Origin of the sequence: Mycetocola zhujimingii, from assembly GCF_003065425.1 — a bacterium.
GTDB classification, from domain to species: Bacteria; Actinomycetota; Actinomycetes; order Actinomycetales; family Microbacteriaceae; genus Mycetocola_A; species Mycetocola_A zhujimingii.
Window position 1 is genome coordinate 1,084,989 of record NZ_CP026949.1, and the last position, 55,642, is coordinate 1,140,630.

Here is a 55,642-nt window from a genome sequence, read left to right on the forward strand (position 1 = left end):
GCGACGCCGGCATCCGCCTGCTGGCCAACTGGGTCGGCTCTCTCACGTCGGACTGACCCTCCGCATTCTTTCGAATGGCACACTCGTGCCGCACCAACAACCAAGGACAATTCATGAGTGAGTTCAACACGACCCCGAAGCTTGTGCTGCTTCCGGCTGTCGACGTCGCCGGCGGCAAGGCCGTCCGCCTGACCCAGGGCGAGGCAGGCACGGAGACCAGCTACGGCGATCCGGTCGACGCCGCCGCTGACTGGGCGCGCCAGGGCGCCGAGTGGATCCACCTGGTCGACCTCGACGCCGCATTCGGCCGCGGGAACAACGCGGGCGTTATCCGCAAGGTGATCAAGCAGGTCCGAGGTGTGAACGTCGAACTCTCCGGTGGCATCCGCGACGACGCGTCGCTCAAGGCGGCTCTCGCGACCGGAGCCAAGCGAATCAACCTCGGTACAGCGGCGCTGGAGAACCCCGAGTGGGCCGCAAACGTCATCGGCCAGTACGGCGAAGCCGTCGCGGTCGGCCTGGATGTCCGCGGAACCACACTCGCGGCTCGCGGCTGGACCCGCGAGGGCGGCGACCTGTGGGCGGTCATCGATCGGCTCGAGCGGGCCGGCTGCGCCCGCTATGTCGTCACCGACGTGACGAAGGATGGCACCCTCCAGGGCCCCAACGTCGACCTGCTTCGCCAGGTAATGGAGCGGACCAACCGACCGGTCATTGCGTCCGGTGGCGTTTCGAGCCTCGACGACCTCGTGGCCCTGCGCGAACTCGTGCCGCTCGGTCTCGAGGGTGCGATCGTCGGCAAGGCGCTCTACGCGGGTGCATTCACACTGGCTGAGGCGCTGGATGTCGCATCCGACTAATCCCGCAGACTCGGCCGGGCAGCCCTGGGAGGGCCGCCAGTTCGGCGAGAACGCTTTTGCCGGCGACGATGGGTCGGCGCCCCCTCAGCTGATCGACGCGCTCACGCGCTTCGCCGACGGGCGCGCGGGGGAGGATGCCGTCGTCGACGCGTTCCGCTCGTCGCGGTTGCTCATCCCACTCGTGACCCACGCCGGCGATGTCGGCGTGAACGCGCAGGGCCAGAAAGTCGACAAGACGCAGGAGTTGTCGATCGTGACCGTTGCCGGCCCAGACGGCCGTAACGTGTTGCCCGTTTTCTCGTCGGTGGCCGCCATGCAGTCCTGGAACACGATCGCGCGACCGGTGCCGGCCGACGGCATCCGTGTTGCACTCGCAGCGGCGAGTGAGAACACAGACCTCGTCGTGCTCGACCCCACGAGCGCGACCGAGTTCGCCATTCGGCGACCGGCGCTGTGGGCTATCGCGCAGTCGCTGCCGTGGCAGCCCGCGTACACGAACCCCGATGTGCTCGACGCTTTTCTCACGAGTGCGCGCTCCGAGCTGGCCGTGCTCGACGTGCGGCTCGAGTCGGGAGACCCGCGCGCACGGCTGGCCGGCCCTGAACTCATCGCGCACCTCGAGCTCATCGACGGACTCACCCGCAGTGAACTCGACACTGTGCTGTCGAGGCTTGCCCAGCGCTGGGCGGCGAGCGATGTGATCGCGACGATGGTCGACTCGCTCGCGGTACGGCTCGAAGCCTCGTCCTGATCGTCTCCCGCTCCCGCGGTGACCGCGGAAGGGGAGCGTTGGGCGGCGTTCAACTGTCGCTAATGCATCGTTCCGGCGCGTTTGCCGTGCATCTGTGACAGACGAACGCTGCGGGCGCGAGGCGTAGCGCCCGCAGGTGGAGCAGAAGGGCCTAGTTGACCGGGCCCGTCCACTTCTCGCCGGGGCCCTTGCCCACGGGATCAGGAATGACGGATGCCTCACGGAACGCCAGCTGCAGCGACCGAAGCCCATCGCGGAGACTCCGCGCGTGCATGTCGCTGATCTCGGGTGCTCCCGCGGTGATCAGGCCGGCCAGCGCGTTGATGAGCTTGCGTGCCTCATCGAGGTCCTGCTGCGACTCAGGGTCGTCGGCGAGGCCACATTTGACCGCCGCAGCGCTCATGAGGTGGACGGCTGTCGTCGTGATGACTTCGACGGCGCCGACGTCTGCGATGTCGCGGGTTGCGTCGGACGCAGCGTCTTCAACGTTGTCGTATGGGGATTCGTTAGTGCTCAATGCCAACCTCTGCTAGACTCTAAGACGGCTCCGGGACTAAAGTTCCGGTACGAAAGAGGAAAATTCCCACCCGCGCTTGACCGCTTCACTAAGGTTACCGGGTTGTTGTACTCCGCCAGACGCATGGTTTCCATGCTGAGGTAGATAGGGTACGAGCCACTGTGATGGATTTATTGCCGTCATGGTTGTGGTGTGTGACTTCTCCTCTCTCGCTTGATTCAGGCATCCGTCTGTATTGAAAGTCAGAGATTGAGTTAGAGGAGTAACGCATTAGCGATCCCCGTACAAACGACCGTATCCGAGTCCCCGAGGTCCGCCTCGTGGGTCCCGCCGGAGAACAGGTCGGCGTTGTCAAGATTGAGGTAGCACTGCGCCTGGCGCAGGAAGCTGAGCTCGATCTCGTCGAGGTCGCCCCGAACTCCAAGCCTCCGGTCGCGAAGATCATGGATTACGGCAAGTTCAAGTACGAGGCTGCGCAGAAGGCCAAGGAGGCCAGGCGTAACCAGGCGAACACGATCCTCAAAGAGGTGCGGTTCCGTCTCAAGATCGACAAGCACGACTACGAAACCAAGCGCAAGCGCGCTGAGGGCTTCCTCAAGGCTGGTGACAAGGTCAAAGCAATGATCCTGTTCCGCGGTCGTGAGCAGTCACGACCCGACCAGGGTGTTCGCTTGCTCCAAAAATTTGCCGAAGATGTTTCGGAACTGGGCACTGTTGAGTCCACTCCGACCATCGATGGTCGAAACATGGTCATGGTGATCGGCCCTCTGAAAAACAAGTCAGAGGCCAAGGCCGAAGCCAACGCACAACGTGCTGCCAACAAAGCAGCGAAGCAGGAGGAAGACAATGCCTAAGCAGAAGACCCATTCCGGTGCCAAGAAGCGATTCAAGCTCACCGGTTCCGGCAAGATCAAGAAGCAGCAGTCGGGCATGCGCCACAACCTCGAGGTGAAGTCCGGACAGCGTAAGCGTCGCTTGAACACCGACCAGCTCGTCTCGAAGGCTGACACCAAGAACATCAAGAAGCTTCTCGGTCACTAAGACCTGAACCCGTTAGGAATATAGACAAATGGCAAGAGTAAAAAGGGCGGTAAACGCTCACAAGAAGCGTCGGAAGATCCTCGAGCGGGCTGAGGGTTACCGCGGTCAGCGTTCGCGCCTGTACCGGAAGGCCAAGGAGCAGGTCACCCACTCCATGGTTTACGCGTACCGTGACCGCCGCCAGAAGAAGGGTGACTTCCGTCGCCTCTGGATCCAGCGGATCAACGCGGCATCGCGTGCCAACGGCCTCACGTACAACCGCCTCATCCAGGGCCTCGGCCTTGCTGGTATCGAGGTTGACCGTCGCATCCTCGCTGAGCTCGCTGTCAACGAGCCCGCCACGTTCGCGGCCCTCGTCGAGAGCGCGAAGAAGGCCCTCCCGGCCGACACTTCGGCTCCGAAGGTTGACGCAGCAGCGTAAGCAGCTTTCTTCTTTCAACGGGCATCCCGCTTCGGCGGGGTGCCCGTTGTTTCGTTGTGCGCGAGCCTCCCCACCCTCGACGTGCCTGTCCCTAGACTGGGGGAGTGCTTGATAACCCACGTTCCCCGCGCGTCAGAGCGGTAGCAAAACTTGCCAAACGACCGGCCCGTCTCGAGACCGGCCTCTTCCTTCTCGAGGGCCCGCAGGCGGTCTCAGAGGCGCTGACCTTCCGCCCCGGGCTGATCGTCGAGCTCTACGCAACACCCACAGCTCTTGAGCGGTACCCCGACATCGCAGCCATGGCTGACGAGCAGACCGATTTCGACGTCGAGTTCGTCTCCGAGGAAGTCCTCGGTGTGATGAGCGACACAGTGACTCCGCAGGGCTTCATCGCCGTCGCGCACCAGTTCCCGACCTCGATGAAGGACATCTTCAATGGCGAGCCCAAGCTCATTGCCATCCTCGAAGAGGTCCGCGACCCCGGCAACCTGGGAACCATCATCCGTGCCGCTGACTCTGCAGGTGCGGATGCCGTCATCCTCACCGGACGCAGCGTCGATCTGTACAACCCCAAGGTCGTCCGCTCGACGACCGGGTCTCTGTTCCACGTGCCGATCGCCGTCGGCGCCGAGCTCCCGAACGTCATCGAGCGGGCGCACAAGGCTGGCCTCCGTGTACTCGCCGCCGATGTCAAGGGAACGAGCCTGCTCGACGCCCGCGTCTCCGGTGAACTGGTGCAGCCGACCGCGTGGCTGTTCGGAAACGAAGCGCACGGTCTGACCGACGAACAGCTTCCGCTCGCGGATGCCGCGATCACGGTTCCTATTTACGGCCACGCCGAGTCGATGAACCTCGCAACCGCCGCGTCAGTGTGCCTCTACGAGTCCGCGTTCGCGCAGCGAAGCGCCGTCTGACCCACCCCACCAGAGGCATCCGATTCTGTTCGTAATCTTGGTTACGAATCAGTAACGGATGCCTCTCGTCATACGGGCGAAACACCGGGTCCCTTAGTTTGGACGAATGGAACCAACGCTGATACCGAACACGACGAGCATGCCCATCGCGAAACTTGGTGAGCCCCTGGTGGTCGTCGACTCGGTCAACAAACACTACGGCGACCTCCATGTGCTCAAGGACATCAACACCACGGTGACCCGCGGCGAGGTCGTCGTTGTTATCGGGCCAAGCGGTTCGGGCAAGTCCACACTGTGCCGGGCGATCAACCGACTCGAGACCATCGACTCAGGCACCATCACCATCGACGGCAAGAAGCTCCCGGAAGAAGGAGCAGATCTCGCCCGTCTCCGTGCCGATGTCGGCATGGTCTTCCAGTCCTTCAACCTGTTCGCGCACAAGACAGTGCTCGAGAACATCACGCTCGCACCGATCAAGGTGAAGAAGATGTCGAAGAAGGATGCCACTGACCGCGCGATGACGCTGCTTGAGCGCGTCGGGGTGGCCAACCAGGCGCACAAGATGCCTGCACAGCTCTCCGGTGGTCAGCAGCAGCGTGTTGCGATTGCCCGCTCACTGGCGATGAGCCCCAAGCTCATCCTCATGGACGAGCCGACGAGTGCGCTCGACCCCGAAATGATCAATGAAGTTCTCGACGTTATGGTCGGCCTCGCCAAAGAGGGAATGACCATGATCGTCGTTACCCACGAGATGGGATTCGCCCGCAAGGCCGCCGACAGGGTGCTCTTTATGGCGGAAGGCGAGATCGTCGAGGAGGCCACTCCCGAAATGTTCTTCAGCCACCCGAAGTCTGAACGGGCACAGGACTTCCTGTCCAAGATTCTCGACCACTGACCGCCTCGCGCCCCTGAGCGCGCGGCTCTTCCTCCTTGGCCGCTTCGGCAGCCGGGAAAACACAGCACATCACAAGGAATGAGAACGAGATGAAGCGCAAAAAGCTATCACTGATCGCCCTCGGCGGAGCGGCGTTGCTCACGCTTTCCGCCTGCGCGGGAGGCGGCGGAGACACCGCAGCCCCCGAGCCGGAAGCGGCCCCGACATTTGAAGCGGGCACGACGATGGCCGAGCTCGCCGAAGACGGCAAGATCACCATCGGCACGAAGTTCGACCAGCCGCTGTTCGGCCTCGTCGGCCCGAGCGGCGAGCCTGTCGGATTCGACGTCGAGGTCGGCAAGATCATCGCCGCGAAGCTCGGCATCGCCGAAGACGACATCGAGTGGAAGGAAACGGTCTCCGCGAACCGCGAGCCGTACATCCAGAACGGTGAAGTCGACCTCGTCATCGCCACGTACACGATCAACGACAAGCGCAAGGAAGTCATCGACTTCGCCGGACCGTACTACATGGCCGGGCAGTCGATCCTGACGCTGGCCGACAACAAGGACATCAAGAGCGAAGAGGACCTCGTCGGTCAGCCGGTCTGCTCGGTGACCGGTTCGACGCCGGCGGCGAAGCTCGCTGAAATCGGCGCAACCCCGGTTCTCACCGACACGTACTCCAACTGCCTCGAGCCGCTGCGCTCGGGCCAGGTCGTCGCCGTGTCGACTGACAACGTGATCCTCGCCGGTCTCGCTGCTCAGAACGAGGGCGAGTTCAAGGTCGTCGGAAAGCCGTTCACCGACGAGCCTTACGGCATCGGTCTTGCCAAGGACGACATTGAGTTCCGCGACTGGATCAACGATGTCCTCGAGGAAGCCTACGAAGACGGTTCGTACGAGGAAGCCTGGGACAGCACCGCTGGAACGGTCCTCGAGTACGTCGAGCCTCCTGCGGTAGACCGCTACTAGAAGTTCCACACACGAACGGGGCGGGGCAGGTCCCCGCCCCGTTCGTGAGCGCCACACAACAGAAACGGAAGAGGCCACATGGACGTCATCATCGACAACCTGCCTCGGTACCTCTCAGGCTTCGGCATGACGCTGCAACTCCTCGTTGTCGCTGCGATCGCCGCCCTGATCCTCGGGACCATCATCGCGACCATGCGGATCTCACCGGTCCCCTCACTACGGGGCTTCGGCGCCGTGTACACCGAGTTGATCCGGAACACTCCGCTCACACTCGTCCTCTTCTTTTGCGCGTTCATCCTGCCGTACCTCGGTGTCCGGCTTGATTACGCGACCTTCGCCATGATCGGCTTGAGCGTCTATACCTCGCCCTTCGTGGCCGAAGCCCTGCGCTCCGGAATCAACGGCGTTCCGATCGGCCAGGCAGAAGCGGCTCGGAGCCTGGGCCTCGGGTTCAGCCAGACCGTCGGCTACGTCGTCTTTCCGCAGGCGTTCCGGATGGTCATCCCGCCGCTGATCAACGTCATCATCGCGCTGACCAAGAACACCTCGGTCGCCGGCGGCTTTTTCGTGGCCGAGCTCTTCACCATCGGTAAGGAGCTCGCGAACGACAACGGAAACGCCGTCATCGCGGTTCTCCTCGGCGTCGCTACGTTCTACCTGCTCATAACCATTCCGCTGGGGATCTTTGCCGGGCGGCTCGAGAAGAAGTGGGTGGTTGCGCGATGAGCGGTTCCGTTCTGTTCGACGCTCCCGGTCCGAAGGCCAGGCGTCTCTCGCTGATCGTCTCCATCGTCGTCGGCATCCTCATTCTCGCCGGCCTGTACTGGATCTATTCGATTCTCGCGGCCCCTCGCCCCAGCTCCGGCGGAGTCGTGCTTCCGGGGATGTTTGATCCGAGCCGCTGGGACATCTTCAGCGATCCCGAGGTCTGGACGTTCATCGGTACCGGCGTGCTCAACACGCTGCGCGCCGCGGGAGCAGCAGCGGTCCTCGCGCTCGTTCTCGGCGTGATCTTTGCTCTGCTCCGCACGGCAAAGACGGCCTGGATCCGGGTTCCCACCACTGTTGTCCTCGAGTTCGTTCGAGGCATGCCCGTTCTGTTGATGATGCTCTTCATCCTGCTCGGCTTCTCCAGCGGGGCCTACCTCGCTGTTGTGCTCGCTCTCGGCCTCTACAACGGTGCCATCATCGGTGAGGCGCTTCGGGCCGGGCTCGCCTCTCTTCCGCGTGGCCAGCGTGAGGCCGGGTTGAGCCTGGGGATGCGCGAGCTTCAGACCCGGATGCTCATCGAGTTCCCGCAGGCATTCCGCCAGATGCTGCCGGTGATCGTCGCCCAGCTGGTTGTGCTGCTGAAGGACACGTCGCTCGGGTTCATCGTCGGCTATCCGGAACTTCTCCGAGCGACGATGAACAACCTCGCGAGCTTCTACGGCAACCGCTACCTGTTCTCCCTCTTCGCCGTGACATTCGTGATCTACCTGATCATGAACCTCTCACTCTCGTGGGTCGCCCGCTGGCTCTCGAAGCACACTGACTCGGCGAGCCGTGGGGGCCGGGGACGCAAGGGCGGAAAGCCCGTCGATGTGGATCCGGCAATCGTGATCGCCCGGGCGTCGGCTTCGGCGCGGCAGCAAGGTGAGGGCGGCGGCGTGTAGTTCCGGCACTCGGTAGACTTGTGGACCGTGTCCGACTCGCAAGTAATAACCGAATCCGCCGTGAACGCGGCAGTCGAATCAGCCCTCGCCGCAATTGCCGCCGCAGCCGATTCCGCAGCCCTCAAGCACGTACGTACCGAGCACACCGGAGAGTCCTCGCCACTGGCGAAGCTCAACGGCGAGCTGCGCAACGTGGCTCCCGACCAGAAGGCCCCGCTCGGCAAGCTCGTCGGTCAGGCCCGCGGTCGCGTGAACGCGGCGTTTGCCGCTCGCGAGCAGGAGATCGTCGAAGCCGAGAACGCGGCTCAGCTGGCCGCAGAGGCCGTTGACGTCACGGCGCTGGCCAGCCGCTACACCGCTGGCGCACGGCATCCGCTCACCCTCCTCCAGGACCGCGTGAGCGAGATCTTCACCGGCATGGGCTGGGAGATCGCCGAAGGCCCGGAGGTCGAGAGCGAGTGGTTCAACTTCGACGCGCTCAACTTCGACGCCGACCACCCCGCGCGCGCGATGCAGGACACCTTCTTCATCGACCCGCCCGAGTCGCACCTCGTGCTGCGTACGCACACCTCACCGGTCCAGGTGCGGTCGCTGCTCAGCCGCGAGCTGCCCGTCTACGTGCTCGCGCCCGGTCGCGTCTACCGCACCGACGAGTTCGATGCCACCCACCTGCCCGTGTTCATGCAGTTCGAGGGCCTCGCCGTCGACAAGGGCCTGACCATGGCGCACCTCAAGGGCACGCTCGACCACTTCGTGAAGTCGATCTTCGGCGATGAGGCGAAGATCCGCCTGCGCCCGAGCTACTTCCCGTTCACCGAGCCGAGCGCCGAACTCGACTTCTGGCACCCGACGTTCAAGCACGGCCCGCGCTGGATCGAGTGGGGTGGCTGCGGCATGATCAACCCGAACGTGCTCCGCGCGGCCGGCATCGACCCGGACGAGTATTCAGGTTTCGCCTTCGGCATGGGAGTCGAGCGTGGCCTGATGCTGCGCAACGACGTCCAGGACATGCGGGAGATGGTTGAGGGCGATATTCGCTTCTCACAGCAGTTTGGAATGGTGGTTTAGCATGCGGGTGCCCCTCAGTTGGCTCGCTGAATACGTCGATCTCGCACCGGGATCAACGACCGAAGACGTCCACGCTGCACTCGTGAAGGTCGGCCTCGAAGAGGAAGACGTTCACACATTCGACGTGACCGGACCCGTCGTCGTCGGCGAGGTCCTCGAGTTCGTCGAGGAGCCGCAGAAAAACGGCAAGATCATTCGCTGGTGCCAGGTGCGCGTTGCCCCAGAGGGCCAGCTCGCCGCCGACGGCGGACCGGACGTGCACGGCATCGTCTGCGGCGCAGGGAACTTCTTCGTCGGTGACAAGGTCGTCGTGACCCTGCCCGGTGCGGTTCTCCCCGGCCCGTTCCCGATCACGCCCCGCAAGACCTATGGCCACGTCTCCGACGGCATGATCGCCTCGACGCGTGAGCTCGGTCTCGGCGACGAGCACGACGGCATCCTGCGCCTGTCGACGCTCGGCGTTGACGCTGAGCCAGGGACGGATGCCATCGCGCTGCTCGGTCTGGACGACGCAGCAGTCGAGATCAACGTCACACCCGACCGCGGCTACGCATTCTCGATTCGCGGCGTTGCCCGCGAATACGCCCACGCCACCGGTGCCGCATTCCGTGACCCCGCGCTGCGCGAGGACTTCCAGCCGACCGGAACCGACGGCTTCCCCGTCACGATCGCCGACGACGCTCCGATTCACGGCAAGCCCGGTGTGCGCGTCTTCGCGACCCGCATTGTCCGGAACGTGGATGCCTCACGTCCGACGCCGCCGTGGATGGTCTCGCGACTGCGGCTTGCGGGCATCCGTTCGATTTCGCTCCTCGTCGACATCACCAACTACGTGATGCTCGAGCTCGGCCAGCCGATTCACGGTTACGACCTCGACGCGCTCACCGACGGCATCACCGTGCGGCGCGCGCAGCCGGGGGAGAAGCTCGTGACCCTCGACGGCCAGGAGCGCACGCTCAACCCCGAGGACCTCCTCATCACCGACGGTTCGGGGCCGATCGGCCTCGCCGGCGTCATGGGTGGCGCGACCACCGAGATGGGTGAGAGCACCCGCAATGTACTCATCGAGGCCGCGAACTTCGACCCGGTGTCGATCGCGCGCACGGCACGTCGGCACAAGCTGCCGAGCGAAGCGTCCAAGCGCTTCGAGCGCGGTGTGGACCCCGCGATCGCTGTTGCGGCGGCGTCGCGCGTTTCTGAACTGATGGTCGAACTGGCCGGGGGAGAGGCCGACGCGACAGGTTCGATCGTCGGTGAAGCGGCATCCGCAACACCGATCCTGCTGCCTGACGGTTACATCTCGGGCCTCATCGGCATTGAGTACACCGCCGACGAGATCCGCGACTCGCTCGTCGAAATCGGAGCGACTGTCGAAGACGCCGACGGCGGCCTTCGAGTGACAGCGCCGACCTGGCGCCCTGACATCACCGACAAGAGCGACCTCGCCGAAGAAGTGGCGCGCATCGTCGGTTACGACCGGATTCCCTCGGTGTTGCCCGTTGCTCCTCCCGGCCGCGGTCTCACCCGTTCGCAGCGTGTTCGACGCAACGTCGCCGACGTGCTCGCGGCCGCCGGTTCGACGGAGATCCTCGCGTTCCCGTTCCTCAGCGCCGCTGACAACGACAAGTTCGGTTCGCCCGTCGAGGGCACGGTTCCGGCGATCAAGGTCGCGAACGCACTCGATGCGAGCGCTCCGTACCTGCGTACGAGCCTGCTGCCTGGCCTGATCTCGGCGGCGAAGCGCAACCTGTCGCGTGGGCTGACCGACGTGTCGATCTTCGAACTCGGACTGGTCTTCACCCCTGAGCCCGGTGTGCAGTACGGCCAGGCCGAACTGCCGTCAGGTGTCGCACGTCCCACGGACGAGCAGCTCGCCGAGCTCAACGCCGGTATCCCGCCGCAGCCGCGCCACGTCGCTGTGCTCATCGTCGGAAACGTCGTCGCCAAGCAGCCGGGACTCGCCGCAGTTCCGTCCGGAATCGCGGATGCCCTCGCCGCCGTTGCGCAGATCGGTCTCGCGACCGGTGCGGCGATCGACGTCGTTCAGGGCAGCCACAAGTCGCTTCACCCGGGCCGCACCGCTGAACTTCGTGTTGGTGACCGCGTTGTCGGGTACGCGGGGGAGTTGCTTCCGCAGCTCGCCCTCGACTCCGACCTGCCGCGGGTTGTCGCCGTCGCCGAGCTGGATCTCGACGCGATCCTCGAATCGACGGATGCCGACATCGCCGCTGGTGTGATTGGCACGCTTCCCGCAGCGACCCAGGACCTCTCACTCGTTGTGCCACGCTCGGTGCCCGCTGGCGACGTGCTCGCCGCGGTTCGTGAGGGCGCAGGCGAACTGCTGGAAGACATCCGCCTTGTTGACGACTACCGCGGACAGGGTGTCGCCGACGATGCGAAGAGCCTCACCTTCGCGCTGCGGTTCCGGGCCCCGGACCGCACGCTGACCGCTGCTGAGGCGTCGGAGGCCAAGCTTGCCGGTTCGGCGCTGGCCACCGAGCGTTTCGGAGCCGTGCTGCGCGAGTAAATAGTCCGAGCTTCACCGAGAACACCCGTTTCACCGAGAACACCCGTTCCGGTCGACATCACCCGGCATGCCGGATGTTCTCGACCGGAACGGGTGTTTTCGCGTGCGGGGCGAAGCGCTATCTGACTTTCTTTATCGGGAATATCACGAGAGCGCCAATGATCGCGGCGACAGCACAGACGGTGAACCACAACCCGTAGTTGCTGCCGGTTGGATCACCGACGTAGACGAGGATGCCGCCAATCAGCGGGGCAATCGTCTGGGGAAGCGCGTTGGCGATGTTGAACACACCGAGGTCCTTCCCTGAGTCATCAGGGTTGGGCAGGACGTCAACAACCAGTGCGAGGTCGACGCCAACGTACATGCCGTACGCGACTCCCAGAATGGCCTCGAGAATGAAGAACGTACCCACGTCATCGACGAAAATCAGGGCGAACGTGCCGATGGCGAAGAGCGCGGTAGAACTCCAGACGAACACCTTGCGTCTGCCGATTTTGTCGGAGAGCCAGCCGGCGAAATAGCTCACAGCGACGAGCGCGACGGTGTAGATGAGCACACTGGTCGAGATCACGGCGGGGACATCTTCTTCCTCAACCCCGATGTGGTTGAGCAGGTAGAAGAACCGGAAGGTGGTGAAGCCGAAGCTCGCGAAGGTGATGAGGAATCGTGACCACCACGCCAGGCCGTAGTCGGGATACTTCGCCGGGCTGACCCAGAACGTCTCCGCCCAGTCGCGCAACGACGCGCGCGGTGGGTGAACCGGAAGCACCTTGTCTGGCAGGACGAAAGCGAAGATGACCATCACGATGATCGCCAGAACGGACGGGCCCACAAACATGATGACCAGCTGGTCGGCGAACCACTCGGCGACGTAGGTGCCACCCAGGATGCCGACGTTTTGGGCGATGCCGATCGCGGCCGCGATCTTGCCTCGCTGGAACTTCGGCACCTGGTCGGCAATTGTCGCGATGAACGGCGCGAGCGTCATGTTGGCGCCCAGCTGGGCGATCGACCAGCCCACAGTCGCGATGAGCAGGCTCGGCGCCAGTGCCATGATGACGAAGGCGAGGGTCATGATGACGGTGCCGGTGACGACCCAGATGCGGCGGCGCCCCAGCTTGCTCGTTGTGCGGTCCGACAGGCGCCCGAAGATCACGTTGGCCACCGTGGCAAAGAGTGCGCCGAAGCCGCCGAGTACGGCTGCCGCTCCGGTTGCACCGTTCTCGGGGATCGCGCCCGCCGCCACGAGCGACTGGATTTTGATTCCGATTCCGACGATCGCCGGGCCGAGAAGTGCGATGAAGAAAAACAGCTGCGCGAGGAGCAGCCAGACTACGTAACTTTTCTTGGCTGGCTCCGTCGGTTCAGGGATCCAGTGGTGCTCCCGTACGACCGTCGTTGCCGTCGTCATGCCCGATGGCATCCCCGCTGCGGACCCGCTCGATGTTGACATACCTGCCCCCTTTGGCCGGTTGGGTGAGGACCGGTCGCTGGAGGACTCGGATCCTTGTCTGTGGAAATGTAGACCTATAGAGTTGCGACTCGCAAGCACGATCTCCGTGCCGATCCGAACCGGCAGCGTTGCCGGTTCGGCCGACGGAAGGGCTCTTTCATGGACGACCTCTCTGACCTCACCCTCGAGGAGAAGGCATCGCTCACCAGCGGAGCAGACTTCTGGAGAACAAAGGCAGTTGATCGAGCTGGCGTCCCTTCGGTCATGCTCACCGACGGCCCGCACGGTCTCCGCAAACAGGCCGGTGACACCGATCACCTGGGTTTGGCCGCGAGCGTACCGGCGACCTGCTTTCCGCCGGCGGTGGGGTTGGGCGCATCCTGGGACGTCGACGCGGCCGAGCGCGTCGGGGAGGCTCTCGGTGTGGAGTCGGCCATTGAGGACGTCGCGGTTCTTCTCGGCCCCGGCATCAACATCAAACGCTCCCCGTTGTGCGGCCGCAACTTTGAGTATTTTTCGGAAGATCCGATAGTTTCCGGCGTGATGGCATCCGCTCTCGTTCGTGGAATCCAGTCGCAGGGTGTCGGTGCTTCGCTCAAACACTTCGCCGCGAATAACCAGGAGACGGATCGGCTTCGTGTGTCGAGTGACGTCGACCCTCGCCCGTTGCGCGAGATTTACCTGCGTGGTTTCGAGCGGGTGGTGCGCGAGGCGCAGCCGTGGACAGTCATGTGCTCGTACAACAGGATCAACGGCGTCTACACCTCGGAAGATCCCTGGCTGCTGACGACTGTGTTGCGTGACGAATGGGGCTTCGAGGGGCTCGTTGTGTCTGACTGGGGCGCCGTGAACAACAGGGTCGCGGGCGTCGCGGCGGGTCTGGACCTCGAAATGCCGTCGAGTGGCGGTCGAACCGACGCGCAGGTGGTCGATGCGGTGCGGAACGGCTCGCTCACCGAGGATGCACTCGATCGGGTTGCCCGTCGGGTCGTGAATCTGGTGCGCAAGGCGCAGGCGCGTCCGGTCGCGTCCGGTCCGCTGGACGTCGACGCCCACCACGCCCTCGCTCGTGAGGTTGCTGGCAGGTGCCTGGTGCTGCTGAAGAATGACGATGAGCTGCTGCCGCTGGCGCGCGACGCCAGGATCGCGGTGATCGGTGAGTTCGCGCGGACGCCCCGGTATCAGGGCGCAGGATCATCGCAGATCAACCCGACCCGTCTCGACAACGCGCTGGATGCGATCCGCGCCGAAGCGTCCGCCGACGTGGCGTTCGCTCCCGGTTTCACGCTCGACGGCAGTGGGGACACCGACTCGCTTCGAACGGATGCCGTTGCGGCGGCATCCGTTTGCGACGTCGCCGTCGTCTTCCTCGGGGTTCCGGCCGACGAAGAGTCAGAAGGGTTCGACCGCAAGCACATGGACCTCCCCGCCGATCAGCTGCGCCTCATCGACGCTGTCGCGGCGGCTAACCGAAACACCGTCGTCGTGCTGTCCAACGGCGGAGCGGTCACGCTGCCGTTCGCCGGTTCAGTGGCCGCGATTCTGGAGGGATGGCTGCTGGGCCAGGCCGGTGGATCTGCGACGGCCGACGTCTTATTCGGCACCGTCAATCCCTCCGGCAAACTCACCGAGACGATCCCGCTGCGGCTGGAAGACACCCCCTCCTTCGGTAACTTTCCCGGTGAGCACGGACACGTACGCTACGGCGAGGGCATCCTCGTGGGGTATCGCTGGTACGACGAGGCACGAGCAGATGTGGCGTTCCCCTTCGGTCACGGTCTGTCGTACACGCGCTTCGAGTACGGCGACGTGTCCGCGACCGTGGGCGCCGACGGCAACATCGTGGTCGCTGTGCCGGTGACGAACACCGGGTCGGTGGCCGGTCGTGAGGTCGTTCAGGTCTACACCTCGCTGCCCTCGTCGACGGTCCAGCGGCCGCCCCGCGAGCTGAAGGGCTTTGCTGTGGTGTCCGTTGAGCCGGGGGAGACGGCCGAGGCCGTTGTCGTGGTTCGTCGCGACGAGCTGGCCTACTGGGACGTCCGAATCGACCGCTGGGTTGTCGAGCGCGGTTCGTACAGTATCGAGGTCGGCGCCTCGAGCCGCGATATCCGCACAACTACCGCGCTCGAGCTCGACGGCGACGACGTCGTACTCCCGCTCTCGCTCGAGTCGTCGTTCGAGGAGGTCCTGGCACACTCCGTGGCTGGCCCCATGCTGACGGAAGCGCTTGAGTCTCGTCCGGGAGGGGTCCCGCCCGAGCTGGTCCAGCTGCTGGGGAATTTCCCCGTTGGACGACTCGACGGTTTTCCGCTGCCTCGCCGGGACATGGAGGTCATCATCGACGACGCGTCGTCACGAAAACGGCACCGCGGTTAAGAGTCTGTTTCGGTCTGATTTCCTGGCCAGTTTCGGCCGATTCGCGCCGATAGGTTTGCAGCGCTCCTTGTTGGACTGAAGTTATACGTCGAGTGAACGAAGCGGCGAGGAGGCATCCCCGTCCCATTCACACAGGAGCAGCTTGCCCAGATCAGCGCGCCCGTGGAGAAGTGTGGCAATAGCCACAGCTCTCTGCCTTGCAGCAACCCCCGTACTCAGTTCCCCACCCGCCTCCGCCGTCACAGCGACATCTCCGGTCATCGCCCACGGCGATGACTGGTCCGTAACTACGGTTCCCGGTGGCTATCGAGTCGATAAAACTCTGTCAGTACCCCTCGAGATCCGGGCGGATGCCGCCACCCTGTGGGCTGACGGAATCGAACTCGGCATCGCGACCGAGTCGCTCGACGGCCTTACGCTCACCGTCACGACGTCGGACCCGATGGTGACCACCGCCTCTGATATCAGCCAGGGCTGGAGCGGGGCTGGCGACCCGACCGTCGACATCCCCGAGAAGCGCTCACGGCTGCGCGCGGTGGAACCGCCGGCCCGCGACGTTGCTGTCCTCGCTGATGACCCCGCGGCCGTCGGCCCGTATGCCGTCGCACGCTACGACTACGACCTCGGCGACGAGGCGGTCGAGATCCGGGACTTTGGCCGGAAGGGCGAGATGCGTGCGGCTGTGTTCATGCCGACCGGTGCAACGGGCGAGCGCCCGGTTGTTGTGTTCCTCCACGGGCGCCACACCTCCTGTGCAGGCGGTGCCCGCAACCCCCTCGCGTGGCCGTGTAACCCCGATCAGGTCGATGTTGAAAGCTATCTGGGATACAACGACGCGGCAACCATCCTCGCCAGCCAGGGTTACGCAGTTATCTCGATTTCGGCGAACGCCATCAACGCCCTCGACGGCTCCCTCGCGGATGACACCGGTGCGGCAGCCCGCGGACAGCTGGTTCTCGACCACCTCTCACTCCTGCGCCAAGCGAATGCCGGCACAGCCGTGGGTCTCAATGGGGCGCTTACCGGTCAGCTCGACCTCGACAATGTTGGCCTGATGGGCCACTCCCGCGGCGGTGAGGGCGTGATGCGGGCAGCTGTGCTCAACGCAGAACTCGAGCAGCCGTTCGGCATCACCGGTGTGCTGCCCCTCGCCCCAACCGACTACACCCGGATTACCGTTCCTGGCATCCCGACCGCCACGATCCTCCCTTACTGTGACGGCGACGTCGAAGACCAGATGGGCCAGAAATACATCGACGATTCCCGCCATGCATATGGCGATGACGTGCTCCGTTCGTCTGTTCTCGTGATGGGAACGAATCACAACTACTTCAACACGGCATGGACCCCGGGTAAGTACCCCGTCGCGACGAGCGACGACTGGGCGATCATGGACAGGAACCAAACCGACCCGACCTGTGGCGCGAGCGCTCCGACCCGGTTGAACGCCGACGAGCAGTACGCATTCGGCAACTCGTACATCGCCGCGTTCTTTCGCCTGACCGGCGGCGGCGACGAGCAGTTCCTCCCGATGTTCGACGGTAGCGACGCGAAGCCGCTGTCGGCCGGCCGTGCCGATGTTCGGGTGAGCGCAACGCTTCCCTCGTCGTCGCGTTTCGACATCAACAACTTCACTGCTCCCGACACAACTGTGCGGGTGACGGGTGCGGGCACATATGCCGTCTGCGAGAGCCTCAGCCCGGTGGATGTTCCTGGCGTGCTTCCGTACTGCATCACCAGGCTTGAGTTCGCGCAGGCGCCGGACTGGAGTACCACCGGTTCGAACGGCAAGGCCAACTCGGTTCCATCCACGACGGCGATGCACTTCTCGTACACAGAACCGGTTCGAGGGTCGGATGCCGCTGGCGAGCTTCGCGTGCGGGTGCCCGGTGGCTCCGTTGATGCTTCCGCATACGAAAACCTGTCGTTCCGGGTGAGTCCGGATGACACGGTGAGTGGTTCAACGGATGTGACAGTCACTCTTCTCGATGGTTCGGGCGGTGCCGCGTCGGTGACGGCATCCGAATACGGAGACGCACTTACCGTGCTTCCCGGTTCGGCAAATCCTCTCCGCAAGGCACTTCTGCAGCAAATCGCGGTTCCGGTCACGGCATTCGACGGGGTCGATCTCTCTGATGTTCGGGAAGTTCGCTTCACCGGTGCGCGGGCCGACGGGGGAGTTCTGCTCTCTGACCTCGCCTTCCTGACCGCGTCCGATGTAGGCAACGTTGAACTCTCGACCCGTCCGGTCGCATCAGTGCCTGAGGTGACCGTCGATGAAGGAAACGGCATCGGATCGGTGAGCGTGCCGGTCGTGTTGTCGAAGCCTGCCGAGACCGCGTCGACGATGTACTTCACGGCACTGGGCTCGGGCGTCGGGCGCGTGGGTACAGCGATGCAGAAAGTGGAGTTTTCGCCCGGCGAGATCTGTAAGGCTGTCACGATCACCATCGAGGGCGACAGCGCGGCGAGCACCGCAGCCAGCGCGTCGTACGTCACCAACGTGTCGAATACGCAGGGCGGTGCGACAATCGGCGATGCTTTCGGAGCCATTGTCCTGCGTGAAGACGACGGAGTCACTGATCGCAGCGGGGCTCCCGCGGCGTCTCTGCCAGAGGTGGGTGCGCAGGGTGATGCCTGTGAAGAGGCTCTCGCTGAGCTCGGGACTCTCGAGGTTTCGCCCGCTGCTGCTCTCGCTGGCAGCACAGTCACGGTAACCGGAGACGGCTTCCGTGCGGGGGAGACAGTGGACCTGGTGTTCCACTCGGAGCCAGTGACAGTCGGCTCGGTCGTGAGCCCTGACGGTTCAGTGTCGTTCGAGGTAGCGATTCCAGCGGATGCAGAGGTCGGCGCCCACGAGTTCGTAGCCACCGGATTCGGCTCGGGTTATTCGCAGGCGGCTGCCTTCGCAGTTCTCGATCCTGCCGCGGCAATTCCGCCGAGCGGGGAAGAGCCAGCAGCCGGCGAACCTGGCGCGGCGATTCCTGTCGTGGACGCTCCCGCGGTCGCACAACCGACCGACGAGCCGGGAACCTCTGCAGGCACCGACGAGGACCTGGCGCACACCGGCGTGTCGGTTCTGGGCTGGGTGGCTGTCGCCGTTGTGCTCCTCGGCCTCGGCGCAGCCCTGATGGTTCGCCGCCGCAGGCTCGCCGAATAGCGGCACGATGAACGCCGGTGCGCCCCAGTGGTGCGCACCGGCGTTCTTTCGTGCTCGGTGCGAAACCGGAACACTTCAACCCCTGCATCCGATGGACGAATTCAGCGAGGATGAAGGCATGACCGATCGCAGCACCGCGAAGCGCATCAGCACGTACACAAGGGGTGACCTCACCTTTGACGTGGCCGACAGCGGGCCGCTGGACGGGCCGACCGTCGTGCTGTTGCACGGGTTCCCGGCCAACCGCCACTCTTTTGACGGCGTCGTGCCGATCCTGAACGCGGCTGGCCTCCGCACGCTGGCCCCGGACCAACGCGGTTATTCGGACCGCGCTCGGCCGCGCCGACGGCGGGATTACCGCGCCGCGGAGCTCCAGCGCGATGTGCTCGCGCTGCTGGACGCCGCTGGAGTCGAGCGGGTCCATCTGGTTGGGCACGACTGGGGTGGTGCACTCGCGTGGCAGCTCGGAGCGGCGGCGCCGGAGCGACTCACCGGCCTCACTGTTCTGTCCACACCACATCCGGCCGCGCTGGTTCGTTCGCTTGTGACATCCGCCCAGTTGTTGCGGTCCTTCTACATTCTCGTGTTCCAACTGCCCGTTCTGCCCGAGACCCTGCTGCGCGGACGCCTCGCCGCGCTGCTGCGACGGATGGGGCTGAAGCCCTCCGCTGCGGATGACTATGGAAAGTTCATGTCCAAGCGGGGGCGGCTCACCGGCGGGCTCAACTGGTACCGGGGGATGTGGCTGCCGGATCGGGGCGCACCCCGCGCCCGGACAGTGACGGTGCCGACCACGTATGTCTGGGGCAACGGTGATCAGGCCCTGGGGCGTCGCGCTGCCGAACTCAGCCAGTCGTTCGTGCGGGCGAGGTACCAGTTCCTGGAGATAGAGGAGAATCACTGGCTGCCCGAGAATGCGCCAGGGGTCGTTGCACGCCAGATCATCGCAGACGTGGTGCCATGACCTGATGCGCCCCTCGACTTTGGTCGAGAAGCCCAACGCACCCCTAGCCTCCGGCGTGGTTCGTTCTTACGATGAAATCGTTGCCGAGGAGGTTTCCTGATGCGCACTGTCACCTATTCGATGGGGATGTCGCTCGATGGCTATGTCGTGGACCCGCACGGGGACCTCGACTGGGGCGCTCCCGATGACGACGTCTTCAGCTTCGTCACGGATGAGATCCGCGGGGTCGACGTTCATCTCCTGGGGCGAAGGCTCTACGAGACCATGGCGTACTGGGAGACCGCAGACCAGGACCCCTCGCTCGACGACGCAAACCGCACGTGGGCGGCACTATGGAAGGCCCTGCCCAAGGTGGTGTTCTCCACCACCTTGACGGAGGTGCAGGGCAATAGCCGGCTGGCCTCAAGCGGTCTGGCCGAGGAGATCGAGCAGCTGCGCGCCGAGGGCGATGGCGAGATCGCGATCGGCGGCCCGACTCTCGCCGCTGCTGCGGCTGAACTCGGGCTGATCGATGAGTATCGCGTCAGGATCTCTCCGGTGTTGCTGGGCGGCGGCATCCCGTTCTTCCCGCACAAGGAGAGGCGCGCGGATCTCGAACTCGTCGAGACGCGGACGTTCTCATCCGGAGTTATCTACGCCCGGTATCGCGTGACACGATAACCGCGGAGTAGGTCAACTCAGCGTCGCGGGAATTCGATGGCCCCGAGCTCGGCATATGGCACCGAGTGGGGCCTACGAGCATATTCGACCGGATGTGTGCTGCGCTTGCCCCATGCTGCAGTGGGCTGGCCGCGATATAACCCGTTCAGCGCCAGTCAGGAGATCTCGCCCCGGCGGATCGAACACAAATGTGTTGCTAAACCAGGGGACAGGTGTTTCACTCAACCGCATGGATGCTATTCCGACCGAACCGCGAGACGCTGCGAGCGCTCGCGAGGTGCTCGACACGATCAGCCTCGATCGACGGCGACTGGGTGCGCGCTTTACGGCTGAGACCTGGTGGACTGCTCCCGCTCAGGCACTCGCGGTCGCGGCGGTTGTTGGCGCGCCGGCTGCGGGAATGGGCGGCCCGATGAGCGTCGTGGCCGGGCTTGCCACTATGGCCCTCGTCGGTATCGAACATCAGTTTCGGAAACGGACCGGGATTTCGACCAACCGCCCGGCCGGGGCGGCGAGCCTCTCCGTGCTGGTCGTACTGTGCACTGGTTTCGTCGTTGCCGCCGCAGCATCCTTCGTGCTGGCGATGAACGGCGAGACCTCCTCGGTCATCTCAGTGGCATCGGCAACGTTCGTGGGCATGCTCCTCGGCGTGGTGATCTACGACAGGGCCTATGCTCGGGACCTGCTGCGGGTCGGTTGACCCACGCTTCGCTGGATCGCTCGTTGACGCGGATTGAGGCCCTGTGCGGTGCGCCGGCACCGAAGGTCCGACAGCGGGTCACTCGAGGGTTAGCGTGCTGGTCTCGTCCGAATCCTCGTAGCTGACATCAATGGTGACTGTCGTGCGTGTTACTTCGTCTGGCAGCTCGAACTCGTGAGTGGTCGGTGCCATATCCGCGGTGCAGACCTCGTTCGGTGACGGCGCAAACGTTACGGCGATCCGGTCCGAGCCTTCAGCGGTAAGGGCGGATGCCGCGGGCGGACAACTCGAACTGCCCCAGGTAACGATGGCAAACGTCTCACCGCGTTCGAGCCAGGTCGCGGCGATGGTGGTGTCCGTCGGGTCGACGTCGAGTCCATTCGGAAGGCCCGGTCGCACGTCCTGGGCGACGCCATTCCCTCCGCAGGCGGTCAACAGGCCGACGGCGAGGAGGGCTCCAAGGCTGACCCAGCCACCGCGCGAATTGACCACAACCCCATTATCGGCGGGGCAGGGGCACCGCATACCGATCGTTACGTCATCGAGGCCGGGCTTGGCGAGCGTGAGCAGCGCCGGCAGTGAGCGACGGAACGCTAGCGTCCTCCCGCTACGTCCAGAATGCTCCCCGTGGTGTAGCTGGCATCGTCACTGAGCAGCCAAACGATTGCAGCTGCGACTTCCGCGGCATCGCCGGGTCGCTGCATCGGAATGGTGTGCGCCAGATCCCTTGCCCGATCGGGACGACCGTTCCGACCGTGCAACTCCGTGTCGATGACCCCAGGCCGAACGACGTTCACCCGGATGCCTTCAGCGGCAACTTCACGTGCCAGGCCAACGCCGAGAGTATCGACCGCACCCTTGGATGCGGCGTAGTCCACGTACTCGCCCGGCCCTCCAAGTCGACTCGCCGCTGAAGAGACCAGAACGATGCCTCCGCCCGCGCCCCCGCGGAGGGTGGACATCCGTCGCACCGCATGTCCGCAAGCGAGCAGCGGGCCCGCGACGTTGACCGCGAGTATCTCTGCGACACGTGAAGCGGTGAGCTCATCCACTCTCGACTGAGTGGCGGCGATTCCGGCGTTGGCGACGAACGCCGTAACGGTGCCGAGCTCGTCTGCGGCGTCAAAGATCGCCGCTATGTCGTTCTCGTCCGCCATGTCTGCGCGGATGGAGGATGCGAGCCCGCCCGCGGTTTGAATCGTCTCGACGACTTTGCCGGCAGCGTGCTCATCACTCTGATAGGTGATGAGCACTGACCACCCGGCGCGTGCCGCAGCAATCGCGGTCGCGGATCCGATTCCGCGGCTTCCGCCGGTTATTACTGCGACGCCGCGTGCCCCTGGTTCTGTGTGCATCCCGCAAGTATGCACCGACGCGGAAGGTCAGCCGCCGAGAAACGCTTTGCGCACGTCTCCTTCACCGGACAGGACCTCACCGCGCAACGCTGAGGGCCGACCGCGCGAAGTGGCAGCGTCAGAGCTTGCCGTAGAAGCGTCCCTGATCGATGTCGCGTTGAGCGTCCAGGAGCGCTTGAGCGATTTCGGGATCGCTTCCTTGCAGGTCGCGCACCTTGCGGTCGATCGAAGCACGACGTGACAATGCGCCCGTTGCTAATCCGACTATGGCAAGGCCAACGATTGCGACCCAGATCATGATGTCCCCAAATTTCAGTCGTGCTCGGTTAGCGCAGCCTAACGTTGTATGTGATCTGGCGACAAGCATTCTTGCGTATCGCCCCACTCGGTCGGCCTTCGACAAATAGAGGCCCCGGCATCCGCTGGACTGCTGCCGTTCAGGGGTGGCTTGAGAAGCGAAGATCGATGTACGGGAGATGGTCGCGGGGGAGGACGGCGGTGAGGGTGCCGCCACTCGGGAGTTTCGCCCCAACGGCGTACACGAACGGGTCAGTATCGATCTCGGCGCCCACAACCTCAGCACCATCGAGCGTCAGCGCGACACCGCGCCGAGTTGCGGAGGCAGAGGTGAGAGCCGGCGACTCCCAGTCGTCGATCTGGATTCCGAGCTCCTCGTGGAACTGGTTCATCAAGACATAATTCACGTGGTTGGCAAGGCACTCCTCGAGTGTCGAGTACTCAGATTCTTCGCGACGCCATGTCGTCTGCACGGCCTCCCACAGCAGCGGGTAACGCATGCGCTCCACTTGCTCAATCAGCCATGCTGGACGTGGCCATGGAGGAACTTCGTCGATTGCGCGGCGCATCGGCTCATCCAAATCAGCCAAGTTGACCGGATCCGATTTGTCGTCAGGGTTCCTCCACAGAGTCGCGTTCACGCTAGCGGTGAGCTCGCTGTACCCGAGGTGGTCAGAGCCACTCATGACGCTGATGTCGGTGACTTCCACATTTGCCTGGCCGACAAGCTGGATCACCGGGATCGGCATCCGTTTCAGCATCTCCGCGCGCGCGAGTCGCGGGTCGGGTGCGTCCGGTGGTAACACTCCTGCAAACTCCATCACCACATCATGGTGGCCGTGTTTCGCTGGCCACAAGACTTGGCGTGAGGTCCACTGACATACGGTTTTGGCGAACGTTCTGTCGCGACTGGTCGAGCGCGGCGTCGGAGGTACTCGCGGCGTTCCCGAGGCCCTCAACGCTTTGGCAAGTGCGCGAGTTCTTCCCGCCAGACCGCAGCCGCTCTGGCGGCATCCGAAAGAGGGATCTCCAGTTCGACCGACATCGTGTGCTCTGTGCGGTGATTTGCTGCCGGGCCGCGTTGGTCCGAAGGTAGTGCCTCCAGAGAGAAGTGAACTCGAACGACCACTATGTCTTCGCCGTAGCTTTGGACGCTGAAGGCAAGGTTCGGCTCGGTGAATGCGAGGGACGGGTCAACGCTGCCGGTCCCTCGAAATGCCGCGGGCGCCTCAAGCCGGTTCGACACCCGCTCAAGCCACTCGGCGATCTCAATTGCTTCATCGACAACCAAAGAGGGGTGTCGAAAGGACCACGTCTGTTCATCGGAGGCAACTTCGCCGGCGATGACGAGCCAGTTGTCATCCCACGCGTCTCCCGTTGCCGCCCCGAACTCGTAGCCCACGGGATGAAGCACGACACGTGGTACGCCGGAGAGGTCTTTGAGTTCCATTTCACGATCATCCCATCGCGCCCGGCCCGAGTTGGTCAGTCTGCCGTAACGGTGAAGCAGCTCTCGCCGAGTTCCGGAATCCTCTTCCCTATACCGCCGTCCCGAAGTCCCTCCCGGACGGACGACGCCGAGTGAGTAGCGGAGAGGCTGAGCGCTTCGTCAACGCAGACGACCAGCATCGGCGGAGAGACTTCGAATTCGGACGGCATCCAGCTCTTCGCAGTGATTGTTGCGCCGCTGATCGGACCGACGGCGGGCGGAGGGACATTCGGCTCGGAAACAGTCGCTGCGAGATCGATCATGTCTTGGAACACCGCCTCGTCCCTGACCGCTGCCCCGGCTAGGGATGCATAAGAGAAAGGAAAAATCGCGCCGAGGAGACAAAAGAGAACGCAGCACAAGGTGCTGAATACGCGAAGACCCTCCGGGGGACGTCTTCGGTAGGACCAGATCAGCTGAACGCCGTAGAACACGATAATGACAACGAATGTGCCAGCACTCGTGAATGCCAGCAACAGTTTTGTCGCGAGGTCCGGTTGCGGCGCCGCCCGCAGGGCTTCACCAACAGGGCCTGTGCTGACGGGGTCCGATCCCAGCGTCTCCAACAGAGCCACGGCCATAGTGAGAAAGACCGTCGCCCCAACCACGCCGATGAAGGTGCCGCGGCTTGTCCAATCGGGTTCGTCAGGTCGCGGGCGTCTGAAAGCGACAGCAACGGTGAACCCGATCGCTATCAGTACAACCGTGAGGTGGGCGAAAACGGGAATGAGCGTGAACGAGGTTCCGGGATGCCACGAGGTCGCCGGTACGATGAACGCTTGGCGGACGGTCAGTGTGCTCCACACGGAGCTCATACCGAGTGTGACCGCAGAAACGAACAACAGTACGTTGCCGATGCCGCGGGCCATTTGCTTTTCAGCCGTCTCGATCGCTGCTTTCACTGCTGGGACCATGTTTGTTCCCATCGCATCCCCTCTCTGCAGCGGGCGCTGCGCCGATCACCGGTCAGAAAAGCGCGAGCACAGGCTCACTTCGCTAGCTCACCGGCGGAAACAGAGCATCCCTGGCAGCGTCTCTGCCGGATCGACAGTGAGCGCGGTCGACGTCTGAGCGGTGGAGTATTGCGATGAGCCTCCGTCTACCGCGAGGAGTTCTCCGTCGAATGAGTCCACGGTGATGTCGGTGTCGGTGGCCCAAATCGCCAGGAGGTCGTCCCCGGAACTGCCCGGACGGACTATCTCTCCGATCACGAACCAAAACCCGGAAGCTTCGTCGAAGCTTCCGCCCAACATTGGCACTTCTGTTCCCTCGCCGACCAAGATCGAGTTCACTGCCGCGAGCGTTCCTGTCGACACGGTGAGGCACTCGGGGTCGCTGTCGTTCGCGGTCTCCGCTGGTGAGGGCACGATTGATGGCTCGTTCCGAGCGGTCCCTTCGGCTCCGTCAGAGATTGCGCATCCGGACAGCAGCGCCGCTAAGAACGCTGTCGCCGCGATTGCGCCCGCCGGACGGCGAATCAATCCGGACCTCAACATAGCTACTTCTTTCTTCGGGCAGTGAGCAAGGACGTGTCTGGATGCACTTACTGCTCGACGTCGACCGCCCAAAGGGCGAGTGAGCTTCTCCGTAAGATAGCGGAAAGATCCTCGAGCGATCGGCATTTGCCGTTACGAGCAGCCGCAGTCAGCAAATTGTCTGGTTTGTGCATCCAACCAGGCTTGACCCATCCGTCGAGCGATCGGTCTGAGGCTACGAGTCTCCGTCCTGGGGATCCCACGCTTCCAGGACCACTCGGTCCGCTGCCCTGCTCGCGGCGAAAGCGCCTGCAGCAATGAGAAGCAGCATGATTCCCATCGAAACACCAACAGTGATGCCTTTGGCAGTGTCAGAAAGCGGCATCACAATAACCAGGATGCCAGCCAGGAAAAGGACACCAGCGCCTATGTTTATCGGAACCCGCGCAGCTCGGTGCCCTGCTTCCCACGCGTCGTCCGACGACATCAGAGAGCCGAAGCGTAGGCCCATCATCCCGTTCATGCCAAGGTGACCGCGTGCAGCGGACTCGCTCACGAACACGATGAGAACAGCGCAAAACGCTAGGACCATTCCAGCCATAAACATGGTTGCACCCTACCGCCTCCCACTTCCGCGGCACATGAGCCGACCATTCAGCGCAAAGGCCGGAGTTGATCCTCGGTGACGGGGAATGACACCGCGTAGTAGATCTGGGTTGCGTTCATATCGCCCCAATCGTCCTTCTTTACGCGGATCTCGGCAGATGACACCTCGGCGATCCGGACTCGTAGCCAGGAGCCATCGTCCAGCCGAAGCTCATGCGGGTCGGCGAGGTAGCCCAGTCCGAGCTCGTCGAGAGTCTCCTCTGCGCGTATCCAGTCCACTGCGCCCGTCCGTCGGCGACCCAACAGATCGATCGCGACGAATCCCTCACCGACGGGCTCCATCCAGCCCACTCGTTCTCCGTCGTCTGAGCGTCGATGTTCGATCCAGTCCGCTTCCATGTGGCTAGAGTATCGATCCGAACATCGCTGCTGCTCGTGGAATCGGTGCGGCCCGACCGCGGTATTGAACCGGAAGGCGCTTCAGTGGCGGCCCTTAGTGCGCTGGCGGCATGACCTCGCCGCAGGCAACTAAGAACGCCGCTCCCTCCCGCGGCGCGAGCGTCGGGTTCCGGGCAGTGGCCGCTCTCGGCGTTCCGGCTGCCGCAAGCGCCTGGACCTGGTACGGATTCGCGCAGTTCGAGGCACAAACTGAGCAGAGCAAGGCGCTTGCGAGCGGAACAACCATGGCCGGTCTAGGGGAAGCGTTGGGCCGGGGCCCTCTTGCATGTGCTCACCTGGTCGGGCTTGCAACGCTCGTGGTCCTCGGATGGAACGGATATCGAAAGCGCGGAATCGGGCCGGCGCCCAGCTGGTCTGGGCGGGGGAGCTGTTTCAACTCGGCATTAACAACAGCACCTACGTTTCGTGATGCGGTCCAGCTGGGGTTAGCGATCGAGGGGTGTGAGTCGGCGATTTATTGGTCGCCTTCTATCCTTGGGTCGCGCAGCAGATTGTGGACGCGGGACGGGCCTGTCATCCCTCCGTCCCGCCGTTTGCGGCGATACAAAACGAGCATCGCCGTCAACGCCAGCGCGAGCAACGCGGTGACGCCCCACGCAACCGGGCCCAGGTCGACAATAAGTATCAGCGCGCTGGGTGCGATAACCCCGACGACGACCAGTGCAACAAGCACGAGGAGCAGGAGAAGCAGGGTTCGAGCGCGACTCGGGATCGCACCGAACACGGCGAAACCGGCGAAGAGGGCCACGGTATACCAGCTAGGACCTTGCCACCCAAACCATGCCCCCAGAACCCCGATTGCAACAGCCGACTGGGCGCTGGCCAGCGCGACGAAACGCGTTGTGCGGCCCAGCGGAGTGACGGAGAAGGCGAAAGCGACGGTCATGAGGGCAGCGGTTATGACCAGGGGGTTCGAAAACTCCCAAACAGCACCGGGCGCGTTGGTACTCGGCGCCCATGTGACGTAACGGAGATACATCGCGGAGAATGCGGTACCCAAACCGAGGACGAGAATGGTCCGAACGCTACGCTCACTCGGTTGACGCAGTTGTTCCCGCAAGCCACCGGCGAGAAGTCCGGCACGTTCAGCGGGGGAGGGTCGACCCATTCCTCGCGCTTCAGCATGATCAAGTAAGAGACCGAGCAATGCCTCTCCGTTTTGGTCAAGCCACGCGGAGGGATACCAGCTCATCAGACGTCGGTATGTCGTGCCAAGCGGGCCGGATTCCGTGTAGTCACCACGAGTGCTGCCAGGGCGGGTGCCAATCGGTTGGCCGGAAGGGTCTGAGGCAACGTCCGACGGATGGAGGTCGCCACCGTTGGTTGGAATCGGATTAGTCAGCGGAGGATCAACGTCATCCGGATTCATGCGATGACCCCTCTCGCGGTGCCGGGACGGAGCCGGAGACGCTCCCGTGCCTGCTGTGCATTCGATTCCATGCGTGCAGCTTCCTGCTGGAGTCGTTGAGCACCGATGTCCGTCAAACGAAAGTAGCGGCGTAGACGCCCGGCGACTCGCTCGTCACCGTCGGCGATCACAAGACCCTGTTTTTCCAGCCGTTCTAAGGCTGCGTAGAGGGTGGTCGCCTTGAGGTTCACTCGCCCTTGAGACAGCGAACTCGTCTCGCTGATCAGCGCGTAGCCGTGTCGTCGTCCCGACGCCAGCGCGGTCAAAACCCAGAAGGTGGGCTCTCTCATGTCTATTTCCGGCATACGCGCACCATAGTGCAGTCGATGGACTATGCCTAGGGTTTGTTTTAGCCCGTCTCGAATCCCCAGTGATCTAAGACGTCTTACCCGCCTGAGTAGAGAGCGAGCGCGGCGAGTGTGCCGCCATCAACGACATTTCCGCTCCTGACCAGCGCCCAGAGTTCGGCCAGAGTCACCAGCGACGGAGCCCAGTCCTCGACGATTGATCCCCACCGGTTGGACCTGTGAAAAGATTCAGCGTGCACTAGTGGAAGAACAGCTCTCGGAGGGGTGGGCACCGGCCATGGCAGTAGTCCTTGGGGACGCACCTGATCCGCCGATCAGTTTGTCGTGGGGGGATCTCAGTAAGAAGCGCGAATTCTTGGGTAGGACGTACGATTCCCTGACTGATGTTGGCATCGATCTCCAGTTCCTGCGCGAGGGTGAGTGGGAAGCCTGGGAGCCCACGCCGGTCTTCACAGATCGGTTAGGTCGGAGGTTTCGAATCCTGGTCATGTCGCTCGAAGTCGTGTTGTGCGTGGAGGTGCCCGCTGACTATGAGCCGACACAGTTGAAGTTGCGGCGAGTCTGGGTTTCAGGCGAAGAGATCATCGTCGAGTCACTGCATTCCGTGGACCAACGCGCGCTTTTGAGCGAGACGCGAACGGCAACCCCCGTGGAGACGATCAAACTTGCCGACGGAACAAACACTGCATCAGAGGACACAGACGAGGAAGCACCGTCTGCGCTTTCGTGGCACGTCTTCGACGAAGAGTGGATGAACAGTGTTGACCCGGCGTCGCCCTTCATCATCACTTTGGGCTCATTGGGAACGTGGCTGTCCCAGATTCTGCGGAACCATTTTCGGCGCTCGTCACCCCCGGGGAGTCAGGAATGACAGCTCGAGCAGCATCTCGCGAGTGAGACGTCTCGACTCCTCTGAGTGAGCGCTTCGCCGATTCTTCTACTCCGAGGACTTGGCAGCATTGCGACCGTCGCCGCTATCCCAGATTCCAGTGAGTGTAGCTATCGAGTCCTCGAGGCTAGTGCCATGTCGGACAGCCGCATCGTGCAGTGCGCGCGCCGCTTTCAGCACTTCTGGTGAAAGGCTTTGGGATGAACTTAGAACGGTGGTGCCGCCCCGTGCGCGGGTCTGAACAGAAGATTCGAGCTCCAATTGCTTGTACGCGCGCGCGACCGTACCGGGGGCAACTCCCAGGTCGCGAGCAAGTTGCCGTACTGTCGGCAACCGCTCACCCGCGGCGATTCGGCCGGAGAGGATAAGGCCGCGTAGTTGCTGGTAGATCTGCTCCGACGGTGGTGCTGCGCCATTGAGATCGATGGCAACCATCAGGCCATCGTTCTTTGCGCCGCGTCGAGAGTGCGCTCTGTTGACCGGGTGTTGCCGGCTGTTTTGGCGCTCCTCTGGAACACGGGAAGAGCGACCAGAGCGACGCCGAGACCTTGCAGGAGCAGTCCCGAAACTGTGAGCGGTATTTGGAGGGCTGCGAAGGATGTCCCGAGTTCGACTCGAACGCCGTCAGATCCGAGCACTGAGGCACTGAGCGTTGCCGCGCGACTGATGAAGATCAGTGCAGCCCCGAATGTGAAGGCAATAGCGCCAACCGAGAGAGCGAGGACCGTCCTAACCTGGTTCCGGCGGATTGCGACTTCGAGGCTTCGTTCCACCGGATCTGCTGGCACTGCCGGACGAGCAATCCGTGACAACGCGAAACAGTCGACTACCGAGAGGACTGCTAGAAAAAGCAACACCGGCACACCGAAGGCCCACCCAAAGAACGTTGTGCCAGCTTGTGAGCTCCCAACATCGAGCACAATCATCGTGTGGCCGCCTTCCCCGTCCGTGCTCGACGCCAGTCCGGCGAGAACAACCGTGGCACTCAGGAGTCCGACGAAAGTGACCCAACCAGCGAACCACCACCGAGAACCGAACGACCACATAGTCCGGGGCGCCAGGTCAATCTCTCGACTCGGAACAACCGGCCGCGGGCGAACGCCGATCGTCGCATACAGAATGACCGCGAGCGACGCTGCGGCTAGGGGGATGCTGTTCCGCCAAGTTGCCAATGGCAGTTCGGTGAAGAACCACGAACGCGTTAGCGAGAACACCACGATCCCAGCAAAGACGATCAGTGCGGCTGGCCGGCCAATAACGGACTGTCCGCCCCGGACGTCATTGGACTTCGTGACGAGGTGCAGAGCGACTCCGAGGCAGACAAGCCCAATGATGAGCACGATGATCTCTTCTGTCCAAACCAGATAGAACGGCATCGCCGCCTCCTCATCGCTACGTCAATGTATCAATCAGACGATACATTGATTGGCGATGCGCAGGAAGACCTACAGCGAAGCTTCCCAAGCCAAAGCTGATGGAGTCAGCCACGGATCTTTTGGTCGCCACTACAAATTGCACCCTTGGCGTTGGTGGGCGTAATACAACGCTCCGCGTTTGCTGTTGGCCATCACTATCTACGTTGGCGTTGAAGAAGGAAGCGCATTTTTTCGCCGAGCGCGTTTGCTCGCGAACTAAGTCCCGAGCGCGGGCAAGTTAGCGACTAAGTCCTTCGGAAGGGCGCATTTTGTGCTAGCTGTCTGCTACAAGTTGTGTTAGACATGTGACACAACTCTGAAAGGGTCGCCGTGCCTCGCTTTCCCATCCCGCTCTACAGCCCGCTGGAATACGTGGCTGCTGCCTTCTCTCTCCCGCTGTTCTCGTTGATTGTCGCGATGCTCGTCTTCGCACTTGCGCCTTCCGCACGACGTTTCCTCGGTCGAGGTCCTCGATCGCGTATTGACAAGAGGACCCCAGCGGCCGCTGCGCGGTATTCATCCGAGCGTGGCGCGCTCGGCGGGGGCGCTATTGCGGTCATCATCGTGTTCGCGGCCGAGAACGTAGTGCGTGGATATCTGCTGAACCTTTCCGACGTAGTTGCGTGGTGGGAGTACGCAACTCCTGTGTTCACCGCGTTCCTCAGTCTCTCTGTGGTGCTTTGGCTTATCGTTTTTCGGGGCACGATCCCACCGGAACAGCCCGTCCTTTCTGTCAGTCCCCGAACCTGGATCAGCTTTGGCCCTCGAATCGGTATCACCGTGGCCATCGCTGCGGCGTGCGCTCTGTTCGTGACAACTGTTGCGGCGGGATTAGCTTCCTCGGCAGATAGCCGCGGCCGGTACATTCACCTAGAGATTCCGGTACCTAACGAAGCGATCGACGCGCTCCGTCCTTGGTTCTACGGGTGGGCGTATGGAGTACCTGTGATCATTTGCCTTGCGGCACTGGCGGTTACGTGCGGGGTGACGCTTCAGCGCAACGCGGCCAGGCCGTTCATGCGACCAGATACGGTCGGAGCAGAGCGCGCTGCCCGTGTCGAGATAGCGTCCAGCGCCGTGCTCATTACGACTGCCGCGTCACTGCTTGCACTCGGCGGAGCGTTTCGCCTGATCGCCAGCTCGGGGTCAATCTCTGCGCTAGTGGTCCAGAACGGGGGTGAGAGTGACTCGTACGAAGCGATGTGGCGGTATGCGGAGTTCGCGATAGCGGCAGGTTGGCTCGCTCCGCTTCTTGAGATAACAGCGTTCTTATCGCTGTTAGCTGTCGCAGGCAGGCTGTTTCGAACTCGGGCGAAGGGACGAGCTCGCGAAGAAAACGAACTGGCCACCCGCTCCGAGGCGGTGAAATGACCACGCCGCCTACTCTGTCGCCGACCGATGATGCGAGTCCAGCGCTAGACATCTATCGGCAGCTGCGGGGTCTGATCGTCTCCGGCCAGCTCGGTGCAGGTGAACGACTACCCACGGTGCGGCAGACGGCGCAAGATTTGAACGTGGCGCCCGGAACAGCGGCGAAAGCCTACAAACTGCTTGAACGAGACGGCCTCGTCGTTACTCGCACAGCCGCTGGCACTCGCGTTGCAGACGCGGCAGCTGTACTCCCAGGACCCGTTGTACGCCGCATCCGGGAGCTGGTGAACGAAGCAGAGGCAGTCGGCGCAAATGCCGACGATGTCATCGACGTGCTTCGAGTTATCTGGCAAACACGGTCCAATCTGACCACGACGCAAGAAGGCACGAACGTGTCATGAAGGCCTATGCAATTGATCCCACTGCCACCGCCCCTCCACCCACCGTCTCGCTGGAAATCCACATCGACCAGTTCAGTTTGATCGAAAAAACACCGGCTGCCTCGGAGATTTGAGAGGATTACGCACAGATCTGATCGTGTCGCGTTTATCGGCAGATGCCGAATAGGGAGAACAATGCTCGGTAATCTCACCGGATTGCACCTCGTCATCATCGCCGGAGTGCCGTTGGTACTCGTTGCAGTCGTCGTGGCTGCCGTGGTCATCGGCATCCGTCTTTCACGCAAGAACGCTCCCCGATTGGCAACGTCGCCGAGCAACCCGACCGAACAAATTCAGCGGCTAGCTCAGCTTCGCGACGAAGGAATCTTGACCCATGCAGAGTACGAAGCGAAGCGCGCAGAGGTCTTGAACCGAAACTAGCCCTCTGGAGCGGCGGTCCTTGGCATGACCGCTAACGCACTTGGCGCTCTTGGGGGGTGCCCTCCTCGCGGGCTAGAACATTGTCAGGCCTTCGCGCGGAGGTGCGTCTGGCATGTCGGTACGGAACACCTCCGTCTGGCTTCGGTCATCGAATCACGAGGCCTATTTAGAGGCGAGGCGTTGAGCGACAAGTTGCTCGAGTGCATGCGGGTCGTCTCGAAGGTACGAGAATTCGGGGTCGTGGTGCGTCTGGATCTTCAGCTGTTGGAGATAGGCAATGATGCCCGGTAGGTACCGTTCATCGCCCTCGCGAAGGCGTCTCGCTGTGCCGGGATGGGCTTCGAAAACCAGGTCGATGAGAGCCGTTGCCCGTTCGGGCGCTGGCACACCGCTGAGAGTCGGAACGATTGTCTCGGCCAAGGCGCCGTAGACCCAATATTGGGCCCAGGGTGACTCGTTCTTGAGCACGACTGCTGGCGAGGCGGGCTGTGGCCAGAACTGGATCAGGTAGAGCTCAGACGGTGGCGCCTGTGGGTCGTCACGGAACTGTCGTGACCCAGTTTCACCGTCGATAACGACGAAGCGCACTCGGTACGTAATGCCGGGCGTCATGGGGATGGAGAATCCGGTTGCACCCGGATCCCACGGTTCGAGGCCGAGGCCGAGGCCCCTGCCGTGATGGAGAACTCCACGACGTCGCTCCAGGTGGGATCGAAAATTGGCATGCTCGCAAAGGCTTGCGCCTCGACGGGAACAGTCCCGAACTGCCGAACAGTGGTCAACATCACCTGGCCGATATCGTTCGCGCGCACTAGGCCCAACGGCGACCCCCAGGGGACGAAGACCTTACCGTCCTCTCCCACGCGCAAATAGATTTGTGAGAATTCGGCGGCGACCTCACCTCGAACGCTGCCATCCATCGTTCCCCCGTCGAGATAGCGATTGAGACTTCCCAGAATGACTGCTCCTGCGGGTGGTCGTCGACTGATTGGTTGACGAAGCCACTAGTCGTCAGGCGTGCAATCGTCCCACAACAGGAGCATCTTGTCGCCCCCGGCCACCGCTGTCCAATATGTAAGCCTGGGGTTCGCCAGCCTCGCAACCTGTTCGGCGAACCATCTGTTGAGCGACTTGAGAGCAGTTGAACCCTGGAACGCAGGGACGGCGACCCATACGATCGCGTCGGGCGTTCCCCACTCCTTGAGTAGTCCCAGCCTCGCTCCATGTTTGAGTGCTCGGGCAGCGTCCCGCTTGTCAACGAAACCCCCTTCAAAGAAGTACTCGTTTCCGGCATCATCCCAAGCCTCCCGACGTTGAGCGTAGTTGGTTGGCACTTTTCACATCCTTCGGATCGTTGGGGCGGCTGGATGGGGCTTACCCTACCGGGCCACGCGACCGCCTTCGTCGGACGCTCCGGTTGTGGACCTTCAAGGGATTTTCCCCTGCGTTTCGCTCTCCACGATGGAGTTGCCGGGCCGAAAAGTCGCGCAAGCTCCGCCCATGGGTGCGAGACAGCGAGGTTATGCGACAGCCCAATCGCGAACAAGAACCGCGACGCGTTGGCTCTCGAGCGGATCTCGTCCCCCCGAAGAAGGGCACGCGATCTGGGGTGTCGACCAGTAGGCTCTCGCTCCACGACTACGCCCCCATGGCGACCGAGCAATGAGTCACCTTCCCTTACGATCTGTATCTCCCACCACAGGTAGGCCTGGACATGACAATCGAACCGCATAGGACTCTCCCGCCGCCGAGACCCGCACGAGGTCACATCCGCCGCAAGCTCGGTATCCCACTCGCCATGGCGGTCACGGTCGTGGCACTGTTCTCGGCGTGTGTGTCAGCACCGGAGCCCGGCGTCGATCCCACCGCCAACACGAAAAGCACCGTCGAGGCGCCCCAGAGCACATGGCCTGCGGACCCGGACTTCGCTGAACCGGATGCCCTCGCACCCGATGTCGCCATGACCTGCGCAGGACTTTCCGTCATCAGCACCACTCTTAACGATGCGTGGGATCGCCATCAGTCAGGTGAAATCACAGCCGAACAACAAGCTGCGATCGTGAACTCAACAATCGTGAGTTTCGAATCCCTGGCCAACTTCACTTTCGGTCAACGAGGGCTCAGGACCGAGATCCACGAACTGCTGGGCTTCGTCCGTGCGCAAGCGCCACTCCCATCCGGAGCACTTTTCGACCCATGGAGCAGCCAACCGGGATTCGACTTGGTATGGAACCCGCTTTACGACGCGTGCCGCAATAACGGCTCCGAAATAATCACCATGGACGCGCCCTGAGATCGCTGCCGTTCAGTTCGTATCGAGCCCACCGGGTGGCGACCAATACGATGCACGTATGACGCAACGCAAGAAGACCCTCGTCACAGTGCTTGGTGGCGGCATCGCACTTGTCGCTGCGATCGTGACCATCGTCTACTTCTTTCAGCCCTGGCGCACTTGTCCGTATGACGATTCCTCGGCGGCCTGTGTGATGCTTCCGGCAGACGCAGCCGTGATGGCCACAGCGATGCTCGGCGTGCTGGTGGGGCTAGTCATCTTGGGCACGGGGCTTTTCACCAAGGGAGTCGAGTCCCCTCGGTAGAAGATTTCTCAGTCTCGTACTCTTTGACGCATGGACGCTATGGCTGCCGCACTCCCGTGGGTCTGTATGGCGTTCTTTGTTCTGGTCGCCATCTCGGTTTTCGTCCGATCGCGGAAGCCAGTTTGGATCCGCGACACGTGGCTTACCTCTCGGCGCGGCTCAGCTACTCGCTCGTGAGGTAATTGCCGACGAGAGGGGGCGAACGGCACTGTTGACGTTCCCATGGCAAGAAAGGATTTCTCAATCGGATTCGATGCGCACATCCGTATGTCAACGATCCACCTGGACCGCGGCAACACAAGGAAATGGAGCCAGACCATGAGCACATCCCAGGCTGACGACAATCTGATCCCTCAGTTCGCCCGACCGGGCGAAGCCACACTTGCAGCCCGACACGTCATCCCGCAGCAGGAATCTCTGCCTGGAACAGCGAAACAAATCATCGACGACGAAACGATGCTCGACGGAAACTCCCGACTGAACCTCGCCACATTCGTCAGCACCTGGATGGACGACGATGCGAAGCAGGTCTACGAAGCATCCTTCGATAAGAACATGATCGACAAGGACGAGTACCCGCAGACGGCGGCCATCGAGGACAACTGCTGGCACATGATCGCCAACCTGTGGAATGCGCCTGACGCGTCCCAGAGTATTGGCACCTCCACCATCGGATCGTCAGAGGCGTGCATGCTCGGGGGTCTCGCCTTCAAGCGACGCTGGCAGCAGGCACGGCGCGCAGCAGGTAAAGACACTTCGAAGCCGAATCTCGTCATGTCGTCCGCGGTACAGGTCTGTTGGGAAAAGTTCTGCAACTACTTCGACGTCGAACCCCGTTTTGTGCCCATCACCGAGGAGCACAAGACACTCGACGGGTATGACCTTGAAAAATACATTGACGAGAACACCATCGGAGTCGTCGCCATCATGGGTGTCACCTACACCGGTATGTACGAGCCGGTCGCCGAGATCGCCAAGGCGCTCGACGACATTCAGGCCAAAACCGGGCTTGACGTCCCGATCCACGTCGACGGCGCTTCCGGAGGGATGATTGCACCGTTCCTTCAGCCGGATCTTGTCTGGGACTTCCGACTCGAGCGGGTGCACTCGATCAGCACGTCAGGCCACAAATACGGGCTGGTCTTCCCTGGTCTGGGCTGGGCGGTCTGGCGTGAATCAAAGTGGCTCCCAGAAGACCTCATCTTCCAGGTGAGCTACCTGGGCGGCGAGATGCCAACGTTTGCGCTCAACTTCTCGCGTCCCGGCGCCCAGGTTCTCCTGCAGTACTACATGTTCCTCCGGCTCGGGTTCGAAGGATACCGCGCCGTTCAGCAGACATCGCAGGACGTCGCGAAGTTCCTCTCGGCGGGTATCGCGAAGCTTGACGCTTTTGAACTCTGGAACGACGGCAGCGACATCCCGGTCTTTGCGTGGCGGCTGAAGGAAGGACACACCTCGAACTGGAACCTTTACCACCTTCAGGACAGGCTGCGCATGAAGGGCTGGCTGGTTCCCGCCTACCCAATGCCGGACGACCTGACCGACCTCACCGTTCAGCGCATTGTGGTGCGCACCGGACTCAGCATGGATCTGGCCGAAGAGTTGCTTGAAGGCATCGAAACCGAGACCGCTTACCTCGACGCACTCGAGTCGCCGATGCCCGTTGAGGCCCAGCGTCCCGCGTTCCACCACTAGGAGCCGAACATGTCAACCGACGCGTCTGCACAAACGCCGGATGCCGCGGCTCACGCCGTATTCTCAAGTCCGCAAGAGGAACTTCAACCGAAACGGCTATCGATGCAACCCGTCAGTCAGGTCGAAGTTCATTTGAACACGTCGGCCGTACCCAAGTCCTTGCTGTTGCTCGGCTATGAGCAGGTCTCGAAGAAAATCAGAATCGGGATCCCGCTCGACAAATCCACAGCTCAAGTAGAAGGGCGCGTTCCATGGAACGTCCGCGAACGTTCGCAGGGTGACCCGTTCGTATCCGCGCAGTCGTGATTCGCTCTTGACCGCTTCGACGAGCGCCCGCCCATGTCCGCGGCGCGCCGCTGACGGCCTGACCGATAGCTGTTCGAGATGACCGCCGCCAGGGACTTCGAGGACGTGGGCAAACCCGAGCGCATCCGACCCTAGAGTGTCGCTGGCCACGAGGATGAAGCCATTCTCCTGTGATGGCTTCGTATAAGAAGGAGCAGGCCGCCAGCCAGCTGTCGAGAACAAGGACGCGAACAGAGCATCAGCTTCATTCTCGATCGCTTCGAGAATTTCCAGATCGTCGGCCCTCGCTTGTCGAACAAAAGTCTTCAACATGACTCCGAGAGTAGTGTGAAGGGCGTTGCGAGGGTGACGCCCTCGGGCAGGTCCCGGGCTCGCTGTCCTGCTGGTTTCACTGGTTGTCTTTGGGGTCATCAAACCCAGCGCACTGATACTTATCTGTCGACCTGGGCCCGGTCGCGTGGGGCATCACCACGTTGCTCGGGTTGGCGGTGCGAGGGACGCTCGTTGTGTATCGCCGCAAACGGCGGACGGAAGGATAACAATCGACAAAGAGACCACCCGTTCGAGATTTTTTCTTCTGGATGGAACCATTTGATGCCGACCGGACATTACAGAGTATGAGCGCTGACGCCGCCGACGCGGAAGACTGGGAGCGATCCGTCGCTGGCGACGGTGAAGCCTTCGGCAGGATCTTCGATCGCCATCGCGACCGCATAGCGCGCCACAGCCACCGCCTCGTGCCAAATGCACATGAGGTTGACGACGTCGTCGCAGTGACATTTCTCGAGGCGTGGAGACGACGACAGCAGGTTCGGCTCGTCGACCAGTCAGTACTTCCATGGCTACTAGTCACAGCTACGAACACCGCACAAAACCTCAGACGAAGTGCGCGACGACACCGAGCGTTCCTCGAACGCTTACCCGAACCGCCAGACGTTTCGGATAGCACCGAATCGATTGAAGGCGGCGTGGCAATGGATGCGCTCCGCAATCTCGGGTTGTCCGATCGCCAAGTGGTCGTGCTCTGCGTACTGGAGGGGTTCAGTACGAACGAGGCTGCGACCGCTCTTGGTGTGCCACCAGGCACGATCAAGTCACGTCTCTCACGCGCCAAACGGCGGCTCGCACATCAAGTGCGCCCCCTCGCCCAGCTAACCACAACGCCAGAGGAAGCATGATGAGCAGTTCAACCGAACCGGAACCCGAATCCAGTCGAACAGAGAGGCTCAGGGCAGAGCTCGTCGCAACTGTCAACGCTGAGCCCTACGCCAAACGCAGCAAACGCCCCCGGACGATCATTGCAGCGATCGCCGCGTTCGCACTGGCAGGAGCGGCCACGGGAGGAACTATCACGTCAACAGCGCTTGCTGCCCCCGATGAACCCGTTACCGTCAATGTCCGGGACATCGTGGCAGACTTCACTCTGCGCCACATCAACCTCATCGACACCCCTTTCGTTGTGTCAAGCCACGGCCGCACCATAATTGAGCTCGGAAAGGCGCCAGAAGGGGCAACGTCAATTGCTCTGAACCTCGACTGCATTGAACCAGGAGTTTTTACGGTCGGATTCAACTCCAGAAACGTAACCGCAATGGAGTGTGATATCGGGGGTGCCGGGAATAACAGCTATCTCCTCGAGGTCGATAGTCCTAATGACCAAACACTCACCGTCGACACCAAACCGTCGACGCAATACACAGTTTGGGCATCGTGGGCAAACGAAGATGCGATCCCTGAGAAATCTTCCGCGCAGGCTGCAGAGCTCGCTGATGGCCGGGTGACACAGGACGAATACAACGCTGCCTTCGACCGTTACGACTCGTGCATGGCTAAGACCGGTATGGCTCTTATCGGGATAGACCGCTCAGGAACGGTGATCAAATACAGCACTGTCAGCGAAGCGGTCTACTCCGCCGCCAGGCAATGTTATGAGGGCGAATTCAAAGACGTCGACGTCGAGTGGCAAGTTTCAAACCAAGACTCGCCGTAGGCAACAGAACGCACGCGTGAATGCCTCACGGCAGCCGGCCGTCCTCACCCGGGGTTAAGCGGTGGATTCGGGACTAGTGAGGGAGAAGCGCAAGGCTCAGCACAGGGGGCAGATTGATGGACGGCATACTTCCAGCGTCAAACGGCACGATCACGAATCTTCAAATAGTCGAGCGCGAGCTCCAACGCCAGATCGCGCAGGAAAGGAGTGAGCAGCGCAAGCTACGCACCCTGTCGGAGATCGGGTTGGCAGCCGCGGGTGATCGGGCGACTGACCAGGTTCTCCAGCGACTTGTCGACTCTTCGTTGGATCTTTTTGGTGCGCGTTACGCTGTTCTCGGTCTGATTCAGCTCGACGGACAAATCGAGCGTGTGGTGCAGAGCGGGCTACCCGCCGATGCGGGTTCGTCCCCTGGGCAACTGCCGCATCCGAATCAGCTGCTCAGGGCTGTGTTGGAAAGCGGCGGGCCCGTCCGGGTTGGTCACCGGGCTGATGCCCCGAAGGCTTCAGGATCTAACGCGCGTCCCTCGGGGATGCAGAGCGATCTCGGGGTGCCCATCAGGTTGCGTGGTGAGGAACGGGCAGCTCTTTGTGTCGCCCGCAGTCCGGGCGACCCATTCAGCCGTTTTGACGAGGATCTTGCCTCGCAGTTCGCTGCCCTCGCTGGAGCCGCGATTGATAACGCACGACGCTTCGAAGAAGCCGAGCGGGGACAGCGGCTGGGCGCTGTGATATCCGACATGCGTGTTCGTTTCTTAGCGTTCGATGAGAACGAGGTCCTCAGGACAGTGATATTGGGACTCCCCTCATTGTTCCCCGCTGCGATAGTCGCTGTCGCTGCGCCCGTGCCGAGTGAGAAAAAAATGAGAATCGAAGTTGCCTTGGGCAGACACGCCCAAGCAGTTGAGGGCGAGCGTTATCACAACTCGATTGCAGCCCAGGCCGCAGAGGAGAATGCGGTCACTGCATCCGTTGAACCTCGCACGGTACTACGACCGGAAGGACCATGGCACAGTGTTGGACCGCACATCGCTGCGCCACTGGTCGTGGCTGGGGGTGCACGCTACGCACTCTGCGCCGCGCGTGAACCGGGCGATGTGAGCTTTACTCGCTCAGAAAGAGGGACCCTCGCGGACTTCGCCTTCGAAGCAGGGGAAGCGATCGCAACAGTAACAGCGGCAGTTGCCCGCCGCCGCAAAGACATCACAGAAGACCACGACCGAATTGCCCGCGACCTGCATGACAACGTCATACAGCGGCTCTACGCCACCGGGCTCGGACTACAAATGCTCGGTGCCGAGAACCCGCAGCACACGGCACACATAGACGGCCACACGGCTGAAATAGACATTGCCATTTCCCGCATCAGAGACGCACTTGTTGCAAAGGGCCACGCCGTGTGAGGTGAGACGAGCGTTCGGGTTTACGACGAGCGCGCCGGCGTAGTGGAAATCATTTATCTGGCCGTGGATCCTCAAGCTTGGGGGCAGGGTGTCGCCGGACAGCTGCTCGACTTCATCCGGCGGCGAAGCGAGACAGCAGGGACACCACTCGAACTCTGGGTTATCGCTGACAACGATCGAGCCGTCAGCTCCTACGAGCGGGCGGGGTGGACCAGGACGGCGAACGTGGAGGTGCGCAATTCGTCGGGACGACCCGAGCGGCGCTACACCCTGCGTCACTAGCCGGACCGAGACATTTCCCCCGCGCGGCGGATGCGGATGCGCATCTCGATCCATAAGCTCTACCGCATGACAGTGAAAATCCTCGATGGTGCCACCTACACGATCATCAGACGCGCTTCCGTACCCGGTCAGCGAGACTACGTATGGGTCGGAGACAACGGCCAAGAGATCGAACTCACCGAGGAAGAGGCTGCCGACTTTCTGTAGGTCATTGACTCGAGCACTCAGTCCTTCCGGAGGTTAGAGCCGCGTGTGCTCATTACGGTCTGGAGTTCCGTCCGCGACCGCGTTGACCGGCATCCGCGTCCCAATAGACGGATCTCCACCCATACGCGCCAGAACCGGTACAGACATTTTCACAATAGGGACGCTTGCTGGGTCACTGGTTCTGTTGAAATGGACGCCCAGGGCGCGAATCGGCGCAGCTACTCATTCCGGACTCGCCGGGCGTGACGAGCGCCGAAAACGATTCCTCAGAAACTGGGACAGCCAAGCCCCCAAATAGGTGGGCGGCGCTGGGTCAACACTGTTCATCCACTCTTCGTCGAAGACGTGCCACGAAAGCGCAGACGATCCTTCCTCGTCTGTGTCCTCTGATGCAGTGCTTGTTCCGTCGGCAAGTTTGATCGTCTCTATAGGGATTGCTGTTCGCGTCTCGCTGGAAAGCGCGCGGTGGTCCGCGGAGTGCAGAGACTCGACGATTATCTCTTCGCCTGATAACCAGACTCGCCGCAACGTCAACTGTGCAGGTTCATAGTCAGCGGGTACCTCCACGCACAACACGACCTCGAGCGACATGACCAGGATTCGAAACCTCCGACCTAACCGATCGGTGAAGACCGGCGTGGGCTCCCACGCTTCCCACTCGCCCTCGCGCAGGAACTGGAGATCGATGCCAACATCAGTCAGGGAATCGTACGTCCTACTCAGGGACTCGCGCTTCTTACTGAGATCCCCCCACGACAAACTGATCGGCGGAGCAGGTGGGACCCCAAGGACTACTGCCATGGCCGGTGCCTTCCTCTCTGAGAGCTGTTCTTGTACGTCTCGCAACTATAGGGATCCGAGACGTGTCGCTCAGCTGTTCGTCTCTCTCGCTGCTGGCCAAACGTCTCGCGTCCCATGGGTTTCGAGACAGTCGGGTCATGAGACACCGGACCCTTCCTGACTGTCTCTCAAAAGTGTCGGTCCAACGCAGTTGTCTTTAGCGGCATCGCCACGATGCGGGACCCTTAGACGGAACCCTGATCGAGAGGCATCCTGAACAGAATGCCTCTCGATCACAAATCGTCGGAATCGCGGAGGAGTTGCAGCCGGCTCGCCATGCGGAAAGCGTCAGGGCGACGCGACGCGATGCTGAGAAACGAGCTGAGGCTGTGGGAGGAGACAAATGTGGCGCACACGTCAGCATCCACGAGAATATCGATCAGGTTGATAAATCTCTGTTGCGCCTCTGCATCGGCATCGTCGAAGTTTGGGACGTCGTTGATGACCCATCGAGGGAATGATCGCGCCCATGCGAGATACTCGATCGTGGATGTGGGCGATCCACAGAGCTGGGCGAACGTCGCTCGCAGTTCGCCTGGCCGTGCCGCTAATACCGGAAATTGGCGGCCTCGCACAGCGAGGTTCGTTGCCTCCTCCGGACGCGGTTCAGGCGTCGGCGATTCGCGCGCCCAAACGCCGGCCGCGAACCCAGTGGAGTGATCCTCATGAGTGGTTCGATAGTCGGTGGCACCGCCGAGTTCGTAGACCTCCATGTTGTTCTTGATGAGGTCGATACCCGGTTCGAAGATGTGGTGCCAAATGGGGTCGGGGAGCAGATCGTCGGGGGCATAGTTCGATGTCGCAAGAACTGTGAGCTTGCGGCGGAACACGTGCTCAAGTAGCCGTGTGAGTAGACGGGCATCGCCTGAGTCGTGGACATGCAGCTCGTCAAAGAAGAGCAGTTGACTATTGCCGGTCAGATCGTAGATGGCGCGCTCTACGGCGTCGCGCTCCGAGCGGTGGTCCTGGATGCTCCGATGAAGATCATCGAAGAACCTGTGGAAGTGAACCCGGGTCTTGCGAGCAGTCGGGAGGGCGACGAAGAACGCGTCGGCCAGCCAAGACTTACCGCGGCCGGCTGGTCCATGGATGTAGAGGCTCTGCGTCGTTGACCGGCGCAAGGTTCGGCGTTCAATATCGGCGCTGAGGATTGCAAGCCGGTCGACGAGAAGCAATTGGGCAGGGTCGAGAGCGATGCCAGCGCGGATTGCTGCGGCATCCAGCGCAGCGGACAGTCGTTGCTCTTCTTTCACGATCCCAACACTGGCCACAGATCGAACTCTAGGGGATAAGGAGTGGCGGAAGCGTCCTATCGACCGCCCCCAGACCGGACGTTCAACGGACTCGTCCCCGCGTTCGCTGCCCGTGATGATGTTGCCGGGCAGCCAAGTCGCGCAAGCCCCGCCCGTTCAGGATTCCCGCTTAGCTGACACCCCGATGCGGCCGGCACGTGCCACGAACACCCACCGGTACAGGAAACCGCAAAGGACCATAAAGACCCCTGCGTGTTCAGGCTTCCACGGAGTAGTTGAGCTGCAATTCGTCAGCGGGCACTCCCCGGATTGCCCAGTTCGCACGAGGCGTCTCGGTGATGGTGATCTCAAGGTCGTTGGGAGTGACGCCGACCGCCGCAATATTTTTCATGAGTTGGCGGAGGAAGTCCTTCTTTGTGTCCGTCGAGCGACCCTCGAACATGCTCACCTCGACGATGGTGTAGTCGATCGAACGATCTGTAGGCGTTATGAATTGTTCGGGATCCAGAGTGATGAAGCGGTGGAATCGCTTCTCGACCGGCAGTTGGAGCGCCGATACCGCCGCTGTGTGGATCGCGTCGGACAGCGAAGAGATGCGAGGGGCAAGCGCCGCTTTATGTCCGTAGACAATGATTTGAGCCATGCTTTAGTTTCGCAGCCCCCGCGATACGCGTCGTCCGGGCCTGATTCTGAAGTTCGAAAGACGGATGTTCAACGGACTGTTCCCCGCTGTTCGCTGCCGCCGATGAAGTTTCCGGGCCGCAAGCGGCGCAAGCCCCGCCCATGTAAGATTTCCCGCTCAGGAATCTCCGATGTGACAACATCGCCGACCGATGATCAATACCATCGTGATACGAGCTACCTCGGATGGCTCGAGAAGCGATCCCTATGTCTCGTAACCCATGAGTTTCAAAACACTTAAGGATGCGAGACGCTTGGTTTACGGGTGCATGTCACGCCATTCGTGGTCCAGGAGCGCGTACTGGTAGCCGTCGACCCAGCCCAGCTCGGCATGCCAGGAGTCTTGGACCCCGTGCTGCTCCCGTCGCATGCCGACCTTTTCGAGCACGCGGGCTGACGCGACGTTGTCGGCATTGCAGCTCGCCATGACGCGCCGTAGTTCGAGCGAGTCGAATGCTGCGGACAGAAGACCACGGGCCAGGTCGGTCCCGAGCCCCCTCCCGGCGAGGTCGAGTTCGAGCATGTAACCCATGACGCCCTGCGTGCGTTCAGGCATCCCGGGCTGGCCCATGCCGTCGATGACGTCGAGGAAGCCCAGACCAGCGATCTCTCCATCGAGCTGGGCAACGCAGGAAAAGTCCGTTTCGCTGTCCGGGATCGCCAACCACTCTCGACACCACGCCTCGGGGTCGACATGGGTGCGCAGCATGAAGTGATTCACGGAAGGGTTGTTCCGCAGTGCGACCAACTGTGGCAGGTCGTCGGGTCGCATGTCTCGGAGGAGCAGGGCCCCGCTGCGCGCAGGCCATGGAGAGGTGGGCACTCTTTTATGTTGTCAGAGGAGTGCGGCCGAGGCGACCGGAAACGACCTCGCCACGAAAGTCGCGCGTCTCCGCTGTTGGGCGGGGAGTCGGCGCGCTGCTTCGCCGATAGACCGGGGCAGGAGGGGAATCATCGTCCGTCACAGGATCAGTCAACCACCGATGCTGCTGCTGTGTATCAGCGGCTGTTCAGGCGGTTTGAATGCCTCGAAACCCATGGGTTTCGAGACAGTCAGGTTATGAGACAGTTCGTTCTTGGCTGTCACCTATAGCTCGCTGGGGTCACGGCCGGCCAGCCGGGCGAGCCTCGTGTTCTGCGGGCCCGCACCTCGACGTAGATAACGAAGTCGCTTGCCGCGGCGATATCGTCAGCCCAGTCCACGGCATGTGTACGGATGCGGCATTAGCGAGCTGCCACTCTTCCGATGCGCCGCTCGTCTCGAAGAAATCGCACGGTAGGTGGACTTGGGAGTGTGGTCCCTCTGCACCAGCCGAATCGATAGCGGTTCCTCAGCGAAGCAAATGGGTGAGGACCTGATCGACGATCGTGAGTTGAGTTTCCGCTGTCTCGCGCCACGGCTTCGACTTGAGTTCGAGGCTGTGATTGGCTGCTTCCACGTTAACAAGGCGCGCGGATGTGGTGCCGATTAGGTCAGGGCGCCACGAGGGGTCGGCCGTACCTCCGATAGCGAGGTGCCGTCCGGGATTTACTCGAGCCAAAGCATCGGCGACGACAGGATCGGTGAGGATCGGTGTAAGCCATACGGCGCGTACATCCTGCTGCGCGAAGTGGGGAAGCGCAAAGGTTCCTAACGACTTTGCGACCACCAATTCGGGTGGTGCGGGTAGTGCCTCCTCCGCGTTGGCCAACGCTGATTCGACAAAGCCCTGCATGTTTTGGCGCGCCGCCTCGTCGATGTCCGCGTGCCAGTCGACGCTCCACACATCCCAGCCGGCTTCAGCGAGAGCCAATATTGGCCAGTAGAGCAAAGGGGCTTGAGCGGTGTATCCGGCGCCCGGGAGTATCAAGGCGACGCGAGTGTCACCGTTGCTGTTGCTGCTCTCACGCCGAATGTTGATCATGGTTCGAGGCTAGTGGTCCCCGCCAAACCAGGAGTTCATTTCAACTCGTCCACAGCCGGTCCACCAGCGGCTCTCCGACCCGTCAGAGATTCCGCAGCTCGTCGCCGCCAAGGGGTCCGCTTTGCTCGCCAAGGAAAGTCCCGCGGAGTGCATTCCTGTCTTATATCCCGAGTGATATGCGACGTCTCACCGTCGCCTCTCGCGATCAGCACAGATCGCACCGTCTCGTATCCCATGGGTTTCGAGACAGTCAGGTTATGAGACACCGGACCCTCGTGACTTTCACTCAAATGTGTGGGTCCAACGCAGTTGTCTTTAGCCGCACGGCGACGCTGCGGGCCCCGTCCTCAGCAACCCTCAATGAGAACAAATCTCTGCTTCGTCGGCTACTCATGTCGTGTCTCAAGAGAATTACAGGTCCACGAGCCCGAAGGCAACGGCAACGCGCTACGCTGACGGACAACCCAGCGAGACGGAGCCCCGATGGCGAAATCTGACGAAGCCAAAGGCATGTCGGGGTGGTGGCTTGCCGTTCTTGGAATTGCTTCGATCGCCTTCGGCGTGGGTGCGTACCTACTGAATTTCTTCAACGTCATCGATGTTTCATACGAGCCTCTGATCACATCCCCGGTTGGAGTTGGTGTTGTCTTATTGATCGTGGGCATCGTCGTGGGCATCGTCATGGGCATCAAGGGAACCCGAGTCGAGACCGACGGGAGAAACCGATACGGCAGGCTGATGAACAAAGACAACGACGCAGATAGGTCCAGCAAACCGAAGGACTAAACGGTCAGAGCGCGTGTCCAAATACCACCCTCACCGGGAACGCAGGAACTGACTAGCCCAGACAGCGCGTCACCAACTCGGCGCGTTTTGGGTTGTCCCAAGTGCAGTTCGGCGTGGGCCAGCCCGTGTCGTCCGTGCACTCTATGGTGAGTTCGGAAGTGCCGAAGCGGAATGGAGCGTGCAGTGCTCACTACACGCGAGATCGCGTCGCTCGTGCTCATAGGAACGCTCGTCCTCACGATCCTCGTTGTCCCTAAATTTCGACGACATATGGCTCCGTCAATGGGTGACGTAATTCGAGCCGCATTCGTGCCAAAGCTCATTGGGGTATACATCCTTGTGCGCCGTTCAGCACGGAGCCCGCAAGACGGAGGTTCTACCGACGCTTCCCGGCGTTCACCGCCCACGATGAAAGTTGCCGCACCGCGAGTCGCGCAAGCCCCGCCCGTTGAGGTTTCCCGCTCAGGAACCTCTTACGTGACAGCGGGCTGGCCGACGTCTCATATCCCATGGGTTTCGAGACACCGAGGTTACGAGTCACCATGAACGTAGTTGCAATGGCGCTGGCGGGCCGTGGAGCTCTAGAAGGTGCCCCTTCTCGGGTGCTCCGCCAGCTCGTCGCTTCCGACGGGAACCCTAATCGGGCACCGTGAAACGGCATGCGGGTTTTTAGCTATCGGTGATCCGCTTCAGTGCCGCAATGTGTGCGGTGAGGGCGGCACGGCCTTCCTTTGTGAGGGATAGCCACGTCTTCATGTAGCGGCCCGAGCGTTGCTTATCGATATGGAGGTAGCCGACGTCAGAGAGTCTGGTGAGCTGTCGCGAGAGCTCCGCGTCGTTCGTTTCGATTGCATCCCTAATGGCGGCAAACTCAGCTTCTCCCACACGGTAGAGAGCAGCGAGGACGGAAAGTCGGAGAGGAGAGAGGAGTTCCTTATCGAGCTCGGATCGCGGGTGTGACATTAGCGGGTCGCTCGGTTTCCTGTGATGATGAAAGCGACCGGCGGGATTGCGCACAGGATTGCCGCGGGGATCCAGAAGCCCGGTACCTGCTGGAAGAGGTACATGCCGATGAGGATCGCCCCGGCGAACAGCAGACCCCAGAAGCCAATAGTGAGAAGGTAGCGGCGAGAGAACGCCCGGTCGCGCGCTCGTGCGGTTGCGCCAACGAGCGATACGGGAATGGATGCGGCGACAATCGCGGCGGTGCCAGCGATGATCGCACCGATCGACGGGACCAATCCAATGAGAATCAGCCCGAATGCAGTAGCGGCGGCCAGGCTCGCCATGGCCGCGCGCATAGCGTAGACATCTTTGCTCATTTTTGCGGCAAGCCGGTCGGTTTCCGCTAGCGTGATGGCGGCGTCCTGGGGGTTTATCTCATAGGGGCTCATGCTGGATTCCTTGCTGCCAGGGATGGTGTATTTGCGAGTATTGCATCTACTTGGCATACTCGCAAGTAGATGCAATGTGCGAAACTCGTATCCTCCGAATCCCCTCGCCCTAGCGGTGACGCTGCCGACTTCGAAAGCGACTGTCCTGAACGGTGTCCCGTAAGTCGGACGTTCAACGGACGCTTCCCGGCGTTCACTCCCGCGATGAAGTTGCCGGGCGGCCAGTTCCCGCGAGCCCCGCCCGCTAAGGATTCCCGCTCAGGCTCCTCCTATGTGATGCCGTCGACGCAAGACGTCTCATATCCCTAGTGATCTGCGACGTCTCACCCGTCGCCTCTCGCGATCAGCACCGGTCGCAACGTCTCGTATCCCATGTGTTTCGTGACACTGAGGTTACGGGACACCTCATATCTGTCGGATCGCGTTGGGATGCTCGGTGCCTAGTTTGCGGATCTTCGCGCGCGACTCCGGCCGAGACGATCAGCGGCGTCGCCGCGCGCTGATATCGGAGCTTCCGAGCGACAAGATCTGGCTTGGGAACGTCGAATTCGACGGCGGCGCGAGCCGAGCGGAAAGCGAAGGCGGTGTCGCTGTGGGAAGAAGTGTGACGCTGCTCGATGCCTCGTCGGCACGCACCCACACCTGCACCGAGTCCCAACGATGAAGGATGGCGCCTGGTTCCGGCTCCTGACGCGTGATGATGAAGATGCCCGGCCACGCCAAAGCACCGATCGGGGGGCCGTCGGGGTCGGGGTTCGCCAGCGTGACGCCCGCTTCGGTCGCCATAGCCCGGCCGATACTGAAAATCGTGCCGACCACGTCGGGGACGACAACGCGATCCGCAGATCGGTCCGAGTCAACTTCCATCAGCTTCTCTCCCTTGACAGCGCACTACCGTGATCATCGCGCCAATGCATCTTCGCCACAAGGAGTGTCGCTTAACGGAACGTTCGAGGGATCAAGCCGGGACGCAGATTAGTAGTAGCGGAGCTCAACGGTGTGCTCTAACGACAAATTCGTGCCCACAATTATGACGATGAGGAGAGCCATGAATCCCAACACGACGCCGGAGATGCGCACCCTAGAGGTATGACTCTCGCTCGCGAAAAAGAGCAACACCACGCAAGCGATCAGCCCGACAATGGTTGCGGCAAGGCCGCTTCCCATGACCTGTACTACCGGGCATTGCAGCGGATATGACTCCATACAGGCACCGCCGCCGAGGGGCGGGGCCACCAGAACGAAAGCAACGAACGCGGCTGCTATTCCAATACCGACAAATCCAGGCCAGAAGCGGCGGTGGCTATCGGCTCTCGGCACACCTGATAGTCCCAGCACTCAGTCCGCCGCGCAAGAACCGGAGACCTCCCACATGTCGCATATCCCTAGAGATTCCAGCGTTTCACATAGCTGGCCGCTGTTGGCTGATGTCTCGTATCCCATGGCTTTTGAGACAGTCAGGTTACAAGACACTTCGTCCCGAGTTCGATCTAGCTGCAACGGTCGAACTGTAACCAGTCCTTATTCGGCGAAGGGATTGTCCGGACTTAGCTACGGCCCGTTAGCTCTTCGAGTTCAGCGGTGATTTGCTTGCGCCGATATCCCGCAAGGCCCATAAGCAGGTTGAAGGACATGAGTTGGTGAGCGGCCGTCTCCGTGACGTTCAGTCCTTCGGACAGACGGCGGGCAGCGTCGAACCTGTCAGCCGCTGGCTCAAGTAGAGCGGCTATTTCAGTGAGACGCGGTTGAATCATGAGGAGCAGCTGGAGCATCTCGATCCGCTCCCGGTCGTGCGTGGAGGCAGTCACGTCGGACGTCCATGGTCGGCAACCGCCCGAGCATGTTCTCTTCGTTTCATTGACTGAATAATCTTGATGCTGATCCACCCGGGAAGCAGTCGCGCGAAGCCCGTTCGCGACGCTGATGCCACGGTTATCAGTCCCCGATAATCGTTCAGGTTGGGCGGTTCGACAGGCGTGGGCAGCGCAGGGGTATCGATGTTCTCATGGTGCAGGTCGGCGAAGTGGGTCGCCCACTTTTGCGCTGCAGCCGTGTCTCCGGCGGCGTATCCGTCCACCCGAAGCCAGCTGTCTCCTCCGTCCGGCTGCTGAAATATCTCGGCGAAGGACGTGGCCCGTGACCAGTTGCGCACCCTCGATATGAGCCACTTCTCATCGCCCGTGTAGACGAGTTCGACGCTTGGCATGCGCGCGTTTTCCACTGCCATCGGACCACCATTCGTCACCGGCGAATACTCTTGCTCCACCGTAGGGCACCGGCCCTGCGTGCACTAGGCCTGCACTCTCTCGTCCCCTTTTTGAACGCACATCAGCGCAGACGCGGCATTCGGCGAGAGGGAGCCAGAGAATGAACGCTCGAAGACAGGGCAAGGCCGTACGCGTCTGGTTGCCGTTAGGAGCATTGGCGGCGGGCTTGGTGCTGTTGTCCATCACTATCTCCCTTGGCATCGGAGAAGGAATCGCTTCCGATGCAGAACACCGTGCCGGTGTTCTGCCCTGGCCGGTGATACTGGGCTTCCTTGTCGGTATAGCCCTGACAGCCATCGCACTCATTCGTCTGCTTGCGGCTTTCGCGAGGAGCCGAACCAGGTAACCGCACGTCGTTCGACGAAGCGAGGACGAAACACCATTACGGCGCCCGGCCACCTCCGAAGAAGCGTCTTAGCCGACGACGTCTCTTATCCCATAGTTTTTGCGACACCGCGGTTACGAGTCATTCGAGCGCAGGGCAGCCGGGTTGAATCGTCAACTCGTTCAGCAGATGTGTACATCCCTCCTACAAACATGTAACGAGCGAGGTCACAACCCGTCGCGGGGCCACTCGGCCCATCCGTCGGAGACCTGCCGGAGGGTTGAATCCGCGACCTGGAGACGCTCGGACGGTATGCCTTGCTCGAGGGATCCTCCCGAGGCGGCGCCGTCCGGATAAGTGAACGCATACCCAATCCAGGGGTCGGATTCTCGCCGTTCAACGGTCTCGCGATAGTGTCCGGCGACAACTGCGAGCACTTGTCGCTCGAGGTCGTCGGCTTCGCCCTCCCAGTTCGAGTCGCAGGCATCGCATCCACAGACCGGGTAGTGGAAGTCGTTGAGCAGCCCCGCATGCATGTAGATCCCCGGGTAGGCGGTGAAGACCAACGTCAGGGACGCACACGCCGGATCATTCGGCCGTATCCGCACCGCGCGCACCACGTCGTGATACGCGGGATGGAGCAGATCCGCCGCAGTTTCCGCGCGCTCGTCCACTTCAACGTCGTAGGCGTCACTTAGATGCGCGATGAGGGCATCGGCAACGGTGTGGAGTGGCGCGAACCGTTCCGGGTGTGTGTCCACCGAATAGGTGTCCTCCGGGGGCGACCCGCCCCACCTGTTTCCGTAGTCGATGATCTGACCGTCGGCGTCACGAAACACCGGCGCTTTGACCAAAGGACGAATATAGGAACTCATTTCATCATCCTGTCGCACGCGCGCCGGACGGGGTAGGCGATGAGATCGGCTCAGCGACGCCCGCCTTGAGCACCAATGGGCGTCGGCACTGAATGTGTCTCAAAACCCTAGGGATACGAGACACCTCACCACTGGTGACCCGTGTTTCCGGGGTTTGGCGGAATCTCGTAACCCGTCGAGTCTCATAACTACGTCGCATAACCTTCTGGTTGTATGGCGTTACTCGTCGTTAGTTATGAGACACCGGAAATCGGTCCGGAGGAACAACGCTCGAGTGCCATCCGACAGCAGCGGCGGGTACTGCAGTGATCGCTACCAGGCGCCGGGCTTGTAGTCCTTGAGGAAGCATCCGTAGAGGTCTTCGCCGGCCTCGCCACGCACGATCGGGTCGTAGACGCGGGCGGCACCGTCGACGAGGTCGAGCGGAGCGTGGAAACCCTCCTCCGCGAGCCGAACCTTTGTCGGGTGCGGCCGCTCGTCGGTGATCCAACCGGTGTCGACAGCGGTCATGAGGATGCCGTCGGTCTCGAGCATCTCGCCCGCACTGGTGCGGGTGAGCATGTTGAGCGCGGCCTTCGCCATATTCGTGTGTGGGTGGCCCGGCCCCTTATAGCGACGGGAGAACTGTCCCTCCATCGCGGAGACATTCACCACGTACTTGCGGCGCGCGGGAGACGCAGCCATCGCGGGCCGGAGCCTGCTGATCAGCAGGAACGGCGCCGTGGTGTTGCAGAGCTGCACCTCGAGCATCTCGAGCGGGTCGACGTGCTCGACGTTCTGCACCCAGCTGTTCGTGGTCTGCAGGTCGGGCACGAGCCCACCGGCGTCGATGGCCGTGCCGTCCGCGTGCTTCTCGAGCGACGACGATCCTGGCGCCATGGCCAGGTTCGCGAGGTCAGCCGCGGTCAGCGCAGGAGCGCCGGACTGCGCGACAGTCCCGGCCAGCGACGCGACCGACAGCAAAGGATGCGCTGATACGGATGCCTGCAGCGCTTCGGGGTGCTGATCGGCGGTGTGCCCGAACGTCTCCATCTCGGGGAGGGGACCATCCGGGAGCGGCTGCAGCTCGGCATCCGCCAGCAGCGAATACGAACCGGGGGAGCGGCGCACGGTTTGAGCGGCGTTGTTGATGAGGATGTCGAGTGGACCCTGCGCTGCGACAGAATCGGCGAGGCTGATCACCTGTGCCGGGTCACGCAGGTCGATGCCGACAACTCGGAGACGGTGCAGCCAGTCGGCGGAGTCCGGCAGCGACGCGAAGCGACGGACGGCATCCCGAGGGAACCGCGTCGTGATCGTGGTGTGCGCACCATCGCGCAGCAGGCGAAGTGCGATGTACATGCCGATCTTCGCGCGGCCGCCGGTGAGCAGAGCGCGCTTGCCGGTCAGGTCGGTGCGCGCGTCGCGCTTGCCGTGGCTGAACCGGGCGCAGTCGGGGCAGAGCTGGTGGTAGAACGCGTCGACGAGCGTGTACGGCTGCTTGCAGATGTAGCAGTTGCGCGGCTTCAGGAGCTCGCCGGCGGTCGGCGCCTCAATCGTGGTCGCGAGGGGGATGCCGCGCGTCTCGTCATCGATGCGATCGGATGCCCCGGTGGCGGTGGCCGCAATGACCGCCTTATCGGCGTTGGCAATGGTGTCGCGCAGCTCACGGCGACGGGTGCGCTTGACCGCCTTGAACATCGCCGCGGTCGCCCGGCGGACCGTGATGTAGTCGGGGTCTTCTTCGTCGAGGGTGTTCATCGAGGCGAGGACGCGGAGCGTGGTCTCGAGGTCTGTGGGGTCGATTCCGGCGCCGGAGATGTCGGATTCACTGATGGCGTCGGTCATTTGGGCAAGTTTACCTGAGGACATCTGCGAGAACGCCGCGCTCTCAAGTGGAAGGATGGCACTATGAACCCGATCGAGTGGCTGTTCGATGCCCAGCTGGTAATCGGCGACCAGACCATCCTCTGGCGCGAGGTGATCGGCAACCTGTTTGGCATGCTCAGCGCCGTCGGAGGCATGCGCCGCAAGGTGTGGGCATGGCCGGTCGGCATCGTCGGCAACCTGCTGCTCTTCACCGTGTTCCTCGGCGCCGTCTTTGGCACCCCAAACCCGGTGAACCTGCTCGGCCAGGCCGGCCGACAGGTCATGTTCATCATCGTCTCCATCTATGGCTGGGTGCAGTGGCGCAACAGCCGCAACTCGGGCGAGCAGACCGCCGTCACCCCGCACTGGGCGTCGAACAAGGTTCGGGTGCTGCTCGGACTCGGCCTGGTCGGTGGCACGCTTGCCCTGACCCCGATCTTCCGCGCGCTCGGTTCGTTCGAGCCGGTCTGGGCTGACGCATGGATCTTCATGGGCTCGCTCCTCGCCACGTACGGCATGGCCAAGGGCTGGGTCGAGTTCTGGCTCATCTGGGTCGCGGTCGACATCGTCGGCGTTCCGCTCCTGGTCAGCGCCGGGTACTACGCCTCAGCGGTGCTCTACCTCTTCTATGGTGGCTTCACCCTCGTCGGCTTCTTCATCTGGATGCGCGTGCAGAAGAAGAACTCACTGACGATCGAGACGGCGTTCCCCGACCCCAGGGTGAAGCGGTAGCGGGCGCGGGCTTGCCAGCCGAGTAGGGCATGATCGAAGCACAATGACTTCTCTCCTGCTCGACCCGCGCGCCCTTTCGACAACCCAGGGCGAGGCGATCGATCCGGATGCCGTCTACGAGGCATTCAGCGACTGGGTCACGGCCACCGGCATCCGTCTGTATCCGGCACAGGACGAAGCGATCATCGAGATCGTCTCGGGCCAGAACCTCATTCTCAGTACCCCGACGGGCACCGGCAAGTCGCTCGTCGCGGTCGGCGCCCACTACGCGGCACTCGTCGCAGGTAAGCGCAGCTTCTACACCGCCCCGATCAAGGCGCTCGTGAGCGAGAAGTTCTTCTCCCTCGTCGCGATCTTCGGCGCCGAGAATGTCGGCATGATGACCGGCGACTCCTCGGTCAATGCCGACGCACCGATCATCTGCTGCACCGCGGAGATCCTCGCCAACCTCGCACTCCGGCATGGCGAAGACACCGAGGTCGACCAGGTCGTCATGGACGAGTTCCACTTCTACGCAGACCCCGACCGCGGCTGGGCCTGGCAGGTGCCGCTCCTGTCGCTGCCGCGAGCCCAGTTCATTCTGCTCTCGGCGACCCTCGGCGACGTCACGGAGATCGCCGAAGACCTCACCCGCCGCACCGGACGCGAGACCGCCCGCGTCACCGGTGTCGAGCGTCCGGTGCCGCTGCACTTCTACTACGAGACCACGCCGATCCACGAGACCGTGGACGAGCTGCTCACCACGGGGCAGGCCCCGATCTATGTCGTTCACTTCTCGCAGGCAGCCGCGATGGAGCGCGCCCAGTCGATGTCGAGCATGAAGGTCGCGACGAGGGAGCAACGGGATGCCATCGCCGAGGCGATCGGCGGCTTCCGCTTCACCACCAGCTTCGGTAAAACCCTCTCCCGGTTGCTTCGTGCCGGCATCGGCGTGCACCACGCGGGCATGCTGCCGAAGTACCGCCGTCTCGTCGAGCAGCTCGCCCAACAGGGCATGCTGCGTGTGATCTGCGGCACCGACACGCTCGGCGTCGGCATCAACGTGCCCATCCGCACCGTGCTGTTCACCGCGCTGACCAAGTACGACGGCGTGAAGATGCGCCAGCTCAAGGCGCGCGAGTTCCATCAGATCGCCGGGCGCGCCGGGCGTGCGGGCTACGACACGGCTGGCACCGTCGTCGTGCAGGCGCCTGAGCACGAGACCGAGAACCTCAACGCCATCAAGAAGGCGGGCGACGACCCGAAGAAGAAGCGCAAGATCATCCGCAAGAAGGCGCCCGACGGCTTCGTCTCCTGGGGAGAGCCGTCCTTCCAGCGCCTCGTCGCCGCGGAACCTGAGACGCTCACGTCGAGCATGCAGATCACCTCGGCGATGCTCATCAACGTCATCGGCCGCGGGGGAGACGTCTATCAGCACGTGCACGACCTCGTCTTCGACAACCACGAACC

The 55,642-nt window shown here is 62.3% G+C and carries 61 protein-coding genes and 1 pseudogene (2 of these 62 only partly in view); 33 read left to right on the forward strand and 29 right to left on the reverse strand.

Annotation, left to right across the window (positions count from 1 at the left end; genetic code table 11):
• The 3 genes in view from hisH to C3E77_RS05060 are tightly spaced (at most 57 nt apart) and all read left to right on the forward strand, a layout consistent with a single transcriptional unit that may run on beyond the window.
• Positions 1-56, forward strand: partial view of an imidazole glycerol phosphate synthase subunit HisH gene (gene hisH / locus C3E77_RS05050; RefSeq protein WP_108390629.1) — the 3' end only. 595 nt of this gene lie to the left of the window's left edge; the window shows 56 of its 651 coding nt (coding positions 596-651); the start codon falls outside the window, past its left edge; it ends in the stop codon at positions 54-56.
• 57 nt (positions 57-113) lie between these two features.
• Positions 114-860, forward strand: a complete 747-nt coding sequence (gene priA / locus C3E77_RS05055) for a bifunctional 1-(5-phosphoribosyl)-5-((5-phosphoribosylamino)methylideneamino)imidazole-4-carboxamide isomerase/phosphoribosylanthranilate isomerase PriA (RefSeq protein ID WP_108390630.1) — start codon at positions 114-116, stop codon at positions 858-860.
• A complete protein-coding gene (locus tag C3E77_RS05060; RefSeq protein WP_108390631.1) occupies positions 844-1,611 on the forward strand; it encodes an SseB family protein in 768 nt (255 codons plus the stop codon). The genes priA and C3E77_RS05060 overlap by 17 nt, the downstream gene beginning before the upstream one ends.
• A 151-nt stretch (positions 1,612-1,762) precedes the next feature.
• Here the strand turns inward: C3E77_RS05060 and C3E77_RS05065 are convergent, their stop codons facing one another.
• Positions 1,763-2,128 carry a DUF1844 domain-containing protein gene (locus C3E77_RS05065; protein WP_198410458.1) on the reverse strand — a complete coding sequence of 122 codons (366 nt, stop codon included), beginning with the start codon at positions 2,126-2,128 and terminating at the stop codon, positions 1,763-1,765.
• A gap of 269 nt (positions 2,129-2,397) precedes the next feature.
• Here C3E77_RS05065 and infC point away from each other — a divergent pair, with 269 nt between their 5' ends.
• The 10 genes from infC to pheT all read left to right on the forward strand — a co-directional run bounded on the left by infC (position 2,398) and on the right by pheT (position 11,602).
• A complete protein-coding gene (gene infC / locus C3E77_RS05070; protein ID WP_108390633.1) occupies positions 2,398-2,982 on the forward strand; it encodes a translation initiation factor IF-3 in 585 nt (194 codons plus the stop codon).
• Entirely contained in the window at positions 2,975-3,169 is a 195-nt protein-coding gene (gene rpmI, locus C3E77_RS05075) for a 50S ribosomal protein L35 (RefSeq protein WP_108390634.1), read from the forward strand. The genes infC and rpmI overlap by 8 nt, the downstream gene beginning before the upstream one ends.
• A gap of 28 nt (positions 3,170-3,197) precedes the next feature.
• On the forward strand, positions 3,198-3,590 hold the full coding sequence (gene rplT, locus C3E77_RS05080) for a 50S ribosomal protein L20 (RefSeq protein WP_108390635.1): 393 nt from the start codon (positions 3,198-3,200) through the stop codon (positions 3,588-3,590).
• A 104-nt stretch (positions 3,591-3,694) separates the two neighbouring features.
• Positions 3,695-4,504: a TrmH family RNA methyltransferase gene (locus C3E77_RS05085; protein WP_108390636.1), complete on the forward strand. Its 810-nt coding sequence runs from the start codon at positions 3,695-3,697 to the stop codon at positions 4,502-4,504.
• 139 nt (positions 4,505-4,643) lie between these two features.
• The gene (locus C3E77_RS05090; RefSeq protein ID WP_108390637.1) at positions 4,644-5,399 is read left to right on the forward strand and encodes an amino acid ABC transporter ATP-binding protein; all 756 of its coding nucleotides are present in this window, start codon (positions 4,644-4,646) and stop codon (positions 5,397-5,399) included.
• 89 nt (positions 5,400-5,488) lie between these two features.
• Entirely contained in the window at positions 5,489-6,352 is an 864-nt protein-coding gene (locus C3E77_RS05095; RefSeq protein ID WP_108390638.1) for a glutamate ABC transporter substrate-binding protein, read from the forward strand.
• A gap of 78 nt (positions 6,353-6,430) precedes the next feature.
• Positions 6,431-7,078, forward strand: a complete 648-nt coding sequence (locus tag C3E77_RS05100; RefSeq protein ID WP_108390639.1) for an amino acid ABC transporter permease — start codon at positions 6,431-6,433, stop codon at positions 7,076-7,078.
• On the forward strand, positions 7,075-8,007 hold the full coding sequence (locus C3E77_RS05105; RefSeq protein ID WP_108390640.1) for an amino acid ABC transporter permease: 933 nt from the start codon (positions 7,075-7,077) through the stop codon (positions 8,005-8,007). The genes C3E77_RS05100 and C3E77_RS05105 overlap by 4 nt, the downstream gene beginning before the upstream one ends.
• A 27-nt stretch (positions 8,008-8,034) precedes the next feature.
• Positions 8,035-9,075 (forward strand): phenylalanine--tRNA ligase subunit alpha, encoded by a 1,041-nt coding sequence (gene pheS, locus C3E77_RS05110; RefSeq protein WP_108393084.1) that lies wholly within the window; start codon positions 8,035-8,037, stop codon positions 9,073-9,075.
• A gap of 1 nt (position 9,076) precedes the next feature.
• Positions 9,077-11,602, forward strand: a complete 2,526-nt coding sequence (gene pheT, locus C3E77_RS05115; protein ID WP_108390641.1) for a phenylalanine--tRNA ligase subunit beta — start codon at positions 9,077-9,079, stop codon at positions 11,600-11,602.
• Positions 11,603-11,720: 118 nt separating this feature from the next.
• Here the strand turns inward: pheT and C3E77_RS05120 are convergent, their stop codons facing one another.
• Positions 11,721-13,055, reverse strand: a complete 1,335-nt coding sequence (locus tag C3E77_RS05120; RefSeq protein WP_108390642.1) for an MFS transporter — start codon at positions 13,053-13,055, stop codon at positions 11,721-11,723.
• A 159-nt stretch (positions 13,056-13,214) separates the two neighbouring features.
• Here C3E77_RS05120 and C3E77_RS05125 point away from each other — a divergent pair, with 159 nt between their 5' ends.
• From C3E77_RS05125 to C3E77_RS05145, 5 genes are all read left to right on the forward strand, one after another.
• Positions 13,215-15,431 carry a glycoside hydrolase family 3 C-terminal domain-containing protein gene (locus tag C3E77_RS05125; protein ID WP_108390643.1) on the forward strand — a complete coding sequence of 739 codons (2,217 nt, stop codon included), beginning with the start codon at positions 13,215-13,217 and terminating at the stop codon, positions 15,429-15,431.
• Between the two features lie 172 nt (positions 15,432-15,603).
• Complete coding sequence (locus C3E77_RS05130; protein WP_108390644.1) at positions 15,604-18,591, forward strand: hypothetical protein; 2,988 nt, start codon at positions 15,604-15,606, stop codon at positions 18,589-18,591.
• 118 nt (positions 18,592-18,709) lie between these two features.
• A complete protein-coding gene (locus C3E77_RS05135; RefSeq protein WP_108393086.1) occupies positions 18,710-19,555 on the forward strand; it encodes an alpha/beta fold hydrolase in 846 nt (281 codons plus the stop codon).
• Positions 19,556-19,654: 99 nt separating this feature from the next.
• Positions 19,655-20,215 (forward strand): dihydrofolate reductase family protein, encoded by a 561-nt coding sequence (locus C3E77_RS05140; RefSeq protein ID WP_108390645.1) that lies wholly within the window; start codon positions 19,655-19,657, stop codon positions 20,213-20,215.
• A gap of 229 nt (positions 20,216-20,444) precedes the next feature.
• Entirely contained in the window at positions 20,445-20,915 is a 471-nt protein-coding gene (locus C3E77_RS05145) for a hypothetical protein (protein WP_108390646.1), read from the forward strand.
• Between the two features lie 78 nt (positions 20,916-20,993).
• On the opposite strand, the gene C3E77_RS05150 is transcribed toward C3E77_RS05145, so the two are convergent.
• The 11 genes from C3E77_RS05150 to C3E77_RS05200 all read right to left on the reverse strand — a co-directional run bounded on the left by C3E77_RS05150 (position 20,994) and on the right by C3E77_RS05200 (position 28,309).
• Entirely contained in the window at positions 20,994-21,407 is a 414-nt protein-coding gene (locus tag C3E77_RS05150; RefSeq protein ID WP_108390647.1) for a hypothetical protein, read from the reverse strand.
• A gap of 101 nt (positions 21,408-21,508) precedes the next feature.
• Complete coding sequence (locus C3E77_RS05155) at positions 21,509-22,270, reverse strand: SDR family oxidoreductase (RefSeq protein WP_108390648.1); 762 nt, start codon at positions 22,268-22,270, stop codon at positions 21,509-21,511.
• A 118-nt stretch (positions 22,271-22,388) separates the two neighbouring features.
• The gene (locus C3E77_RS05160; protein WP_108390649.1) at positions 22,389-22,568 is read right to left on the reverse strand and encodes a hypothetical protein; all 180 of its coding nucleotides are present in this window, start codon (positions 22,566-22,568) and stop codon (positions 22,389-22,391) included.
• A gap of 139 nt (positions 22,569-22,707) precedes the next feature.
• Positions 22,708-23,388, reverse strand: a complete 681-nt coding sequence (locus tag C3E77_RS05165; protein WP_108390650.1) for a hypothetical protein — start codon at positions 23,386-23,388, stop codon at positions 22,708-22,710.
• A gap of 134 nt (positions 23,389-23,522) precedes the next feature.
• Positions 23,523-24,017, reverse strand: coding sequence for a WapI family immunity protein (locus tag C3E77_RS05170; protein ID WP_108390651.1), 495 nt, complete (start codon positions 24,015-24,017; stop codon positions 23,523-23,525).
• Between the two features lie 35 nt (positions 24,018-24,052).
• A complete protein-coding gene (locus tag C3E77_RS05175; protein WP_162924914.1) occupies positions 24,053-24,982 on the reverse strand; it encodes a hypothetical protein in 930 nt (309 codons plus the stop codon).
• 75 nt (positions 24,983-25,057) lie between these two features.
• Positions 25,058-25,423, reverse strand: coding sequence for a hypothetical protein (locus tag C3E77_RS05180; protein WP_162924915.1), 366 nt, complete (start codon positions 25,421-25,423; stop codon positions 25,058-25,060).
• A 343-nt stretch (positions 25,424-25,766) separates the two neighbouring features.
• Positions 25,767-26,138, reverse strand: coding sequence for an SdpI family protein (locus tag C3E77_RS15800; protein ID WP_108390654.1), 372 nt, complete (start codon positions 26,136-26,138; stop codon positions 25,767-25,769).
• Positions 26,139-26,185: 47 nt separating this feature from the next.
• Positions 26,186-26,536, reverse strand: coding sequence for a hypothetical protein (locus C3E77_RS05190; protein ID WP_108390655.1), 351 nt, complete (start codon positions 26,534-26,536; stop codon positions 26,186-26,188).
• A gap of 514 nt (positions 26,537-27,050) precedes the next feature.
• Entirely contained in the window at positions 27,051-27,482 is a 432-nt protein-coding gene (locus C3E77_RS05195) for a hypothetical protein (protein ID WP_234031297.1), read from the reverse strand.
• A gap of 479 nt (positions 27,483-27,961) precedes the next feature.
• Positions 27,962-28,309, reverse strand: coding sequence for a PadR family transcriptional regulator (locus tag C3E77_RS05200; protein ID WP_198412194.1), 348 nt, complete (start codon positions 28,307-28,309; stop codon positions 27,962-27,964).
• Between the two features lie 244 nt (positions 28,310-28,553).
• On the opposite strand from C3E77_RS05200, the gene C3E77_RS05205 reads away from it, so the two are divergent.
• Positions 28,554-29,183 (forward strand): hypothetical protein, encoded by a 630-nt coding sequence (locus tag C3E77_RS05205; RefSeq protein WP_108390657.1) that lies wholly within the window; start codon positions 28,554-28,556, stop codon positions 29,181-29,183.
• Between the two features lie 66 nt (positions 29,184-29,249).
• On the opposite strand, the gene C3E77_RS05210 is transcribed toward C3E77_RS05205, so the two are convergent.
• On the reverse strand, positions 29,250-29,636 hold the full coding sequence (locus C3E77_RS05210) for a GntR family transcriptional regulator (protein ID WP_108390658.1): 387 nt from the start codon (positions 29,634-29,636) through the stop codon (positions 29,250-29,252).
• On the reverse strand, positions 29,636-30,577 hold the full coding sequence (locus C3E77_RS05215; RefSeq protein WP_108390659.1) for a hypothetical protein: 942 nt from the start codon (positions 30,575-30,577) through the stop codon (positions 29,636-29,638). The genes C3E77_RS05210 and C3E77_RS05215 overlap by 1 nt, the downstream gene beginning before the upstream one ends.
• A 369-nt stretch (positions 30,578-30,946) precedes the next feature.
• On the opposite strand from C3E77_RS05215, the gene C3E77_RS05220 reads away from it, so the two are divergent.
• From C3E77_RS05220 to C3E77_RS05230, 3 genes are all read left to right on the forward strand, one after another.
• A complete protein-coding gene (locus C3E77_RS05220; RefSeq protein ID WP_108390660.1) occupies positions 30,947-31,987 on the forward strand; it encodes a hypothetical protein in 1,041 nt (346 codons plus the stop codon).
• Positions 31,984-32,388 (forward strand): GntR family transcriptional regulator, encoded by a 405-nt coding sequence (locus C3E77_RS05225; RefSeq protein WP_108390661.1) that lies wholly within the window; start codon positions 31,984-31,986, stop codon positions 32,386-32,388. Before C3E77_RS05220 ends, C3E77_RS05225 begins: the two co-directional genes overlap by 4 nt.
• Positions 32,389-32,562: 174 nt before the next feature.
• Positions 32,563-32,808, forward strand: coding sequence for an SHOCT domain-containing protein (locus C3E77_RS05230; protein WP_108390662.1), 246 nt, complete (start codon positions 32,563-32,565; stop codon positions 32,806-32,808).
• Between the two features lie 162 nt (positions 32,809-32,970).
• Here the strand turns inward: C3E77_RS05230 and C3E77_RS05235 are convergent, their stop codons facing one another.
• Together C3E77_RS05235 and C3E77_RS05245 are read right to left on the reverse strand one after the other, a co-directional pair.
• A complete protein-coding gene (locus tag C3E77_RS05235; RefSeq protein ID WP_108390663.1) occupies positions 32,971-33,420 on the reverse strand; it encodes a hypothetical protein in 450 nt (149 codons plus the stop codon).
• Between the two features lie 392 nt (positions 33,421-33,812).
• A complete protein-coding gene (locus tag C3E77_RS05245; RefSeq protein ID WP_108390665.1) occupies positions 33,813-34,142 on the reverse strand; it encodes a hypothetical protein in 330 nt (109 codons plus the stop codon).
• A gap of 464 nt (positions 34,143-34,606) precedes the next feature.
• Here C3E77_RS05245 and C3E77_RS05250 point away from each other — a divergent pair, with 464 nt between their 5' ends.
• The 3 genes from C3E77_RS05250 (at position 34,607) to gad (ending at position 37,100) form a co-directional block, all read left to right on the forward strand.
• Positions 34,607-35,101, forward strand: coding sequence for a hypothetical protein (locus C3E77_RS05250; RefSeq protein ID WP_108390666.1), 495 nt, complete (start codon positions 34,607-34,609; stop codon positions 35,099-35,101).
• A 58-nt stretch (positions 35,102-35,159) separates the two neighbouring features.
• Positions 35,160-35,405, forward strand: coding sequence for a hypothetical protein (locus C3E77_RS05255; RefSeq protein WP_108390667.1), 246 nt, complete (start codon positions 35,160-35,162; stop codon positions 35,403-35,405).
• A 318-nt stretch (positions 35,406-35,723) separates the two neighbouring features.
• Complete coding sequence (gene gad, locus C3E77_RS05260) at positions 35,724-37,100, forward strand: glutamate decarboxylase (RefSeq protein ID WP_108393090.1); 1,377 nt, start codon at positions 35,724-35,726, stop codon at positions 37,098-37,100.
• A 96-nt stretch (positions 37,101-37,196) separates the two neighbouring features.
• Here gad and C3E77_RS05265 read toward each other — a convergent pair whose 3' ends face one another.
• Positions 37,197-37,718, reverse strand: coding sequence for a GNAT family N-acetyltransferase (locus C3E77_RS05265; protein ID WP_108390668.1), 522 nt, complete (start codon positions 37,716-37,718; stop codon positions 37,197-37,199).
• 305 nt (positions 37,719-38,023) lie between these two features.
• Between C3E77_RS05265 and C3E77_RS05270 the strand changes: the two genes are divergently transcribed.
• From C3E77_RS05270 to C3E77_RS15375, 5 genes and pseudogenes are all read left to right on the forward strand, one after another.
• Complete coding sequence (locus C3E77_RS05270) at positions 38,024-38,584, forward strand: RNA polymerase sigma factor (RefSeq protein ID WP_108390669.1); 561 nt, start codon at positions 38,024-38,026, stop codon at positions 38,582-38,584.
• Complete coding sequence (locus tag C3E77_RS05275; protein ID WP_234031298.1) at positions 38,581-39,396, forward strand: hypothetical protein; 816 nt, start codon at positions 38,581-38,583, stop codon at positions 39,394-39,396. Before C3E77_RS05270 ends, C3E77_RS05275 begins: the two co-directional genes overlap by 4 nt.
• A 116-nt stretch (positions 39,397-39,512) precedes the next feature.
• A complete protein-coding gene (locus C3E77_RS05280; protein ID WP_108390671.1) occupies positions 39,513-40,799 on the forward strand; it encodes a GAF domain-containing protein in 1,287 nt (428 codons plus the stop codon).
• Between the two features lie 27 nt (positions 40,800-40,826).
• Positions 40,827-41,081 (forward strand): annotated as a pseudogene (locus C3E77_RS05285) (GNAT family N-acetyltransferase); the annotation flags it as partial.
• Positions 41,082-41,147: 66 nt separating this feature from the next.
• Positions 41,148-41,288 carry a hypothetical protein gene (locus tag C3E77_RS15375; protein ID WP_158270283.1) on the forward strand — a complete coding sequence of 47 codons (141 nt, stop codon included), beginning with the start codon at positions 41,148-41,150 and terminating at the stop codon, positions 41,286-41,288.
• A gap of 222 nt (positions 41,289-41,510) precedes the next feature.
• On the opposite strand, the gene C3E77_RS05290 is transcribed toward C3E77_RS15375, so the two are convergent.
• The 5 genes from C3E77_RS05290 to C3E77_RS05310 all read right to left on the reverse strand — a co-directional run bounded on the left by C3E77_RS05290 (position 41,511) and on the right by C3E77_RS05310 (position 45,966).
• Entirely contained in the window at positions 41,511-42,089 is a 579-nt protein-coding gene (locus C3E77_RS05290; RefSeq protein WP_108390673.1) for a hypothetical protein, read from the reverse strand.
• Positions 42,090-42,361: 272 nt separating this feature from the next.
• Entirely contained in the window at positions 42,362-43,399 is a 1,038-nt protein-coding gene (zapE, locus tag C3E77_RS05295) for a cell division protein ZapE (protein ID WP_234031299.1), read from the reverse strand.
• A 238-nt stretch (positions 43,400-43,637) separates the two neighbouring features.
• Positions 43,638-44,024, reverse strand: a complete 387-nt coding sequence (locus C3E77_RS05300; protein WP_108390674.1) for a tautomerase family protein — start codon at positions 44,022-44,024, stop codon at positions 43,638-43,640.
• A 297-nt stretch (positions 44,025-44,321) separates the two neighbouring features.
• The gene (locus C3E77_RS05305) at positions 44,322-44,885 is read right to left on the reverse strand and encodes a GNAT family N-acetyltransferase (RefSeq protein WP_108390675.1); all 564 of its coding nucleotides are present in this window, start codon (positions 44,883-44,885) and stop codon (positions 44,322-44,324) included.
• 508 nt (positions 44,886-45,393) lie between these two features.
• The gene (locus C3E77_RS05310) at positions 45,394-45,966 is read right to left on the reverse strand and encodes a hypothetical protein (protein ID WP_108390676.1); all 573 of its coding nucleotides are present in this window, start codon (positions 45,964-45,966) and stop codon (positions 45,394-45,396) included.
• A 483-nt stretch (positions 45,967-46,449) separates the two neighbouring features.
• On the opposite strand from C3E77_RS05310, the gene C3E77_RS05315 reads away from it, so the two are divergent.
• Positions 46,450-46,752: a hypothetical protein gene (locus C3E77_RS05315; RefSeq protein ID WP_108390677.1), complete on the forward strand. Its 303-nt coding sequence runs from the start codon at positions 46,450-46,452 to the stop codon at positions 46,750-46,752.
• Between the two features lie 669 nt (positions 46,753-47,421).
• Here the strand turns inward: C3E77_RS05315 and C3E77_RS05320 are convergent.
• The 6 genes from C3E77_RS05320 to C3E77_RS05360 form a co-directional block, all read right to left on the reverse strand.
• Positions 47,422-47,715, reverse strand: coding sequence for a transcriptional regulator (locus C3E77_RS05320; RefSeq protein WP_108390678.1), 294 nt, complete (start codon positions 47,713-47,715; stop codon positions 47,422-47,424).
• Positions 47,715-48,146 (reverse strand): hypothetical protein, encoded by a 432-nt coding sequence (locus tag C3E77_RS05325; protein ID WP_108390679.1) that lies wholly within the window; start codon positions 48,144-48,146, stop codon positions 47,715-47,717. The genes C3E77_RS05320 and C3E77_RS05325 overlap by 1 nt, the downstream gene beginning before the upstream one ends.
• A gap of 480 nt (positions 48,147-48,626) precedes the next feature.
• Positions 48,627-49,013, reverse strand: a complete 387-nt coding sequence (locus C3E77_RS05330; protein WP_108390680.1) for a hypothetical protein — start codon at positions 49,011-49,013, stop codon at positions 48,627-48,629.
• A gap of 937 nt (positions 49,014-49,950) precedes the next feature.
• Positions 49,951-50,373 carry a hypothetical protein gene (locus C3E77_RS05345; protein ID WP_108390683.1) on the reverse strand — a complete coding sequence of 141 codons (423 nt, stop codon included), beginning with the start codon at positions 50,371-50,373 and terminating at the stop codon, positions 49,951-49,953.
• Between the two features lie 592 nt (positions 50,374-50,965).
• Positions 50,966-51,592 (reverse strand): DUF6226 family protein, encoded by a 627-nt coding sequence (locus tag C3E77_RS05355; protein WP_234031300.1) that lies wholly within the window; start codon positions 51,590-51,592, stop codon positions 50,966-50,968.
• Between the two features lie 333 nt (positions 51,593-51,925).
• Positions 51,926-53,440, reverse strand: a complete 1,515-nt coding sequence (locus C3E77_RS05360) for an SDR family NAD(P)-dependent oxidoreductase (protein ID WP_108390686.1) — start codon at positions 53,438-53,440, stop codon at positions 51,926-51,928.
• A gap of 63 nt (positions 53,441-53,503) precedes the next feature.
• Here C3E77_RS05360 and pnuC point away from each other — a divergent pair, with 63 nt between their 5' ends.
• The gene (gene pnuC / locus C3E77_RS05365; RefSeq protein WP_108390687.1) at positions 53,504-54,193 is read left to right on the forward strand and encodes a nicotinamide riboside transporter PnuC; all 690 of its coding nucleotides are present in this window, start codon (positions 53,504-53,506) and stop codon (positions 54,191-54,193) included.
• A gap of 43 nt (positions 54,194-54,236) precedes the next feature.
• Positions 54,237-55,642, forward strand: partial view of a DEAD/DEAH box helicase gene (locus C3E77_RS05370; protein ID WP_108390688.1) — the 5' portion only. 1,117 nt of this gene lie beyond the right edge of the window; 1,406 of the gene's 2,523 nt are visible here — the first part of the coding sequence; the start codon lies at positions 54,237-54,239; its stop codon lies off the right edge, out of view.

Bases quoted from the DNA above. Each gene is read 5' to 3' on its own strand.
- C3E77_RS05360 (WP_108390686.1), bottom strand. From the start codon at position 53,440: ATGACCGACGCCATCAGTGAATCCGACATCTCCGGCGCCGGAATCGAC.
- C3E77_RS05215 (WP_108390659.1), bottom strand. From the start codon at position 30,577: ATGCCGTTCTATCTGGTTTGGACAGAAGAGATCATCGTGCTCATCATT.
- C3E77_RS05190 (WP_108390655.1), bottom strand. From the start codon at position 26,536: ATGGAAGCGGACTGGATCGAACATCGACGCTCAGACGACGGAGAACGA.
- C3E77_RS05255 (WP_108390667.1), top strand. From the start codon at position 35,160: ATGACGCAACGCAAGAAGACCCTCGTCACAGTGCTTGGTGGCGGCATC.
- pheT (WP_108390641.1), top strand. From the start codon at position 9,077: ATGCGGGTGCCCCTCAGTTGGCTCGCTGAATACGTCGATCTCGCACCG.
- C3E77_RS05060 (WP_108390631.1), top strand. From the start codon at position 844: ATGTCGCATCCGACTAATCCCGCAGACTCGGCCGGGCAGCCCTGGGAG.
- C3E77_RS05270 (WP_108390669.1), top strand. From the start codon at position 38,024: ATGAGCGCTGACGCCGCCGACGCGGAAGACTGGGAGCGATCCGTCGCT.
- C3E77_RS05135 (WP_108393086.1), top strand. From the start codon at position 18,710: ATGACCGATCGCAGCACCGCGAAGCGCATCAGCACGTACACAAGGGGT.
- C3E77_RS05225 (WP_108390661.1), top strand. From the start codon at position 31,984: ATGACCACGCCGCCTACTCTGTCGCCGACCGATGATGCGAGTCCAGCG.
- C3E77_RS05235 (WP_108390663.1), bottom strand. From the start codon at position 33,420: ATGACGCCCGGCATTACGTACCGAGTGCGCTTCGTCGTTATCGACGGT.
- C3E77_RS05275 (WP_234031298.1), top strand. From the start codon at position 38,581: ATGATGAGCAGTTCAACCGAACCGGAACCCGAATCCAGTCGAACAGAG.
- C3E77_RS05250 (WP_108390666.1), top strand. From the start codon at position 34,607: ATGGCGGTCACGGTCGTGGCACTGTTCTCGGCGTGTGTGTCAGCACCG.
- C3E77_RS05120 (WP_108390642.1), bottom strand. From the start codon at position 13,055: ATGTCAACATCGAGCGGGTCCGCAGCGGGGATGCCATCGGGCATGACG.
- rplT (WP_108390635.1), top strand. From the start codon at position 3,198: ATGGCAAGAGTAAAAAGGGCGGTAAACGCTCACAAGAAGCGTCGGAAG.
- pnuC (WP_108390687.1), top strand. From the start codon at position 53,504: ATGAACCCGATCGAGTGGCTGTTCGATGCCCAGCTGGTAATCGGCGAC.
- C3E77_RS05125 (WP_108390643.1), top strand. From the start codon at position 13,215: ATGGACGACCTCTCTGACCTCACCCTCGAGGAGAAGGCATCGCTCACC.
- C3E77_RS05100 (WP_108390639.1), top strand. From the start codon at position 6,431: ATGGACGTCATCATCGACAACCTGCCTCGGTACCTCTCAGGCTTCGGC.
- gad (WP_108393090.1), top strand. From the start codon at position 35,724: ATGAGCACATCCCAGGCTGACGACAATCTGATCCCTCAGTTCGCCCGA.
- C3E77_RS05280 (WP_108390671.1), top strand. From the start codon at position 39,513: ATGGACGGCATACTTCCAGCGTCAAACGGCACGATCACGAATCTTCAA.
- C3E77_RS05170 (WP_108390651.1), bottom strand. From the start codon at position 24,017: ATGGAACTCAAAGACCTCTCCGGCGTACCACGTGTCGTGCTTCATCCC.
- C3E77_RS05345 (WP_108390683.1), bottom strand. From the start codon at position 50,373: ATGGCAGTGGAAAACGCGCGCATGCCAAGCGTCGAACTCGTCTACACG.
- C3E77_RS05175 (WP_162924914.1), bottom strand. From the start codon at position 24,982: ATGGGAACAAACATGGTCCCAGCAGTGAAAGCAGCGATCGAGACGGCT.
- C3E77_RS05105 (WP_108390640.1), top strand. From the start codon at position 7,075: ATGAGCGGTTCCGTTCTGTTCGACGCTCCCGGTCCGAAGGCCAGGCGT.
- C3E77_RS05160 (WP_108390649.1), bottom strand. From the start codon at position 22,568: ATGATCTGGGTCGCAATCGTTGGCCTTGCCATAGTCGGATTAGCAACG.
- C3E77_RS15800 (WP_108390654.1), bottom strand. From the start codon at position 26,138: ATGTTTATGGCTGGAATGGTCCTAGCGTTTTGCGCTGTTCTCATCGTG.
- C3E77_RS05330 (WP_108390680.1), bottom strand. From the start codon at position 49,013: ATGGAAGTTGACTCGGACCGATCTGCGGATCGCGTTGTCGTCCCCGAC.
- C3E77_RS05315 (WP_108390677.1), top strand. From the start codon at position 46,450: ATGGCGAAATCTGACGAAGCCAAAGGCATGTCGGGGTGGTGGCTTGCC.
- rpmI (WP_108390634.1), top strand. From the start codon at position 2,975: ATGCCTAAGCAGAAGACCCATTCCGGTGCCAAGAAGCGATTCAAGCTC.
- C3E77_RS15375 (WP_158270283.1), top strand. From the start codon at position 41,148: ATGACAGTGAAAATCCTCGATGGTGCCACCTACACGATCATCAGACGC.
- C3E77_RS05325 (WP_108390679.1), bottom strand. From the start codon at position 48,146: ATGAGCCCCTATGAGATAAACCCCCAGGACGCCGCCATCACGCTAGCG.
- C3E77_RS05320 (WP_108390678.1), bottom strand. From the start codon at position 47,715: ATGTCACACCCGCGATCCGAGCTCGATAAGGAACTCCTCTCTCCTCTC.
- C3E77_RS05165 (WP_108390650.1), bottom strand. From the start codon at position 23,388: ATGGAGTTTGCAGGAGTGTTACCACCGGACGCACCCGACCCGCGACTC.
- C3E77_RS05310 (WP_108390676.1), bottom strand. From the start codon at position 45,966: ATGATCAACATTCGGCGTGAGAGCAGCAACAGCAACGGTGACACTCGC.
- C3E77_RS05155 (WP_108390648.1), bottom strand. From the start codon at position 22,270: ATGCACACAGAACCAGGGGCACGCGGCGTCGCAGTAATAACCGGCGGA.
- C3E77_RS05290 (WP_108390673.1), bottom strand. From the start codon at position 42,089: ATGGCAGTAGTCCTTGGGGTCCCACCTGCTCCGCCGATCAGTTTGTCG.
- C3E77_RS05230 (WP_108390662.1), top strand. From the start codon at position 32,563: ATGCTCGGTAATCTCACCGGATTGCACCTCGTCATCATCGCCGGAGTG.
- C3E77_RS05095 (WP_108390638.1), top strand. From the start codon at position 5,489: ATGAAGCGCAAAAAGCTATCACTGATCGCCCTCGGCGGAGCGGCGTTG.
- C3E77_RS05265 (WP_108390668.1), bottom strand. From the start codon at position 37,718: ATGTTGAAGACTTTTGTTCGACAAGCGAGGGCCGACGATCTGGAAATT.
- C3E77_RS05140 (WP_108390645.1), top strand. From the start codon at position 19,655: ATGCGCACTGTCACCTATTCGATGGGGATGTCGCTCGATGGCTATGTC.
- priA (WP_108390630.1), top strand. From the start codon at position 114: ATGAGTGAGTTCAACACGACCCCGAAGCTTGTGCTGCTTCCGGCTGTC.
- C3E77_RS05195 (WP_234031297.1), bottom strand. From the start codon at position 27,482: ATGACCGTCGCTTTCGCCTTCTCCGTCACTCCGCTGGGCCGCACAACG.
- C3E77_RS05090 (WP_108390637.1), top strand. From the start codon at position 4,644: ATGCCCATCGCGAAACTTGGTGAGCCCCTGGTGGTCGTCGACTCGGTC.
- C3E77_RS05300 (WP_108390674.1), bottom strand. From the start codon at position 44,024: ATGGCTCAAATCATTGTCTACGGACATAAAGCGGCGCTTGCCCCTCGC.
- C3E77_RS05145 (WP_108390646.1), top strand. From the start codon at position 20,445: ATGGATGCTATTCCGACCGAACCGCGAGACGCTGCGAGCGCTCGCGAG.
- C3E77_RS05210 (WP_108390658.1), bottom strand. From the start codon at position 29,636: ATGGTTGCCATCGATCTCAATGGCGCAGCACCACCGTCGGAGCAGATC.
- C3E77_RS05200 (WP_198412194.1), bottom strand. From the start codon at position 28,309: ATGCCGGAAATAGACATGAGAGAGCCCACCTTCTGGGTTTTGACCGCG.